Raw genomic sequence first — 55,461 nt, forward strand, 5'->3', positions numbered from 1 at the left:
GCCCCCGGCAGTGGCGGTGGCAACCCTGGGGGAGGAGGCGTGCCCGGTATGTGCAGCCCGCAGACGGGCACCTGCTTCTGAACTCTTGCCGTGGGGCCGGGGTCGATGTTGATGCATCGGCCCCGCCCCTCGGTGCGTGTGGACCAGCCACGGGTGGGTCCACCGTCACTCAGGAGAAGTCGGCGCTGGCCCGCCTGGCCATGTCGAGGAAGGCCTGGCGCGAGGCGAGGTTCTCCTCGAGCTCCTTGACCTTCTTCTCGTGCCCTGCGGCCTTCGCCTTCTCCAGGTCCGCGGAGACCTTATCGATCGCGGCCTGCAGCTGGCTGACCATGTCGTCGGCGCGGGCGGACTTCTCCGGGTCCGAGCGGCGCCACTGCTCCTGCTCGAGGTCGCGGATGACGTTCTCGACCTTGCGGATGCGGCCCTCGAGCTCCTTCATCCGTGAGCGCGGCACCTTCCCGGCGGCGTCCCACCGGTCGGCGATGTCGCGGAAGGTGCGCTTGGCGGCCTCGAGGTCCGAGCCGTCGCCCTCCAGGGCGGGCAGCAGCGCCTCGGCCTCGACGAGCAGGGCCTCCTTGACCTCGGCGTTGGCGGCGAACTCCTCGTCGAGCTTGGCGTTCTCGGCGTCGCGGGCACCGAAGAAGGCGTCCTGCGCACCGCGGAACCGCTTCCACAGGGCGTCGTCGACGTCCTTGGGTGCCGGGCCCGCGGCCTTCCACTGCTTCATCAGGTCGCGGTAGCGCCCGGCGGTGGGACCCCACTCGGTGGAGTCGGCCAGGGCCTCGGCCTCCTTGACCAGCCGCTCCTTGACCACGCGCGCACCCTCGCGCTGCTCGTTGACCTCGGCGAAGTGCGCCTTGCGGCGGCGGGTGTAGGTGGTGCGCGCGGTGGAGAAGCGACGCCACAGGGCGTCGTCACCGGCCCGGTCGATCCGCGGGATCTTCTTCCACTGGTCCAGCAGGTCGCGCAGCCGGTTCGCGCCGCCGCGCCAGTCGGTGCCCTCGGCGATCTTCTCCGCCTCGGCGACGACCTTCTCCTTGGCAGCCTTGGCCTCGGCCTGCTTCGCGGCCTTCTCGGCCTTGCGTCGTTGACGCGCCGAGACCTGGCGGTCCTCGTCGGGTCCGTCGACGAGCGGGTTCTCGTAGGGCTCGTCCGGCACCGTGCGCGGGTGGCGCTTGCGAGGGGTGTCGAGCTGCTCCTCGGGCTCGGCCGAGCGGCCGAGGGCCTTGTCGCGGGTCTCGCGGAGCCGGGTCGGCACCGCGTGCAGCGGGGTGGCCGTCACGACGAGCAGCCCGAAGACGACCAGGAGCACGAGGATCGGCGCGACCGCGAACGGCGAGCGCAGGAGGTCGACGGGGATGGCGGAGAAGAGGAAGCCGACCGCTCCCCCGGCGTCACGGACGGCAGGCATGTCGTCGGGACGGGGCACGCCGTGCGCCAGGTGCACCAGGCCGAGCACGCCGCCGCTCATGGCGGACCAGCCGATGACCTGGCGTCCGACGGGACCGTTGCGGTCGGGGTGGCGCAGCGTGCGCCAGGCGATGACGGCGAGCACGATGGGCACGGCCCAGGCGAGCAGGCCGACCGAGCCGGTGGTCGCGGCACGGACGCCGTCGGCGACGGCGCCGGGCACCTGCCACCAGACCGACGCGGCCACGACGATCGCCAGGGCGACGATGCCGAACCCGACGCCGTCGCGGCGCTGCTCGGGCTCGAGCTCGGCTGCGGAGTGCCCGATGCTGCGGGCCACTGCACCGACCGCGCCGGCGATGCCGAGCCAGATCGCCGTCAGGGCGCGCGCGACGCCCCCGACGACGACCGCGACCGGACCGGGGCCCGTGCGCGGGGCAGGCTTGCGTGCCGCGGGCTTGCGCTTCGCGGTGCTGGAGGCAGGCTTCTTGCGGGCCTGGCTGCCGGACGGCCGCTTGCGCGGCGGGGAGGACGTGCGGGTCGCCATGGCGCGAGCCTAAACCACAGGTCGAGACTCGGGCGGTTCCCACGCCGTGGGCGCGGGTGGATGCCCCTGTTGCGCGGTGCGGGACTCAGAGCGCCGGGACGCCCAGGCCGAGGGCCTGGTGGAACCGCGTGAGGACGAGGTCGACGACCCGACGGTCCGGGATGCCGCCGTCGAGCACGGGAGCCGTCACCAGGTCGGCGCCGCTCTGGCGCAGCTGGTCGGCGTCGCGCCCGGGCGTGAGCACGTAGGAGGCCACCACGACCCGGCGGCCGTAGGCGCGGGCGATGTCGACGGCGTCCGAGAGCGGTGTGTCCTTGCCGCCGATCGAGCCGACGTGCACCGGACCGCCCCAGACCGCGCTCACGAGCCGCGCCATGCGCGAGTAGCCGCTGATCGCCCCGTCGTTCTCCGAGCCGGAGACGCCCAGCACGATCGTGTCGTCCTTGCGGGCGCCCGCCTCGATGAGTCGCTGCACGGCCAGCTCGGCCAGGGTCCAGTCCGGGCCGAGGGCCGGGGCGACCACCAGGTCGGGGTCGTGGCCACGGGCCACCTCGAGCGCCGTGGCCACCTCGCTGTGCGGCACGAGGGTCAGCGGCACCGCGACGCGCACGGGCGGGTAGGTCTCGTCGTGGCTCATGATCTCCACGGGCGTGTCGCGCACGTCCACCGACGGGGCGTCGCGACGCACGGCGCTGATGAGCGCCTGCAGGGCCGCGCGCTCGGCGACTCCCGCGTGGCCGGAGGAACAGGCCAGGAGCGCCTCGTCGGAACGTCGGATCACCACGGGCGACTCCCCCTCGCTGCCGGAACCGGTGCACGGCCGGCAGCGACGTGCGTAACGTCGCCGCCGGCCGCAACCGGTGTCCCACCACGGTTCGGCCCCGCGCCGAACTCTTGACCACGACGTTAGGCAGCCTGTGTTTCGCGCCCTGCGCCCGCGCGTTTCGGGCGCGTAACAGTCCGCGGGACCTTCGTCACGCCTCCAGGACGATGGGGATGATCATCGGACGACGCCGCAGCTTGCGGCCCGCGAAGGAGCCGAGCACGCGCCGGACGACCTGCTGAAGCTGCTTGGTGTCGTGAGTGCCGTCACGCAGCGACTGCTCGATGGCGTCGACGATGCGCGGCGTGACCTCGTCGAAGACCGACGGATCCTCGGCGAGTCCACGTGCCTGGATCTCCGGGCCGCTGACGATCTTGCCGTTGGTCGAGTCGACCACGACGACGACGGAGATGAAGCCCTCGTCGCGCAGGATCCGCCGGTCCTTCAGCTCACTGTCGGTGATCTCGCCGACCGAGGAGCCGTCGACGTACACGTAGCCGCACTCGACGGCGCCGACGATCGAGGCGTGCCCGTCGACGAGGTCGATCACGTAGCCGTCCTCGGCGAGGAGGACGTTCGGCACGCCGGTCTGGGTGGCCAGGGCGCCGTTGGCGTGCAGGTGACGGATCTCGCCGTGCACCGGCAGCACGTTCGACGGCTTGACGATGTTGTAGCAGTAGAGGAGCTCGCCGGCCGACGCGTGACCGGACACGTGCACGAGGGCGTTGCCCTTGTGCACCACGCGGGCCCCCAGCTTCGTCAGGCCGTCGATCACGCGGTAGACCGCGTTCTCGTTGCCGGGGATCAGCGACGACGCCAGCAGCACCGTGTCGCCCGGCTCCAGGCTCACCTGCTGGTGGCTGCGGTTCGCGATCCGCGACAGCGCCGCCATCGGCTCGCCCTGCGAGCCCGTGGACATGAGCACCATCTTCTCCGGCGGTGCGGCGTCGATCTTGTCGACGACGACGCCATCGGGCACGTGCAGGTAGCCGAGGTCGCGCGCGATCTGCATGTTGCGCACCATCGAGCGGCCCACGTACGCGACCTTGCGGCCGTGCTTCGCCGCGGCGTCGAGCACCTGCTGCACACGGTGCACGTGCGAGGCGAACGAGGCGACGATGATCCGCTGGCTGCTCGACGCGAACACGGCGTCGATCGCCGGGGTGATGTTGCGCTCCGCGACCGTGAACCCGGGCACGTCGGCGTTCGTGGAGTCGGTGAGGAAGAGGTCGACCCCCGCCTCGCCGAGGCGGGCGAAGGCCCGCAGGTCGGTGATGCGGCCGTCGAGCGGCAGCTGGTCCATCTTGAAGTCGCCCGTGTGCAGCGCGACGCCGGCGGGCGTCTTGACCGCCACGGCGAGCGCGTCGGGGATGGAGTGGTTGACCGCGACGAACTCCAGCTCGAACGGGCCGAGGTGCAGGACGTCGTTCTCGGCCACGACGTGCTGCGGGACGTCGCGCAGGCGGTGCTCACGCAGCTTCGGCTCGACGAGGGCGAGGGTCAGCTTCGAGCCGACCACCGGGATGTTGCCACGCTCGCGCAGCAGGTACGGCACGCCGCCGATGTGGTCCTCGTGCCCGTGCGTCAGCACGACGGCCACGACGTCGTCGAGCCGGTCACGGATGGGACCGAAGTCGGGGAGGATCAGGTCGACGCCCGGGTGGTGCTCCTCGGGGAACAGCACCCCGCAGTCGACGACCAGGAGCTTGCCGCCGAACTCGAAGACGGTCATGTTGCGACCGATCTCCCCGAGGCCCCCCAGGGGGATGACGCGCAGGGTGTTCGTGCCGAGTGCCGGGGGCGTCCCCAGCTCCGTGTGCATGTGGCTCAAGGAGTGTCCGTTCAGTCGAGGAGGCCGACACCATGGAGGGCGTCGCGCACCAGCGCGACCTCGTCCTCGGTGGCGTCGACCAGTGGTGCACGGGTCGTGCGGTTGTCGAGGACGCCGAGCAGCTGCAGAGCGGCCTTCGCGGCGATGACGCCTTGCGTCAGGGTCATGATCGCGCGGACGAGCGGGATCATGCGGTCGTTGATCCGGCGAGCCTCGCCGAGGTCACCCGCGTCGAGCGCAGCCAACATGTCGTCCCATGGCTGCGCCGTGATGTTGCCGCACGTGCTGACGACACCACTGGCCCCGTAGGCCATCCAGCCCAGGGTCAGCGCGTCGTCACCGGAGTACAGGCGGATACCGGTCTCGCGCATGAGGTAGGCACCGCGCTCGAGGTCACCGACCGCGTCCTTGACCGCGACCACCAGGGGGTTGCGGCGCAGCTCCACATAGGTGGACTCGGCGATGGTCGTGCCCGAACGTCCGGGGTGGTCGTAGAACATGACGGGCACGTCGCCGCCCGCGGCGGCGACCTCGTGCACGTGCCTGACGATGCCAGCCTGGGGCGGCTTGCTGTAGTAGGGCGTAACGACGAGCAGGCCGTGCGCGCCGGTCTTCGCAGCACTCTGGGCGAGCTCGACGCTGTGCCGCGTGTCGTTCGTGCCGACCCCCGCCACGATCGTGGCGCGGTCGCCGACCGCCTCGAGGACCGCCGCCAGCAGACGCGCGTCCTCCTCCCCCGTCGTCGTCGGCGACTCACCGGTCGTGCCACTCACCACGATGCCGTCGTTGCCGTGGTCCACCAGGTGCGTCGCGAGCCTCTGCGCCGCGTCGAGGTCGAGGTCCCCCTCAGGGGTGAACGGCGTGACCATGGCGGTCAGGACGCGGCCGAACGGTGCGGCCTCGCTGGCGAGCGGGGAGGTCATGGACCGAGGTTACCGCTGACCGCCGTCAGCATCCCCGCCGCACCTGTGTCGTCTGCCGCCCACGGCCCGGCACCCCCGCTGTGTCCTCTGCTGGGGCCGCTACCGTCGGCGCATGACGTCGTACGCCGGACCACCCGGACCTGCTCACCGTCTCGGTCAGCTACTTCAAGCCGCCGACCCCCGGACCGGCGTCGGTCGAGGTCACCACCCTGCGCGTCGGCCGGCGCGTCTCGGTGCACCAGGCCGCCCTGCAGCAGGGTGGCCGCACCGTCGCGCACGCCGTGATCTCCCTGCACGACTGGGACGCGGCCGGCACCGTCGAGCACCTCCCGCACGCCGCGCCGGCGGTGCCCAGGCCCGACGACAGCTCCGACCTGTCGCCGTTCATCCCGACCGGCGCCGTGCCCATCGTGGAGCGCTACGAGTCCCGCTCGCCCGAGGTGCCCGGCTGGCTGCGCGGCGAGCAGTCGGGCTCCGCCGAGGCGACCGTCTGGGTCCGGCCGAAGGACGGCCGTCGGGTCGACGCCCTGGCAGCGGCCGCCATCGTCGACGGGTACCCGCCGGTCACGGCCGAGCTCGGCCACCTCGCGTCCGCCACCGTCCAGCTCACGGTCCACCTGCGCCGACGCCCCGACAGTGCCTGGGCGCTGCTGCACGTCACGACCCGCCACGTCCAGCAGGGCTACCACGACGAGGACGTCGAGCTGTGGGACGAGCAGGGTCGGCTCGTGGCGCAGAGCCGTCAGCTGGCCGTGCTGTCCTGAGGGCGCGCCCGCCCGACCGCGACGTCGAGCGCGCGACCTGCGCCGACCACCGCGACGGCGGTGAGCAGCACGAGCGCACCGGCGACGACGGCCGCGAGGGGGTCGTCGAGGACCAGCTGCGGGATGGCCCGCTGCGGCACGAGCGACGCCGCTGCGCCGGCACCCAGCAGGCCGATCCAGTTGCCGGTCATCGCGGCGCGGTGCTCGGGGATCCGGCCCTGACGGGCCCTGACCACGCCCAGCGGCACGGTGACGAGCGTGACGACCGACAGGGCGTGCAGCGCGCTGAAGTGCCCCGGTCGGATCTCCTGGATCCAGAACGACGTGACGGCGACGTAGAGGATCGCGACCACCCACACCCGTCCCGCCAGGCGATGGCCCCGCGTGCCGCGCGGTCCGACGAAGAGCTGCCAGAAGCCGACGACGAGCGCGACCAGGGCCGCGAAGGCGTGGGTCGCGACGAGCGGCGTCATGCCGTCTCCGGTCGCAGGACCTGGAGGAGGGGGTCGGTCACGGCGCGGACCTGGTCGACCGTGACGCCGCCGGCCTCCAGCAGCCGCCCGAACGCGTCCTCGAGCAACGCCCCGCCGTCGGCCACGAGCCGCTCCCCCGCCGGCGTCAGGGTGAGCGCGCTGCGGTTGCCCGTGCCCGGCGTGCGCGCCGCGGTCAGCAGCCCGGCCTCGGAGAGGGTGCGGACCATGCGGCTCGCGGCGGGGGCCGAGACCTCGTGGGCGGCGGCGAGCTCGGCCTGGGTCGGCGTGCCCAGCGCCTGCACCGTGACGAGCGTGAGGAAGCGCGCGTAGCTCGTGCCGTGGGCGGCACGCAGCATCTCGTCGGCGGCCGCGTCGAGCGCGGCGACGAGCGTGTGCAGGCGGTAGGCCGGCTGCCGGGGGTCGTAGGTCACCCGACCATCATGACCCGGTTAACTTAACAACGTCAAGATGCTCGGCGGTAGGTGACGATGTCGAACGGCACCCGGTCGGGCTCGGGGCCTACGGAGGGCACGCGGCCCACCTCCTGCCACGCCTCCCAGTCGACCCGCGGGAAGAAGGCGTCGCCGTCCGGCGACGCCGCCACCCGGGTCACCACCATGACGTCGACGAGTCCCTGCTCGAGCGCCTGCGCGTACACCTGCGCGCCGCCGACGAGGAAGACGTCGTCGTCGAGCTCGTGGGCCCTGGCCAGCGCCTCCTCCAGCGACGCCGCGACGAGCACGCCGTCGCCCTGGGGCCCCGCCGACCAGTCCGGGTCGCGGGTCAGGACGATCGTGGTGCGACCCGGGAGCGGCCGACCGATGGAGTCGTAGGTGGTCCGTCCCATCACCATCGGGTGCCCGAGGGTGAGGCGCTTGAAGTGCGCGAGGTCCTCGGGCAGACGCCACGGCAGCGCCCCGTCGACCCCGATCACCCGGTTCGCGCCCATCGCGACGACGAGCGTGACGCTCATACGGCGATCGGCGCCTTGATGCCCGGGTGCGGGTCGTAGCCGGTGACCTTGATCGCGTCGAAGTCGAAGCCGTCGATGCTGGTGACCGTCGGGTCGAGCCAGAGCTCCGGCAGCGGACGCGGCTCGCGCTGCAGCTGCAGCCGGGCCTGGTCGAGGTGGTTGAGGTAGAGGTGCGCGTCGCCGAAGGTGTGCACGAAGTCGCCCACCCGCAGGCCGGCGACCTGCGCCACCATGTGCGTCAGCAGCGCGTAGGAGGCGATGTTGAACGGCACGCCGAGGAAGACGTCGGCGGAGCGCTGGTACAGCTGGCACGACAGCCGGCCGGGTCCGCCGTCGTCGGCCGGCGCCACGTAGAACTGGAAGAACGCGTGGCACGGCGCGAGCGCCATGGCGGGCAGGTCGGCGACGTTCCAGGCGCTGACGATGTGGCGCCGGGAGTCGGGGTCGGCCTTCAGCGCCTCGACGACCTGGGCGAGCTGGTCGACCGTCTCGCCGGACGGCGTCGGCCAGCTGCGCCACTGGTGCCCGTAGACCGGACCGAGCTCGCCGTCGGCGTCGGCCCACTCGTCCCAGATGGTGATGCCGTGCTCGCGCAGCCACGTGGTGTTGGTGTCGCCACGGACGAACCAGAGCAGCTCCCCGACGACCGACCTGAGGTGGATCTTCTTGGTGGTGACGAGCGGGAACCCCTCGGAGAGGTCGAAGCGCATCTGGTGCCCGAACACGCTGAGCGTGCCGGTGCCGGTGCGGTCGCCCTTCTCGACCCCCTCGTCGAGGACGCGGCGGACGAGATCGAGGTAGGCCTGCATGACTCGCAGGATACTCGCCCCCACGACCGTCCCGGTCGTGCGAGACTCTGGGCGTGCCCCTCGCCGAGTACGAGGCCTCGCCTCAGGAGGTCCGCCGTTTCGCCCTCCTGCAGATCGTCCTGACCGCCGCCTTCATGACGCTGATCTTCCTGGCGCTGGGCGGCACCGACGCCGACCTCCCGCCGTGGTGGCTGCTCGGCGTGCTCGGCCTCGGGCTCGTGGCCGCCGCGGTGCTCTCCGAGCGCGTGTGGCTGCAGTCGTCGCCGCTCGACCCCGAGGCCGACCCCGCCGAGAACCAGCGGCGTGCCGTCGGCATCTTCGCGGCCCAGACGGTCCGCAAGCTCGTCTTCTGCGAGGCCGTGGTGCTGGTCTCGATCCTGGTCGCCTTCGTCGGCTCGTGGGGTGGGTGGACGATCCTGCTCGTCGGCGTCCCCGGTCTCTTCCTCCTCGGCTGGGAGACCTGGCCGGGACTGCGGAACCTGTCGATGACGGCAGCGATGCTCGACGCCCAGGGCGCCGACTCGAGGCTGGTCGAGAGCTTCCGGTCCTGGTGAAAGGGCTTGGAGCCCGCGCGACGCCCGGTCCATACTGGGTGCCGAGCGGGATCAGTGGCCCGGCGGTCGTCACCGCCCCGGTCCCACGTGTCGTACCTCGCTCACGTCCCTGCACAGGACACTCCTGGTGATCCCGCCACGGCGGGTGGGGTTCAACTCCCCTCGTCGGCGCGGGCCGGCAGCCCCGGGACCTCCCGGGGCACCTGGACGCGAGGCCCTGCAGGACTCCGGGTCCTCCGCCTCCTGCACGGGGCCGTCCCGCGCCGATCCACCATCCGACGACCACCCGAGAGGACCATCGTGAAGATCACCGTCCAGCCCCACGAGCGCGTGCTGGTGCACCGCGACGGTGCCCTCGTCGACGTCCTCGGACCGGGCCGTCACCGGCTGCGCCGCCGACGGACCGTGCGGCACGTCGTCGACGTGCGTGAGCGTCTGCTCGGCCTCGCCACCCAGGAGGTCCCGACCTCCGACGGCCTGCGGGTCAAGGTCGGTGCCACGCTGACCTGGCGGGTCGTCGACCCTGTCGCCTGGCACGCCGTGGCGCTCGACCCGAAGGCCGTGGTCTACGAGGCAGCGCGGCGCGCGGTGCGCGACGTGGTGGCCGCGTCCGACCTGGCCGGCCTCGCGTCGGGCGTGCCCGAGGACGACGTCCCCGCCGCCCTCGCGGCTGCCCTCGGCGCTGTCGGGGCGGAAGCCACGTCGCTGCGCGTCACCGACGTGCTCCCGCCGGCGGAGGTGCGCCGGGCGGTCGAGGCCGCCGAGGTGGCCCGCCACCGCGCCGTCGCGGCGCTCGAGGAGGCGCGGGGGCAGAGCGCGGCCGTGCGACACCTCGCCAACGTCGCCGACGTGCTCGACCACCACCCCGCCCTCGCCGCGCTGCGGCTGGCGGAGGTGGCCGCGGCCGGCGGCGGCAGCGTCGTCGTCGAACGCCCGAGCGGCGCTACCCGGTGAGCGGCGCCGACGTCAGCGTCCGGCTCGCCTGGCCGGACGACGCCCCAGCCATCGCCGAGGTGCAGCGCTCCGCGTGGGGCGCTGCCCTCGGCGAGGTCCCCGACGTCGACCTGGCACCGGCGTGGGCACGCCTGCTGGGCTCCCCACCTGACGCGAGGGCCCGCGTGCTCGTGGCACTCGAGCAGGCCACGGTGCGCGGCGTGGCCTTCGTGCACCCGTGCCACGACCCCGACGCCGACCGGGTGGCCGACGGCGAGGTCGGCGAGCTGCTCGTCGATCCCCAGCACCGCGGCGCGGGACACGGCTCGCGCCTGCTCCAGGCCGCCGTGGACACGCTGCGCGCCGACCACTTCGTCCGCGCGCGCTGGTGGGTGCCGACCACCGACGACCGGCTGCGCGCCTTCGTCGTCGGCACCGGCTGGACGGCCGACGGGGCGCACCGCGAGCTCGCCGACGAGGCCGGCGGGCGGACGGTCAAGCAGGTCCGGCTCGTCACGTCGCTCGTCGAGGCATGAGTGACGCAGCCGGTCCGGACCGCGCGGCCCGACGTCGCGTGGTCGTGGACTCCCTGGGGGTCGGTGCGGCGACCGGCGCGTACGGCGTCTCCTTCGGTGCGCTCGGCACCACCTCGGGGCTCGACGTCCTGCAGACCTGCGTGCTCTCCCTGCTCGCGTTCACGGGTGCGTCGCAGTTCGCGTTCGTCGGCGTGGTCGCGGCCGGAGGAGTACCGGTCACCGGCGCCGTGACGTCGGTCCTGCTCGGCTCGCGCAACCTGTTCTACGGCCTGAGCATCGCGTCGGTGCTGCGATTGCACGGTGTGCGGCGCCTGCTCGGTGCGCACCTCGTGATCGACGAGTCGACCGCCGTCGCCCTGGCCCAGCGCCACCCGGCCCTCGGGCGGCTGGGGTTCTGGTGGACGGGCATGTCCGTGCTGGTGCTCTGGAACCTGTCGACCCTGCTGGGCGCGCTGGCCGGGACGGCGATCGGCGACCCCCGCGCCTACGGCCTCGACGCCGCGGTCGGCGCCGCGTTCCTGGGTCTGCTGTGGCCGCGTCTGGGCGGACCGCTCCCCCGCCTCGTCGCGCTCTGCGGCGCCGCCGTGGCGGCCGGCCTGGTGCCGTTCACCCCCGCCGGGCTGCCGATCATCGCCGGTGGGGCCTTGGCGGTGGCGGCCGGGCTGCTCCTCGGTCGCGCCCGAGACGGGGCGCCGACGTGAGCGCCCTCTGGATCGGCATCGTGCTCACGTGCGCCGGCTGCTACGCGCTGAAGCTCGCGGGACTGTCCGTGCCCGATCGCGTGCTCGAGCACCCGACGACGCAGCGCGCGGTCGCGCTCATCCCGGTGGCGCTGCTGGGCGCGCTGGTCGCCGTGCAGGTCCTCGCCGACGGTCAGCGACTCACCGTCGACGCGCGGCTGGCGGGCCTCGGCGTGGCTGCCGTCCTGCTGGCGCTGCGGGTGCCGTTCCTGCCGATGGTCGTCGCGGCGGCCCTCACGGCGGCACTGCTCCGTGCGGTCGGCTAGGTCGTCCGCGTGCCGAGCCCCTGCTCGGGACGCAGCCGCAGAAACAGGGCGTCGCCCTCGGCACAGACGACGTCGCCGTGCCGGATCTCCCCTCGGACGGTGATCTTGCGACCCTCGACGCGCTCGATCCAGGCCTCGACCTCGAGCTCGACGTCGATCGGGGTGAGGGCGCGGTAGTCGGTGCGCAGGAACGCCGTGCGCGTGATGGCCTGGGCCTGCGCGGCGGCGAGCATGCCGAGCACCTCGTCGAAGACCAGGGAGACGACACCGCCGTGCACGGCCATGCCGCCGCCCATCGACCAGCGTCCGAAGGTCACGTCCCCGGCCACCCGCGAGGCGTCGCGCGTGTGCATCCGGATCTCGGGAAGCATCGCGTGCCCGCGGACGGGAAGCTGCGGGACGCGTCCGTTGACCTGCTCGAGCTCCTCGCCGCCGAGCGGGGCGAGCCGCTCACGCCACGCCCGCAGGTCGTCGGCCAGCCGCGAGGCCACGTCGGCGTCGAACCGGGCGGCCGCCAGGGCGTCCTGGAAGGCACGCAGCTCCGACGCCATCGCCCCCCAGGCTCGCGCCTCGTCGTCGGTGAGCCCGGCGCTGAAGATCGACTCCCAGCTCACGCGTCGAGCCCGAGCACCACGTCGAGCCCCACCGTGACGCCCGGCCGGTCCGCCACGTGCCGCACGGCCGTGACCACGCCCGGCATGAAGGACTCTCGGGTCGAGGAGTCGTGCCTCAGGGAGAGGACCTCCCCCTCACCGCCGAGCAGCACCTCCTGCGACGCGACGAAGCCGCGCGAGCGCACGGCGTGCACGGTGATGCCGTCGACCTTCGCGCCGCGTGCGCCGTTGGGGTCGGTGGTCGTCGCGTCGGGCACCGGGTCCGAGCCGGCCTCGGCACGGGCCGCGGCCACGAGCTCGGCGGTGCGCACGGCCGTGCCCGACGGGGCGTCGACCTTCGCCGGATGGTGCATCTCGATGATCTCGACCGACTCGAAGAAGGGTGCGGCGGTCGCCGCGAAGCGCATGAGGAGCACGGCGCCGATGGAGAAGTTCGGGACGACGAGCACGCTCACGTCGGTGCGCTGCTCGACCGCGTCGCTGACCGCGCGCAGCCGGTCGCCGTCGAAGCCGGAGGTGCCGACGACGACGTGCACCCCCTGCTCCACGCACCACAGCACCTGCTCGAGCGCGACGTCGGGCGTCGTGAAGACGAGCGCGACGTCGGCCTCGTGCTCCGTGACCCGCTCCAGCGGGTCGCCCACGTCGACCTGGGCGACGACCTCGAGCCCCTCGGCCGCCTCCAGCGCCGTCACCGACGTCGATCCCATGCGCCCCTGGGCGCCCAGCACGGCTACGCGAGTCGTCATGCGCCCAGCCTAGTGAGCGAGCTCCTCGGCCAGCACCGAGAGCCCGGCGTGCAGCTCGGCGAAGGAGGTCGTGAGCGGCGCGAGGCCCAGCCGCAGGAGGTCGGGCTCGCGGAAGTCGGGGACGACGCCACGCTCGGTGAGCCGCGCCGTGAGTGCCCGTGCGTCGGGCACCCGGACGGTGACGTGGCTCCCCCGCCGGTCGGGCTCGCGCGGCGTGACCAGCTGCAGCGCGATCCCGCGCTCGCCCAGCGCGTCGAGGGCGTCGACCGTGAAGGCGGTGAGCAGCTCGGACTTGGTCCGCGCGGCCTCGACCCCGGCCTCGGCGACCATCGCCACGCCCTCGCGGACGGCGACGAGCCCCGCCACGTTGGGGGTCCCGGAGAGCAGCCGGCGCGCGTCGGTGGCCGGGCGGTACTCCTCGGCCATCGCGAACAGGTCGTCGGCGCTCCACCAGCCGGGCAGCGGCTGCTCGAGGTGCGGCAGGTGTCGCGCCGCGGCGTACAGGAACGCCGGCGCTCCGGGGCCGCCGTTGAGGTACTTGTAGGTGCAGCCGACGGCGAGGTCGACCTCGGCGGCGTCGAGCGACGTCGGGACGACGCCGGCCGAGTGGCAGAGGTCCCACACCACGAGCGCGCCGGCGGCATGCACCTGCGCCGTGAGGGACAGGAGGTCGAGCAGCACGCCCGTGCGGTAGTCGACGTGGCTCAGCAGCACGACGGCCGTGCGCTCGTCGAGCACGTCGGCCAGCGACGCGGCGACGTCGCCCTCCGCGTCCCGGTGCACGACGACGAGCTCGAGCCCGCGCTGGCGGGCGACCTGCTCGGCGAGGTAGCGGTCGGTCGGGAAGTCGCCCGCGTCGACGACGAGCCGGGTGCGTCCGGGGGCCAGCGAGGCTGCGGCGTGCAGCGCCTTCGCGATACCGATCGACGTCGAGTCGCCGACCACCGTCTGGCCCGGGGCGGCGCCGAGGAGCGCCCCGACCTCGTCGCCGACGACGACCGGCAGCTCGACCCACCCCTCGGACCAGCCGCGGATCAGGCGGGCGCCCCACTCCTCGCGCACGAACGTCGCGAGCCGCTCACGAGTGCGCAGCGGCAGACGTCCGAGCGAGTTGCCGTCGAGATAGGCGACCACGTCGGCGTCGAGCTGGAACTGCTGCCGCCAGGCGGCGAGCGGGTCGGCGGCGTCGAGGGCCGCGGCACGTTCACGGAAGTCGCTCACCCTCGGGATCGTCTCACGTGCGCCCGGACCCCGGACGCGACGAGGCCCCCACCCCGAGGGGCGAGGGCCTCGTCGACCGTGCGTGGATCAGGCGTCGGCGCCGGCCTCAGAGGCCTCGGGGGCCTCCTCGGCGGCCGCGTCGGCCACGACCGGGATCAGCGAGATCTTGCCGCGGTCGCCGAGCTCGGCGATCTCGACCTGGACCTTCTGGCCGACCGTCAGCACGTCGTCGACGCTGCTGACCCGCTGGCCGCCGTTGAGGTCGCGCAGCTTGCTGATGTGCAGCAGGCCGTCCTTGCCTGGCGACAGGGCCACGAAGGCGCCGAAGTCGACCGTCTTAACCACGGTGCCGAGGTAGCGCTCGCCGACCTCGGGCATCGTCGGGTTCGCGATCGCGTTGATCGCGTCGCGTGCAGCGTCGGCCGAGCCGCCACCCTCGCCCGCGATGTACACCGTGCCGTCGTCCTCGATCGAGATCTTGGCGCCGGTGTCGGCCTGGATCTGGTTGATCATCTTGCCCTTGGGACCGATGACCTCGCCGATCTTGTCGACCGGGACCTTCACCGTGATGATCCGCGGCGCGAACTGGCTCATCTCGTCAGGCGTGTCGATGGCCTCGGACATGACGTCGAGGATCGTCAGACGCGCACCCTTGGCCTGCGTGAGGGCACCGGCCAGGACGTCGGCGGGGATGCCGTCGAGCTTGGTGTCCAGCTGCAGGGCCGTGATGAAGTCCGGCGTGCCCGCGACCTTGAAGTCCATGTCGCCGTAGGCGTCCTCCGCACCGAGGATGTCGGTGAGGGTGACGTACTGGGTGGTGCCGTCGACCTCGCCGGAGATGAGGCCCATCGCGATGCCGGCGACCGGGGCGCGCAGCGGCACACCGGCGTTCAGCAGGCCGAGCGTCGAGGCGCAGACCGAGCCCATCGACGTCGAGCCGTTGGAGCTCAGCGCCTCCGAGACCTGGCGGATCGCGTACGGGAACTCCTCGGTGGTCGGGAGCACCGGCAGCAGCGCACGGCCGGCGAGCGCGCCGTGACCGATCTCGCGACGCTTCGGCGAGCCGACGCGGCCCGTCTCGCCCGTCGAGAACGGCGGGAAGTTGTAGTTGTGCATGTAGCGACGCGTGGTCTCGGGGCTCAGCGTGTCGAGCTTCTGGACCAGGTCGAGCATGTTCAGCGTCGTGATGCCCAGGATCTGGGTCTCGCCACGCTGGAACAGGGCCGAGCCGTGCACGCGCGGCACCACGCCGACCTCGGCCGACAGCTCGCGGATGTCGGCGAGGCCACGGCCGTCGATGCGCACCTTGTCACGCAGCACGCGCTGGCGCACGAGGCTCTTGGTAACGGCGCGCAGCGCGGCGCCGACCTCCTTCTCGCGGCCCGCGAACTGCTCGCCGAGCTGGTCGAGCACGTCGGCCTTGATCGCGCTCTCGCGCTCCTCGCGGTCGGCCTTGGAGACGATCGTGAGGGCCTCGGACAGCGGGCCGGACGCGACCCCGGCGACGGCGTCGTAGACGTCGTCCTGGAAGTCGAGGAAGACCGGGAAGTCCTGGACGGGCTTCGCGGCGGCCTCGGCGAGCTGCTGCTGGGCCTCGCAGAGCTGACGGATGAAGGTCTTCGACGCCTCGAGGCCGCCGGCGACGACCTCCTCGGTCGGCGCCTGGACACCGGACTGCACGAGGTCCCAGGTGGACTCGGTGGACTCCGCCTCGACCATCATGATCGCGACGTCGGTCGAGCCGTCGGCCTGCGTGGCGATGCGGCCCGCGACGACCATGTCGAACACGGCGTCCTCGAGCTGGCTGTGCGTCGGGAACGCGACCCACTGGCCGTCGATGAGCGCGACGCGCGTGGCACCGATGGGGCCGGAGAACGGCAGGCCGGAGATCTGCGTCGACGCCGAGGCGGCGTTGATGGCGAGGACGTCGTACGGGGTGTCGGGGTTGAGGGCCAGGACCGTGATGACGACCTGGACCTCGTTGCGCAGGCCCTTCTTGAAGGTCGGGCGCAGCGGACGGTCGATGAGGCGACAGGTGAGGATGGCGTCCTCGCCCGGGCGGCCCTCGCGACGGAAGAACGAGCCGGGGATGCGACCCGCGGCGTACATGCGCTCCTCGACGTCGACCGTCAGCGGGAAGAAGTCGAAGTGGTCCTTGGGCTGCTTGCCGGCGGTGGTGGCCGAGAGCAGCATCGTGTCGTCGTCGAGGAACGCGGACACGGAGCCGGCGGCCTGGCGGGCGAGCTGGCCCGTCTCGAAGCGGATGGTGCGGGTGCCGTAGCGACCGTTGTCGATGACGGTCTCGATGGCGTGGATGGTGTCGGACATGGGAGTCCCTTCTCGCGACGCGTGTCGCGCGGTGGGACGAGACCCGGACCTGCCGTGATGGTGGTCGGTCTTCGATCGAGGCCCGCGGCCCGGCGTACGCCGTCCCGAGGGCCACTACCGAGGACCGGACCCGACGTGGCGGCTCTCGTCCGTGGATGTGTCGTGTTCAGTTGTCGGGGCGCAGGGCCCCTGATGCAGTTCAGGCGGCCACCCGGAGGGTGACCGCCTGAACGAGGTCAGCGACGCAGACCGAGACGCTCGATCAGCGAGCGGTAGCGCTCGATGTCGGTGTTCTGCAGGTAGTTCAGCAGACGACGACGGCGACCGACGAGCAGCAGCAGGCCACGACGGCTGTGGTGGTCGTGCTTGTGCTCCTTGAGGTGGTCCGTCAGGTGCGAGATGCGCTGCGTGAGCAGCGCGACCTGGACCTCCGGGGAGCCGGTGTCGCCCTCGCTGCGGGCGTACTGGCTGATGATCTCGTCACGCGGGGTACCGGCGACGGTGGGCGCAGCGGTCTTCTTCGACATTCTTCTCCTGGGAGGTCGTTGCACGGCGCTCCCGGGCATGTCCACCGGGGCTCTACGGACCGTGGGCGTTCGCACGCCGTCGTCCAGGTTATCAGCGCGCCGGTCGTTCCGACGAATCGCCTCGCCGTCGCGGACCGGGCGACGTCAGGCGAGCGCCGCGCGCGCCTGCTCGACGTCGGCGTGCATCTGCTCCACGAGCGCGTCGACGCCTCGGTACGCGACCATCGGGCGCAGGTGCGAGACGAGCTGCACCCGCACGGAGCGGCCGTAGAGGTCGAGGTCGTGGCCGTGGTCCATGACGTAGGACTCCACGCGACGCTCGGTCCCCGCGAAGGTGGGGTTCGTGCCCACGGAGATCGCCGCGGGGTAGTCGGCGTCGCCGGTGAGCAGCCGCCCGGCGTAGACGCCGTCGGGCGGCACGCAGTAGTCGGCCTGCACGGGGACGTTCGCGGTGGGGAACCCGAGGTCGCGACCGCGCTGGTCACCGGGGGTGACGACACCGTCGACCTCGTGCGGACGCCCGAGCAGCTCGGCCGCCTCCTCCAGCCGGGCCTCGGCCACGAGGGCGCGGACCCGCGTGGACGACCACGGCTGGCCGTCGGCGCCGTGGCCGTCGCCGACGAGCGTGAAGGCGCTGGCGTCGCAGTCGTGCCGTGCGCAGAGCTCGCGGAGCGTCTCGGTCGTGCCCGACGCCCGCGACCCGAACGTGAAGTTCTCGCCGACGACGACGTGACGCGCCTGCAGCTCCTCGACGACGACGCGCTCCACGAACTCCTCGGGCGACCAGCCCGCCATCGTGCGGTCGAAGTCGAGCACGCGCACGTGGTCGGCGCCCCGCACGCCGGGCGCGGGCTCGTGCAGCAGCTCGATCCGGCGCTGCAGCGACGTCAGCCTCGACGGGACGCGATCGGGCGCGAAGACCGCCACCGGGTGCGGGTCGAACGTGACGGCGACGACGGGCAGGCCCTCCGCGACCTCGCGGGTGCGTCGCAGCAGGGCCTGGTGGCCGCGGTGGACCCCGTCGAAGGTGCCGATGGTGACCGCCGTCGCGGTGCCCAGCGGGGCCGTCGAGGCGCCGCCGCGGTCTGTCCAGGTGCCCACCCCTGAACTGTGCCACACCCCGGCAGCACTGCCCTGCGACCGGGTGCACCGCCTGCGCCGGTCGGTGCGACGACCCGGCGGATGAGAGTTCTCTCATCGACGTCTCATCGTGGCGTGCGCGAGCGTGCGGCACAGTGTCGCCATGACGCGAACCCGCTACCTCGTGCCGATCGTCGTGGCCGTCGGCCTCGTGCTGCTCGGCGTCGTCGCGGCGCGGGTGGTGGCACAGGAGGACGCGCCGCCGGTCGACTACGCCCCGGTGACCGTGCCGACGTCGACCGAGACGCCCCGGCCCACGCTCTCGCCGACCCCCTCCCCGTCGGACGACCGGGACGACGACCGCGACGACGACCCGGACGACGACGATGACGACGACTACGAGCGCGTCCCGCAGACGCCGCGACCCATCGACGTTGGCGACGACGACCGGGACGACGATGACGACGACTGACCCGCGCGCGGACGGTCCACCACGCTTCTCCGTCCGCCAGCGTCTGACCGCCGCCGTCGCCCTGCTGACGGCGGCGGCGCTCGTCGCGGTCGGGGCGACGCTGTTCGTCCTGGAGTCCCAGCGCATCGACCGGGCGATCGACGCGAGCCTCGGCCAGGAGGTCGGCGAGCTGCGACGGCTCCAGGCGGAGGGCGTCGACCCCGAGACGGGCCGGCCGTTCACCAGCCCCGACCGCCTGATCACGTTCTTCCTGTCGCGCAACGTCCCCGACGCGGACGAGAACCTGTGGCAGTTCCCCGTGTCGGGCACCCCGACGTTCGTGGGCGAGGCCCAGCGCGTGCTGCGGACGTCGCCGCGGTTCCCCGCCCTGGTGGAGCGCCTCACGCGTCGCGGCGGCGTCGCCGACCTCGACGTCGACGGCCGGACCTTCCGGGTCGCGGTGCAGCCCGTGCAGCAGGGCGACGAGCGGGCTGCGTTCGTCGTCACCCACGACGTGGACGGCTCGCGCGCCCAGCTCCGCGAGCTGATGGTCACGTACGCGCTGCTCAGCGCGCTCTCCGTCATCCTCATCTCCGCCGTCGCGTCGTGGCTGGCCGGGCGGCTGCTCTCCCCCGTACGACGACTGCGCGAGACCGCCCGGGGCATCACCGAGGGCGACCTCGGCGGGCGTCTGGAGGTGACCGGCAACGACGACCTCACCGAGCTGCAGCGCACCTTCAACGACATGCTCGACCGGCTCGAGGAGGCGTTCGCGAGCCAGCGTCGCCTGCTCGACGACGCCGCCCACGAGCTGCGCACCCCGCTCACCGTGCTGCAGGGGCACCTGGAGGTGCTCGACCCGACCGACCCCGACGACGTCCGCACCACGCGCACGCTGCTGCTCGACGAGATCGACCGGATGACCCGCCTCGTCCACGACCTCCTGCTGCTCGCGAAGGCGGAGCGTCCGGACTTCGTCCGCCTCGAGCGCACCGACGTGGAGGCGCTCACGCTCGGGGCCCTCGAGCGCGCACGGGGACTCGCCGACCGCAGCTGGGTGCTCGACGCTGTGGCCCGCACCCACGTCGACGTCGACCCCCAAAGGCTGACGCAGGCGCTGCTCCAGCTCGCCGACAACGCCGTCCGGCACACCCGGCCGGGAGCCGAGGTCGGCATCGGGTCGCGGGTGCACGACGGGCACGTCGAGCTGTGGGTGCGCGACACGGGCGCCGGGGTGCCGTCGGCGCTGCGTGGGACGATCTTCGAGCGCTTCACCCAGGGCGACGGTGAGCAGGCCGGCTTCGGTCTGGGCCTGTCGATCGTCGCCGCCATCATGGAGGCGCACGAGGGTCGGGTGGTGCTCGACCCGCCCGGGGCGACGTCAGGTGCGACGTTCCGGCTCGTCATCGCGACAGGAGGACTGTGGTGAACCGGATTCTCGTGGTCGAGGACGAGGAGCGGATCGCCTCGTTCGTCGCGAAGGGGCTGAAGGCCGAGGGGTTCACGCCGACGGTCGTCACCGACGGCGTGAGCGGTCTCGACTACGCGCTGACGGGTCCGTTCGACCTCATGGTGCTCGACATCGGTCTGCCCGGGCTCGACGGCTTCACGATCCTCGAGCGCGTGCAGGCGGAACGACCCGAGCTGCCCGTGATCGTGCTGACGGCCCGAGACTCGGTGACCGACACGGTCCAGGCGCTCGAGGGAGGTGCGGCCGACTACATGAGCAAGCCCTTCCGCTTCGCCGAGCTGCTGGCCCGCGTCCGCCTGCGGCTGCGCGCCCCCGCCACCCCTGCCCCCGACGACGAGCTGGTCGCCGGCGACGTCCGCCTCGACCTGCGCCGACGTCGCGCGTACGTCGGCGAGCGCGAGGTCGAGCTGTCGGCACGCGAGCTGTCGCTCGCCGAGGTGCTGATGTCGCACCGCGGGCAGGTGCTCTCGCGCGAGCAGCTGCTCTCCCACGTGTGGGGCTACGACTTCGACCCCGGCTCGAACGTCGTCGACGTGTACGTCGGCTACCTCCGCAGGAAGCTCGGCGCCGGACTCGTCACCACCGTCCGGGGGCTGGGGTACCGGGTCGACTGAGGGCCTCCGTGTCCTGCGGCTGCGGCGTCTGTGGTCTGCCGGACCCCGCTGCTGCGCTGCCTGCCCCGCCCAGCGGTGGGTAGGGCGCGGGATGCGCCTCGTGGGAGGTAGGTGACCCGCGCTACGTCCGGCCCGGGAGGTACCTCCTGGGGGTCAGGGACCCACCGACTCGAGCAGCCGGGGCAGCGCAGCCGCAGGCCGGAAGAGGGGGGCTCAGCGCTTGAGCGTGAACCCCGACAGCCGCGCGGACGGCAGGCCGGCGATCATCGGCTCCAGCTCGAGGGCGATCTGGCGCGGCGTGGGGCGCTGCGCCGGGTCGCGGTCGAGGCAGCGTGCGATGAGGTCGGCGGCACCGCGGTGGACGAAGCCGGGCAGCGGCTTCGGCTCGTCGTGCAGCTGCGCCCAGCGGGGCTCGCGGTCGAAGGCACGGAAGCCCGCGGCGGCCCGGAAGAGGGTGGCGCCGAGACCCCACACGTCGGCGGCGGGTCCGACGGTGCCGCGCTCCCCCGGCGCGCACTGCTCGGGGGCCATGTACTCGTCGCTGCCGACCGGGTGGTCGAGGGCCGCGGCGTCGTCGACGTCGAGCGCGACGGAGAGGTCGACGAGCTGGGCGGGCGCACCCATGATGACATTGCTGGGCTTCACGTCGAGGTGCACGACGCCCTGGCCGTGCAGGTAGTGCAGCACCGACGCGAGCTCGAGCGCGAGGGGCAGCAGCTGGTGCTCCGGCACCGCGCCGTGCCGCGAGATCAGCCGCGACAGGTTCGGGCCCTCGACGTGCTCGAGGACGAAGTAGGGACGGGCCGCCTCGTCGTCGTAGGAGAAGACGCGCGTGAGGCCGGGGTGCGCCAGACGTGCGAGCAGCGCGACCTCCCGCTCGAGTCCCGCGCGGGAGACGGGGTCGGCGACGTGCCCCGGCCGGAGCGCCTTCACGACGACCGGGGCGTGCAGCCGGTCGTCGAAGGCCAGCCACGCCTCGTAGACGGTGCCGCCGCCGAGATCCTTCACGGCCGTGAGGCCGGGGGCGATCTCGTCGCCCCCGGCCAGGCCCCACACGTCGTCGGGCATCAGCGGTCGGTGCCGGTCGTCGGCGCGGTGTTCTTGGTCGGCGCAGTGTTCTTCGTCGGCGCAGTGTTCTTCGTCGGGGCGGTGTTCTTCGTGGGCGCCGACTGGACCGTCTTGGCGGTGTTCGCGGTCGGGGCGGTGCCGCGGGTCTGCGCGGTGTTCGCCGTCTGCCGGGTGACGGTGGTGCTCAGGTCGTCGTCACGGTCGTCGTCATCGTCGTCGTCCGCGGTGACGACCCACGACGAGGTCGAGTCGTCGCGCTTGAGCAGGGGGTCGCGGTCGCCGTCGGCGTGGGCGCTGGAGAGCGCGAAGCCGGCGGTGCCGAGCGCGAGGGTGCCGGCGACGGCGGCGATGGCGGTACGGGCGGTGGTCTTCATGGGTCCTCCTGGGGTCGATGCGATGACCCCAGGCTCCTGGTGCGTGGTGAGCCCTCCGTGAGACGTCGATGAGAGGCCTCTCATCGGCGTCGAGCGCCTACAGCAGGGGGCGCAGCGGCGTCAGCAGCAGCTCGCAGGCGCGGGCGACGATCGGTCGGGACTGCCAGTGCTCGAGGGTCAGCTCGCGACAGTTCGCCAGGTCGGTCTCGAACACCGTCTCGAGGTGCTCGGCGAGGGCGGGGTCGACGACCTCGAGGTTGATCTCGTAGTTGCCGGTCAGGCTGAGCCGGTCGATGTTGGCGGTGCCGACGGTCGACCACTGGCCGTCGATCGTCGCGGTCTTCGCGTGCACCATCGCGTCCTGGTAGAGCTGGATCCGCACGCCGTGGCGCAGCAGCTCGCCGTAGAAGCCGCGGGACAGCCAGTCGGCGACGACGTGGTTGCTGACCTCGGGGACGATGATCGTCACCTCCACGCCGCGCGACCGGGCGTCCTTCAGGGCCTGCAGGATGTCGTGGTCGGGGATGAAGTAGGCGGCCGTGATGTGGATGTGGTGCCGGGCGCGGTCGATGGCCTCGAGGTACATGCCACGAATCGGGAACACGAGCTGGCGGGGCACGTTGCGGTGGGCCCGCACGCTCGGCTCCCAGCTGGCCTCCCCCAGCGGCTCGATGGGCACCGGGTGCAGGTCGTTCCAGAAGTCGATGAAGGCGTTGTCGAGGTCCCAGACGGCCGACCCCTCGACCCGCAGGTGCGTGTCGCGCCACTGCGTGGCGTACAGGGAGCCCACGTTGTACCCGCCCACGAAGCCGACCGTGTCGTCGACGACGAGGATCTTGCGGTGGTCGCGGCCCCAGCGTCGCGGGTTGAAGGGCTGCAGGCCCGTCTTCAGCACCGGGTAGCGCAGCACGTGGACGCTCGGCGGGAACGTCAGGAACGAGCGCGGGACGACGAGGTTGGCGAACCCGTCGTAGATCACCCGCACGTCGACCCCGCGGTCGGCGGCGGCGACGAGCTCGCGCTTGAACGCCTCGCCCATGTCGTCGCCCTTGAGGATGAAGGTCTCGAAGAGGATGCGGGTGGTGGCGCCGCGGATCGCCGCGAGCATGTCGTCGTACAGGTCCTCCCCGTAGGTGTACGTCGTGGCGCTGTTCTCGCTGCCGACGGGCACGGTCCGCGGCGGCACGGTCGGGAAGCTCGTCTCGCTCGCGCCGCGGAGGATCTTGCGGACCTTGGTCGTGACCATCAGACCCGCCACGATGCCGACGACGGAGAGGAACCAGGTCTGCAGGGGACGCCAGATCAGGCGCTCGGTCGAGAGTCGGGCCACGTCGTCACCCTAGGGCACGGCGACGCGGGTCCCGTCGACGTCAGACGAAGACGGCGACGGCGCGGGCGGAGCCGCCGCGCTGCTCGTAGAGCGCCAGGAAGCGGCCGTCGGGCGCGAACAGGGCCACGGGGCCGGGTGCGCCGAGGTCGACGTCGGCGAGCGCGCGCCCGAAGCGCACCTCGCCGGCGGCCGCCTCGTCGAGGTCGAGCGACGGGAACGCCGCGCGGGCGGCGTCGTCGAGCGCGACGTGCTGCCACGACCGCTCGAGCTCCTCGAGCGTGCTGGCGACGTCGAGGTCGAAGCCCCCGACGCGGGTGCGGCGCAGCATCGTCAGGTGGCCGCCGACGCCCAGGGCCGCCCCGAGGTCGCGGGCCAGGGCGCGCACGTAGGTCCCGCTGCTGCACACCACGCGGGCGTCGACGTCGACCACCGCCAGACCGTCGACCTGGAGGTGCCGGACGTCGGTGACCTCGAACGTCGACACGGTGACGGGCCGGGCGGGGAGCTGCACGGCCTCCCCCGCGCGGACGCGCGCGTACGAGCGCCTCCCGTCGACCTTGATCGCCGACACGGCCGTCGGCACCTGCTCGATGTCGCCGGTGAGGGGGAGCACCGCGGCACGGATGGCGTCGTCCGTGACGCCGGAGGCGTCGGCCCGCTCCACCAGGTCGCCCTCGGCGTCGTCCGTGACCGTGGTCCAGCCGAGCCGCATCGTCGCGAGGTACTCCTTGTCGGCCAGCTGCAGGTGGCCGAGCAGACGGGTGGCCCGCCCGACACCGAGCAGCAGCACCCCCGTCGCCATCGGGTCGAGGGTGCCGGCGTGGCCGACCTTGCGGGTGCCGGCCAGGCGACGGGTGCGGGCGACGACGTCGTGCGACGTCCACCCGGCGGGCTTGTCGACCACGACGAGCCCGACGCGGGTCTCGCTCATGCCCGCTCGTCGTCCTCGTCGTCGTCCTCGGCCGCGCGCGGCTGCTTGTACGGGTCGGGGTCGCCCGCGTAGGTCTTGCCCTCGGCGGCCGCGGCGACGCGCTCGTCGCTCTCGCGCGCCTTGGCGAGCAGGTCCTCGATCTGGCGGGCCGACTCCGGGACCGCGTCGAGGAAGAACTCCAGCGACGGGGTGTGCCGGGTGCCGAGCTGCTTGCCGACCTCGGTGCGCAGCAGGCCGGTGGCGCTGCGCAACGCGGCCGCCGTGTCGGCGGCGGCGCGCTCGTCGCCCATGACGGTGTAGAAGACCGACGCGTTCTGGTGGTCGCCCGTGAGCCGCACGTCGGTGATCGTCACGAAGCCCAGGCGCGGGTCCTTGACCCGACGCTCGAGCATCTGGGCGATGATCACCTTGATGCGGTCGGCGAGCTGCTGGGTGCGCTGTCCGGCCATGGTTCCTCCTGCTGGGTCGCCGCCGCGGACCCAGGATCGCTCCCGGGTCCGCGGCGGACTGCTGACTCAGCTACGCGGCTTCTCGCGCAGCTCGAACATCTCGACGACGTCGTCGATCTTGATGTCGCCGTACCCCTTGAGGACGAGACCGCACTCGAAGCCCTCGCGGACCTCGGACACGTCGTCCTTCTCGCGGCGCAGGCTCGCGAGCTCGAGGTTGTCGGCCACGACCGAGCCGTCGCGGAGCAGACGCGCCTTGGCGTTGCGCCGGAGCGTGCCGCTCGTGACCATGCAGCCGGCGATGTTGCCGATCTTCGACGAGCGGAAGATGTCGCGGATCTCCGCCGTGCCGAGCTGGTGCTCCTCGAACTCCGGCTTGAGCATGCCCTTGAGCGCCGCCTCGATCTCGTCGATCGCCTGGTAGATGACCGAGTAGTACTTGATCTCGACACCTTCGCGGTCGGCCAGCTCCGTCGCCTTGCCCTGCGGGCGGACGTTGAAGCCGATGATGACCGCGTTGGAGGCCGCCGCCAGGTTGACGTCGGTCTCGGTGATCGCACCCACGCCACGGTCGATGACCCGCAGGTTGACCTCCTCGCCCACGTCGATCTGGGCCAGCGAGTCCTCGAGCGCCTCGACCGAGCCGGAGCCGTCACCCTTGAGGATGAGCAGCAGCTCGTCGGTCTCGCCCTTCTCCATCGAGGACATGAAGTCCTCGAGGGTCCGGCGACCCGTGCGCTTGGCCAGCGCGGCGTTGCGCTCGCGAGCCTCGCGCTTCTCGGCGATCTGGCGCGCGATCCGGTCGTCGTCGACGACCATGAAGTTGTCGCCGGCGCCGGGCACGGCCGTCAGGCCGAGCACCAGGGCAGGACGCGACGGCGGCGCCTCGACGATGTTCTCGCCGAACTCGTCGAGCATGGCGCGCACGCGGCCGAAGGCCGAGCCCGCCACGAGCGTGTCGCCCACCCGCAGCGTGCCGCGCTGGACCAGCACCGTGGCGACCGGGCCGCGACCGCGGTCCAGGTGCGCCTCGATGGCGAGGCCCTCGGCGTTCTGCTCCGGGTTGGCACGCAGGTCCAGCGACGCGTCGGCCGTCAGAATGACCGCCTCGAGGAGGTCGTCCAGACCCGTGCCCGCCTTGGCGGAGACGTCGACGAACATCGAGTCGCCGCCGTACTCCTCGGGGACGAGGCCGTACTCGGTGAGCTGGCCGCGTGCCTTGGTCGGGTCGGCGTCGGGCTTGTCGACCTTGTTGACCGCGACGACGATCGGCACGCCGGCCGCCTTCGCGTGGTTGAGCGCCTCGACCGTCTGCGGCATGACGCCGTCGTCGGCCGCGACCACGAGGATCGCGATGTCGGTCGCCTGCGCACCACGGGCACGCATGGCGGTGAACGCCTCGTGACCCGGGGTGTCGATGAAGGTGATGGCCCGCTCGTTGCCGTCGACCTCGGTGGTCACCTGGTAGGCGCCGATGGTCTGCGTGATGCCGCCGGCCTCCTTGGCGACCACGTTGCTGTTGCGCAGCGCGTCGAGCAGCTTCGTCTTTCCGTGGTCGACGTGACCCATGACGGTCACGACCGGCGGACGCGCCGCAAGGTCGGAGTCGTCGCCGGTGTCCTCGCCGAACTCCAGCGAGAACGACTCGAGCAGCTCACGGTCCTCGTCCTCGGGCGAGACGACCTGGACGTCGTAGTTCAGCTCCTCGCCGAGCAGCTGCAGCGTCTCGTCGTTGACGGACTGCGTGGCGGTGACCATCTCGCCCAGGTGGAACAGCACCTGCACGAGCGACGCCGCGTCGACGCCGATCTTCTCGGCGAAGTCGGTCAGCGAGGCACCGCGCGCCAGACGGACGGTCTGGCCGTCGCCCTTGCGGACGCGGACGCCGCCGATGGCGGGCGCCTGCATCTGGTCGAACTCCTGCCGCTTCGCGCGCTTGCTCTTGCGACCGCGACGGGCGGGACCACCGGGGCGACCGAAGGCGCCCTGCGTGCCACCACGACCGCCGGGACGGTTGCCACCGGGACGGCCACCGGGGCCGCCGAAGCCGCCTCCGCCGCCCGGGGCGCCGCCACCGGGACGACCGGCGAAGCCGCCGCCGCCGCCGGGACGTCCGCCGCCGGCGCCACCGCCGGGACGAGCACCGCCGGGACGGCCACCGGGACCACCACGGCCGGGTCCGGGACGCGCGTTGGCGAGGCCGGACTGCTTGGGCATCATCGCCGGGTTGGGTCGCGGCATGCCGGGACGGCCGCCGGGCGCGGGAGCCGCGGTGCCGGCGCCGCCTGCGCCACCCTCACGGGCGGCCGGCGGACGCGGAGCGCGCTCCTGCTGCATCCCCTGGCGCGAGGAGTACGGGTTGTTGCCGGGGCGCGCGCCACCGGGGCGCGGACCCGGACGGGGGCCCGGAGCCGGCTTGGGCCCGGGCTGGGCGGCCGGCGCGGAGGCCGCGGCGGCCGGTGCCTCGGGCTCGGCCGGACGACGCGGGCCGGGACGCGGACCGGGGGTCGGCGTGGCCTTGGGCGCGGCGGGGCCGGGCTTCGGGGCCGCGGACGCAGGGGTCGGTGCGCTGGGCGCCTGCGGTGCGGCGGGGGCCTGCGGCGCAGCCGGGGCGGGTGCCTCGGCGGCCGGTGCCTTGGGGGCGGGCGCAGGGGCGGCCTTCTTGGCACCCTTCTTCGCACCCTTGGCGAGCAGCGCGTCGCCGTGCTCCTCCTTGAGGCGGCGGACGACCGGCGCCTCGACGGTGGACGACGCGGACTTCACGTACTCACCCATGTCCTTCAACGTGGACAGGATGTCCTTGCTCTGGACTCCGAGCTCTCGTGCGAGCTCGTGGACTCTGACAGCCACTGTTCTCCTTCGTGGGGGCCCGCACCCCGAAGGAGGTGAGGACCCTAGTTGACGTGCAGGCTCATCGGAACGTTCTCATCGAGAGCTCATGAGCGGTTGCTCCGTTTTCGGGTCGTGGGGCCGGTGGCCCCGTGGATGGGTTGGTGCGCCCTGGTCAGTCCCGCGGGCCGGCCATGTCGTCGAGCAGCGTCAGGTCGAGCGGTCCCTCCACGCGGAGGGCCCGGCCGAACGCCCGTCGACGTCGTGCCAGCTCCAGGCACCGAGGGTCGGGGTGCAGGTGCGCCCCTCGCCCCGGCATCGTCCGCCGCGGGTCGGGGGTCACGGTGGTACCCGCCTCCCCCGGCGTCGCGACGAGCCGGACCAGAGCGGTCACGTCGTCGCGCGACCGGCAGCCGATGCACGTGCGAGTGACCGTGGTCGAGTCTACCCCGTCCGTGGTCACGACCTGCGCTCGGGCCGCGCGCCGTCGCCGTCCTGCGGCACCTCGGTGTCGGAGCGGATGTCGATGCGCCAGCCGGTGAGCTTGGCGGCCAGGCGGGCGTTCTGCCCCTCCTTGCCGATGGCGAGCGAGAGCTGGAAGTCGGGCACGACCACGCGGGCCGCCCGGGTCTGCTCGTCGACCATCGTGACCTTCTTGACCCGTGAGGGCGAGAGCGCGTGCCCGATGAACTCCAGCGGGTCGTCGCTGTGGTCGACGATGTCGATCTTCTCGCCGTGCAGCTCGTGCATCACGTTGCGCACGCGCTGGCCCATCGGCCCGATGCAGGCGCCCTTGGCGTTGACGCCGGGCTTCGTGGCGCGCACGGCGATCTTGGTGCGGTGGCCGGCCTCCCGTGCGACGGCCATGATCTCGACCGAGCCGTCGGCGATCTCCGGGACCTCGAGGGCGAAGAGCAGGCGCACGAGGTTGGGGTGGGTGCGCGAGACCTTGACCCGCGGGCCACGCATGCCCTTCTCGACCTCGTACACGTAGGCCTTGATGCGCTCGCCGTGCGCGTACTTCTCCTCGGCGACCCGCTCGGCCGAGGGCAGCAGCGCCTCCACGCGACCCAGGTCGATCATGACGTCGCCGGGACGGCTGCCCTGCTGGATGACGCCGGAGACGATGTCGCCGACCTTGCCGGAGAACTCGCCGAACTTCTGCTCGTCCTCCGCCTGGCGCAGGCGCTGCATGATCAGCTGGCGAGCGACGGTGGCGGCGAAGCGGCCGAAGTCCTCCGGCGTGTCGTCGAACTCCTCCGAGAACCGCGGGGCCGGCGGCGCGGCGGGCGGCTGGGCGTCGTCGGACGCCGTGTCGGCCGCCTCGTCGGTCTCGGTTTCAGTCTCGGTCTCGGCCGGCTCGGCGGGAGCGACCGGCTCCGGGGCGAGCCGCTCCTTGGCCCAGACCGTCACGCGACCCGTCTGGCGGTCCAGCACGACCCGCGCGTGCGGGTGGGAGTACGGCGTCTTCTGGTAGGCCGACAGCAGCGCTGTCTCGATGGCCTCCACGACGACGTCGAGGGAGATGTCCTTCTCCCGCTCGAGGGCGCGCAGCGCGCTCATGTCGATGTCCATCAGGCGTCCTTCTCGCGGTGGTGGTCGGGGCGGCCGAGCCGTGGGGCGGAGCCGCGGCCCTTGGCCGACGGCTTCTGCTGCTTGGGCCGGCCGGTGGTGGGCGCCTTGGGGGCGCCGAGCTCGGGCGTGACGAGGGCGCGGGCGACGTCGGCGTAGGCGATCCGGCGCTGCTGACCCTTCACGGTGATCTCGACACCGGTGTCGTCGCTGCCGACGACCCGTCCGGTGACGGCGGGACCGTCGTGCAGCGTCACGGCGACGAGCCGGCCGACGTTGCGCCGCCAGTGCCGGGGCTCGGTCAGCGGACGGTCGAGCCCGCGGGACGTGACCTCGAGCGTGTAGGGCTGCTCCCCCATGGCCGTGCCGTCGTCGAGCGCGGCGGAGACGACGCGGGTGGCGTCGGTGATCAGGTCGAGCGGGACGCCGCCGTCGGCGTCGACCGCGATCCTCAGGAAGCGCCGGGTACCGGAGCGGGAGAGCTCGACCGCCTCGAGGTCGAGTCCGAGGGCGGCAAGGGGTCCGGCGACCTCGTCCCTCACGGTGTCGGCCTGCGGGTCCGCCATGTCGTGCAGCCTCCTGTGTTCTGTTGTCGGCACGTCCGGTGCGCGGTGCCGCTGGGCGACCACGCGACCCTCACTCTAGCGGGCACCCATTAGCCTGACGGGATGGTCAGCCGTCGCGTCGTCGTGGGAGGCGGGGTCGCCGTCGTGGCGGCCGGCGCGGGCCTGCACGTCGCGGGCCGCGACGACGACGTGCTGCGTGCGCTCGGGGCGCGACCGCGCCCGATGCCGGACCCTGGGGACACCCGTCTGCTGGAGCGCGCCGCGGTCGACCAGGTCGCGCTCGCCGCGTCGGTCGGCCGCCTCGAGGAGGTCCGTACCGACGACCTCGTCACGGTGCTGAGGACCCAGCTCGACGGGCTCGGCGGCGCAGTGGAGGTCGACGCCTCGACCTCGACCACGTCGTCCGACGTCGCCACCGTCGTGGCCGACCTCAACCGGACCGCCAGCCGACGCCAGACCGACGCTCTCGCAGCGGTCTCGCCCGACCTGGCCAGGGTGCTGGCCTCGCTCGCGGCCGGGCAGGCGCAGGTCGCCCGCACGCTGGGCCGCCGGGCGGGAGGTGCGTGACGTGGGCGACCCGTCCCCCGTCGGCCCCCTGCAGCGCCGCCTCGCGCTCGAGCACGAGGCCGTCTGGCTGACCTCCCTCAGCGCGGGCAGGTTCCCCGCGCTCGACGACGCCGCGCGCGCGGCACTCCGTCGCCACGAGCGGGCACGCGACGTGCTCGTCGCGCGGGTGGCGGCAGCCGGGGCGACGCCCGTGGGCCCGCAGGCGGCGTACGGCGTGCCTCCCCGCTCCGTCGACCAGGCCCGTCAGCGGCTCGCCGACGTGGCCGAGCGGATGTGCCGCGCCATCGTGCCGCTCGTGGCGCTCGGCAGCGCGGACGACCGTCGCGAGGCCGTCCGGTCGCTGCGGGCCTCGGCGCTGGAGGCGACGAGCTGGGGCGCCGGCCCCAGCGCCTTCCCCGGACTCGACCGAGGCTGAGCTCTAGGGTCAGCGGCAGACGCCGCGGACCTCGGTGATGACGTCGGCGAGGGCCACGTCGCGTCGGGTGCCGCTGGCGCGGTCCTTGACCTCCAGCAGCCCGTCGGCCAGCCCCTTGCCCACGACGACGGTCGTCGGCATGCCGAGCAGCTCCGCGTCCTTGAACTTGACGCCGGGCGACACCTTCGGACGGTCGTCGTAGAGCACGTCGAGGCCGGCGGCCTCGAGCTCGGCGACGAGCCGGTCGGCCGCCTCGAACAGCTCGGGCTGCTTCCCGGCGACCACGACGTGGACGTCGAAGGGCGCGAGCTCGCGCGGCCAGACGATGCCAAGCTCGTCGTGCGAGCTCTCGACGACGGCGGCCACGGCTCGTGAGATGCCGACGCCGTAGGAGCCCATCGTGACGGTGACGAGCTTGCCGTTCTCGTCGAGCACCTTGAGGTCGAGCGCCTCGGCGTACTTGCGGCCGAGCTGGAAGATGTGCCCCATCTCGATGCCGCGGGCGAGCTCGAGCGGACCCGAGCCGTCGGGCGCGGGGTCGCCCGCACGCACCTCGGCCGCCTCGATCGTGCCGTCGGCGGTGAAGTCGCGACCGGCCACGAGGTCGATGACGTGCGAGCCGGCCACGTCCGCCCCGGTGACCCAGCGCGTGCCGTCGACGACCCGGGGGTCGACGAGGTAGCGGATGCCGGTCTCGGACTCCTCCCCCAGCACGCCGGGGCCGATGTAGCCCTTCTTGAGCGCCGGGTGGGCGGCGAAGTCCTCCTCCGTGAACGGCTCGACGTCGGCCGGCGCGACCTGCGTCTCGAGCCGCTTGGCGTCGACCTCGCGGTCGCCGGGGACGCCGATCGCGAGCGGCTCGCGGGAGCCGTCGGGGTGGCGCAGCACCACGAGGACGTTCTTCAGCGTGTCGGCGCCGGTCCAGGGACGGTCCTCGCGCGGGAACCGCTCGTTGAGGTGCGCGACGAGCGTGTCGATGGTCGGGGTGTCGGGCGTCTGCTCGGCGTGCGCGGCCGGCAGCCCGTCGTAGGGCTGGGGGTCGGGCGCCACCGTGACCACGGCCTCGACGTTGGCCGCGTAGCCGCCGGGCGAGCGGACGAAGGTGTCCTCCCCGATCTCGGCGACGGCGAGGAACTCCTCGCTGGCCGAGCCGCCCATGGCGCCGGAGTCGGCCTGCACGACGACGTAGTCGAGACCGAGCCGGTCGAAGATGCGCACGTAGGCCTCGCGGTGCGCCTGGTAGCTGCGCTCGAGGCCCTCGTCGGTCACGTCGAAGGAGTAGGAGTCCTTCATGACGAACTCGCGGCCGCGCAGGATGCCGGCGCGGGGCCGCGCCTCGTCGCGGTACTTCGTCTGAATCTGGTACAGGCTCAGCGGCAGGTCCTTGTAGGAGCCGTAGAGGTCCTTGACCAGGAGCGCGAACATCTCCTCGTGCGTGGGGCCGAGCAGCATGTCGTTGCCGCGACGGTCGTGCAGGCGGAACAGGTTGGGGCCGTACTCGGTCCAGCGGTTCGTCGCCTCGTAGGGCTCGCGCGGCAGCAGCGCGGGAAAGCGGACCTCCTGCGACCCGATCCCCTCCATCTCCTCGCGGACGATCTCCTCGACCTTGGCCAGGACCTTGAGCCCGAGCGGCAGCCAGGAGTAGATGCCCGGCGCGACGCGCCGCACGTAGCCGGCCCGGACGAGCAGCTTGTGGCTCGGGACCTCCGCGTCCGCCGGGTCGTCGCGGAGGGTTCGCAGGAACAGCTGGGACATGCGCATGGGCCGACCCTATCGAGCGCCGCGCGAGGCCTTGAGGGCCGTGCGCACGAGCGGCACCTGCAGCGGCAGCCGGCCGACGACCCCGGCCTTCAGCACGGGCGAGGCGCGACGGCTGCGCAGCACGTCGGCCGTCATCTGCAGGTTGGCCGGGAAGACCCCCACGAGGAGCCCGGCGGCGGCCAGCCCCCCGGCGCGTCGCGTGCGGGGGTGCGCGAGCAGCGCCGCGCAGGCCACCTCCACGACCCCCGAGGCGTGCACGAGCTCGCGCCGGCGCGGGAGCGCACGCGGCACCATCTGCTCGAACGGCTCGGGCTTCACGAAGTGCGCGACCCCGGCGACGGCGAGCAGGGCGGCCAGGGCCTTCACGTCACGATCCATGTCCGCACCCTAGGCGACCGCGGTGGTGACGCGGACGGGACACCTCGGGCGACTGACGACGCGGGCCGGTCTACAGCAGGATCGACGCGAACGTGTCGACCTGGCGCAGGCCGACGCGAGCGTAGGTGGCCCGGGCGGCCGTGTTGAAGTCGTTGACGTAGAGCGTGACGTCGGACGCGACGTCACGCTGCACCAGCCGCACGACGCCGGCGAGTGCTGGTGCCGCGATGCCTCGACCACGGTGGTCGGGGTGCACCCAGACGCCCTGCAGCTGGCAGACGCCGTCGGCGGCGGCGCCGACCTCCGTCTTGAAGAGCACCTCGCCGTCCTCGATGATCGCGAACGCCCAGCCCCGGGCGACGAGCTGCGCCACCCGGGCCCGGTAGCCCGCGCCGCCTCCCGCCTCGGGGTCGATGCCGACCTCCTCGCGGAACATCGCCACGGACGCCGGGTACAGCACGTCGACCTCGTCGATCATGACGCGGCGCAGCCGCGGGTCCGGCGCGACCGCCGGCTCGTCGTCGATGGCGAGGAACGGCTGGTCGGCCCGCACCGACCGCGCGGGACCCCAGTCCTGCTCGAGCCTCGACCACAGCCGCATGACGGCGGCCTGGCGGCCGACGAGCGACGCGCTGCGTCGCATGCCGGGCGCGACACCGGTGAGGAGCAGCTGACGCGCGAACCCGTCGACGGCGTCGGCGTCGGCCTCCACGGGCACGAGGTTGGCGCCGCAGTGGCAGGCGGCGACGAGCCGGCCGTCGCGGAAGCAGCCGAGCATCGTGCCGCCGAGCATGAGGCTGCGCAGACCGGTCTCGGCGACGCGGTGGCGCACGAAGAGGTTCGCGCGCTCGTCGCGGGCCATCAGCGCCTCGAGCTCGACGCGGTCGTCGGGTCCGAGCAGCCGGACCTGCTGGTCACGGCGCCCGGTGGCGTCGGACGCGACCGGCACCAGCTCGATCATCGTGTGCTCCTCGCTCCGCAGGCCGCTCGCCCGGCTGCGGACAGCCTAGGCCAGCGGGCCGGCCGTCGCCCCTCGACGAGCGCGACCTGGGACGGACGGCGGACGTTCAGCCCGAGACCGTCACCGAGGCGGTCGCGCCGTCCTCCGGCTCCATGTCCTCGGCGATGCGCAGGGCCTCCTCGATGAGCGTCTCGACGATCTTGCTCTCGGGCACGGTCTTGATGACCTCGCCCTTGACGAAGATCTGGCCCTTGCCATTGCCCGACGCGACGCCGAGGTCGGCCTCCCGTGCCTCGCCGGGACCGTTGACGACGCAGCCCATGACGGCGACGCGCAGCGGCACCTCGAGACCGTCGAGACCGGCGGTCACCTGCTCGGCGAGCGTGTAGACGTCGACCTGGGCGCGCCCGCACGACGGGCAGGACACGATCTCGAGCTTGCGCGGTCGCAGGTTGAGCGACTGGAGGATCTGGATGCCGACCTTGACTTCCTCGACCGGCGGGGCGGACAGCGAGACGCGGATGGTGTCGCCGATGCCCTTGCCGAGGAGGTAGCCGAACGCCGTGGCGCTCTTGATGGTGCCCTGGAACGCCGGTCCGGCCTCGGTGACGCCGAGGTGGAGCGGCCAGTCGCCGCGCTCGGCGAGCATCTCGTAGGCCTGTGCCATGATGACGGGGTCGTTGTGCTTGACCGAGATCTTGAAGTCGTGGAAGTCGTGCTCCTCGAACAGCGACGCCTCCCACACGGCCGACTCGACGAGCGCCTCCGGCGTGGCCTTGCCGTACTTCTCGAGCAGGCGCTTGTCGAGCGAGCCCGCGTTGACGCCGATGCGCAGCGAGACGCCGGCGTCCTTCGCGGCCCGGGCGATCGCACCGACCTGGTCGTCGAACTTGCGGATGTTGCCCGGGTTCACGCGCACGGCCGCGCAGCCGGCGTCGATCGCGGCGAACACGTACTTCGGCTGGAAGTGGATGTCGGCGATGACGGGGATCTGGCTCTTGCGCGCGATGTCGGGCAGCGCGTCGGCGTCGTCCTGGCTGGGGCACGCGACGCGCACGATGTCGCAGCCGGCCGCGGTGAGCTCGGCGATCTGCTGCAGCGTGGTGTTCACGTCGGACGTCAGCGTCGTGGTCATGGACTGCACCGAGACGGGCGCGTCGCCACCCACGTCGACCGTGCCGACCTTGATCTTGCGGCTCTTGCGTCGCGGGCTGAGGACCGGCGGCGGCGCCTCGGGCATCCCGAGCGAGACCGGGACGGACCCGGCGCTCACGAGATGCTCACCGGGTTCACGATGTCGGCGTAGATCAGGATGACGCTCATGACCATCAGGATGCCACCCACCACGTAGGCGACGGGCAGCATCCTCGCCACGTCGACGTATCCGGGGTCCGGGCGGCGGCGCAGACGCGCCCATCCCCGACGCACGGCCTCCCAGAGCGCACCGGCGATGTGGCCCCCGTCGAGGGGCAGCAGCGGGATGAAGTTGAACAGCGCGAGGAACAGGTTCAGCGAGGCGAGCAGGGCCAGCAGCCGCTGGGCGCGCTCCGCCCAGCTGGGCTCGTCGACCGTGACGAGCTCGCCGGCGACCCGGCTGGCGCCGACCACGCTGATCGGGCCGTCGGCGGGTCGCTCCGCGCCGAACGCCGCCTTGGTGACCTCGACCATGCGCACCGGCAGGTGGGCGATGGCGCTGGCCGTGGCCGCGACCTGCTCGCTCATGACGTCCACGACGGCGCCCGGTCCCTGACGCTGCATGGTCTCGGTCGGCGTGACGCCGAGGAAGCCGACCTTCTCGGTGCGCTGCGGGTCGTCGAGCGAGGTGCGCGCGAGCACGGCGGTCGGGACGTCGGCGGACACCTCGCGACCGTCGCGGTCGACGACGAGACGGGCCTCGCGGTCGCCGTTGGCGCGGATCAGGCCCGACAGCTGCTCCCACGACGTGATCCGCTCGCCGTTGAACGAGACGAACCGGTCGCCGGGCTGCAGGCCGGCCTGCTTGGCCGGGGTCACGGGGTCGGCGTCGGTGCAGGCGCGACCCGCCTCGGCGTCGGTGATGGCGCAGTCGGAGACCGCCTGGACGGTCGTCGTCGGGGTGAGTGCGCCGAAGCCCATGAGCACGACCGCGAACAGCACGACGGCGATGGCGACGTTGACGAGCGGTCCGCCGGCCATCACGATCAGCTTCTGCCACCAGGGCTTGCGGTAGAAGAGACGCTCGAGGTCGTCGTCCTCGATCAGCTCGTGCTCCGCGTGGCGCGCGTCGCTGACGAGCTGGGTGAAGAGACCGGTGCTGGTCGCGCGGACCTCGTGGGGGTCGGCCGCGACGCCGTCGCGCCGCTCGGGCGGCAGCATGCCGACGAGCTTCACGTAGCCGCCGAGCGGGATCGACTTGATGCCGTACTCGGTCTCGCCCCGCTTGACCGACCAGATCGTGCTGCCGAACCCGACGAAGTACTGGGTGACCTTGATGCCGAACCTCTTCGCCGGGACCATGTGGCCGAGCTCGTGCAGGGCGATCGACGCGATGACGCCCAGCACGAAGACGACGACGCCGAGCGTGTAGATCAGCGCGGTCACGCGCGGGCTCCGCCGGTTGCACTCATGGACACTTCCTCCACCAGGGTCCTCGCCCGCTCGCGGGCCAGGGTGTCGGCCTCGAGCACGCGCTCGAGGGTCAGGTCGGCGTGGGCGGCGTCCGGGTCGCGCAGGTGCTCGTCGAGGACCGTGCCCACCGTGTCCACGATGCCAAGGAACCCCAAGTCGCCGCTGACGAACGCGTCGACGCACACCTCGTTGGCCGCGTTGAGGACGGCTGGGGCCGTGCGGCCGAACGACCCGGCGCGCCGGGCCAGCGACACGGCGGGGAATGCGGTCTCGTCGAGCGGGAAGAACTCCCAGGAGGTCGGCGAGGTCCAGTCGCAGCCGCGCGCCGAGCCCGGCACGCGCTCGGGCCAGGCGAGCCCCAGTGCGATCGGCAGCCGCATGTCCGGGGGCGAGGCCTGCACCATCGTCGAGCCGTCGACGTACTCGACCATGGAGTGCACGACCGACGACGGGTGCACGACCACGTCGATGCGGTCGAAGTCGATGCCGAACAGCAGGTGCGCCTCGATCACCTCCAGGCCCTTGTTGACGAGCGTCGCGGAGTTGATGGTGATGACCGGACCCATGTCCCACGTCGGGTGCGCCATCGCCTGCTCGGGCGTCACGTCGGCGAGCTCGGCGCGGCTGCGTCCGCGGAACGGGCCGCCGCTGGCGGTCACGAGGAGCCGCTGCACGTCCTCGACGCGCTCGCCGCGCAGGGCCTGCGCGATCGCGGAGTGCTCGGAGTCGACGGGCACGAGCTGGCCGGGGCGCACGCGTGACGTGACGAGCTCGCCGCCGATGATCAGCGACTCCTTGTTCGCCAGGGCGAGGGTCGTGCCGGTGTCGAGCGCCGCGAGCGTCGGCTCGAGGCCGACCGCACCGGTCATGCCGTTGAGCACGACGTCGACGTCGGTGCGCGCGACCTCGGTGGCGGCGTCGGGACCGGCGAGCAGGCGGGGCACGCGGTGGTCGCCCTCGGACCAGCCGCGTCGCTTCGCCTCGGCGTAGAGGGCGAGCTGCACGTCCTGCGCCGACGTGGCGCGCGCGACGGCGACCACCTCGACCTCGTGCCGGATGGCCTGGGCGGCGAGCAGGGCCGGGTCGGCCCCGCCGGCCGCGAGCGCGACGACGTCGAACCGCTCGGGCGCGGCCTCGACCACCTCCAGGGCCTGGGTGCCGATGGAGCCGGTGGAACCGAGAATGGCGACACGCTTGCGCATGTCGCCATTCTCCCTCACCGGCACCGGGTGTCCCGCCCGGGCGCCGGAGGTCTCACCGCTCCGGGGTCACTTCACCTCGGAGCGCAGCAGCCGGTAGATGCCGAAGCCGAGCGGCAGCACCAGCCAGATCGTGCCGGCGGTCGCGATGCGGGCCCACTCCTCGCCGGTCGGGTCGAAGTCGCCGGTGAACAGCGGCACGAGGGCCGTGTTCAGCTCGATCCACGGGGCGAGGTCGCCGAACCACTCGACGAGCCCGCCGACGATGCCGACGACGATCGGCAGCACCAGCGTGTAGACGAAGTAGCCGACGATGGCGGCCGCCGTGTTCATCAGCAGCATGGCGACCGCGAAGCCGATGAGCACGCCGATCAGGTTGCTCACCGCGAAGTTGAAGACCTCGCGACCGGTGATCGACCACGACACGTCGACACCGCGGACGCTCGACGCGAGGAACGTGCCGACCGCCGCGAGCAGGGCCGACAGCAGCATCACGCCGACGGAGATGATGAGTCCGGCCAGCAGCTTCGCGGCCACCACCCGGGGACGGCGAGGCTCGAGCGTGAACGTGACGAGCCCGGTGCGCTGGCCCCACTCGGAGGTGACCAGCATGATCGCGATGATCGGCAGGAAGTAGCCGAGCGTGCCGCCCATGGCCTGGATGAAGAACGGGAAGTCCTGGAACTCGCCCCCGTCGGTGACGAGGAACGCGATGACGAGCATGACCACGGCGCAGAGCCCGAGGATCGAGATGCTCAGCCACCGTCCGGCACGCGTGTCGAAGGACTTGCGGACCTCCACGCCCACCAGGCGGGTGAGGGGGATGCCCGGCCGGTCGGTGTCGATGCTGACCGCGGGTGCGGTGGTGGTGCTCATGCCTGGGCTCCTTCGGTGGGGACGGCGTCGCGCTGGGTGGTGGCGGTGAGCTGGAGGAACATCTCCTCCAGGCCCGCGCCGTCGGCCTGGCGCAGCTCGACGAGGGCGACGCCGGCGGCGGCGGCCGCCTTGCCGACGACCTCGGGCGCGGCCTCGGTGGTGAGGCCCTCGCCGCTCGGCGTGACGGTGATGCCGGCGCTGGTGAGCGCCTGCTCGAGCGCGCGGGGCTCGAGACCGCGCACGTAGGTGCCGGCCGCCTGCAGCAGCTCCTCCTTCGTGCCCTGGGCCACGATCTTCCCGTTGCCGATGACGATCAGCTCGTCGGCGATGATCTGCACCTCGTGCAGCAGGTGCGACGACAGGAGCACCGTGCCGCCGCGGTCGGCGTACTCGCGGAGCAGGCCGCGCATCCAGTGGATGCCCGCCGGGTCGAGACCGTTGGCGGGCTCGTCGAGCATGAGGATCTTCGGCTCCCCCAGGAGGGCGTGCGCGATGCCGAGCCGCTGCCGCATGCCGAGCGAGTAGTTGCGGACGCGCCGGCGCGACTCCTTGTCGGACAGGCTGACGAGCGCGAGCATCTCGTCGACGCGGCTCGGGGGCAGCCCCATGGTGCGCGCGCCGATCGTGAGGATCTCCCGGCCCGTGCGGCCGGCGTGCTGCGCCGAGGCGTCGAGGAGGACGCCGACCTGCGTGCCGGGGTTGGGGATGTCGCGGTAGCTCACCCCGCCGACGGTCGCCGCACCCTTCGACGGGGGCGTCAGTCCGGCGATGATGCGCATCGTCGTCGACTTGCCGGCACCGTTCGGCCCGAGGAAGCCGGTCACGGCGCCGGGACGGCACGTGAAGCTGACGTCGTCGACGGCCGTGAAGCCGGCGTACGCCTTCGTGAGGTTCTGGACCTGGATCATGGTCCCACTCTGGCGGACGTCGACCCGGCGGCGCATCCGTCGCGCAGCCATGATCGGCGCGCCGAAAGTATGAGACGTCCCGGTCCGTCGGTCATGGTGGGGCGTCCGCCGGCCTGGGTAGCGTGTCGTCGGTGACCGGTACCGCTCCCCCGCTGACCTGGTGGGGACACACGTGGCGGCTGCTCCTCGTCCTCGCCGTCACCGCGCTCACATGGGCCGAGCTCGGGGTCTGGCAGCTGCGCCACGCGCCGCTGTGGTTCGTCCTCGACGTGACCGTGGGCGTGCTCTGCACGGTGCTCGCGATGGTCTGGCGTCGCCGGTTCCCCGTCACGGTCGCGCTGGTGACGAACGTCGTGAGCATCGGCTCGTTCAGCTCAGGTGGCGCGGCCTGCCTGGCCCTGGTCTCCCTCGCCACGCGCCGACGCCTGGGCGAGCTCCTGCCGGTGACGCTGGTGTGCCTGCTGACCATCCCCCTCGTCGTCGCCGTCAACCCGCTGCCGGGCGAGGATCCGCGCGTCGACGCCGCGGTGGTGGTCGTGGTCATCGGTCTCCTGGTCGCGGTGGGCCTGTACGTGGGGTCACGTCGCGAGCTGCTCGCGACCCTGCGCTCACGCGCGGAGAGCGCCGAGGCCGAGCAGGCGGCCAAGGTCGCGCAGGCCCGCAGCGCGGAGCGCACCCGCATCGCCCGCGAGATGCACGACGTGCTCGCCCACCGGATCTCCCTGGTCACCATGCACGCGGGCGCCCTCGCCTACCGCCAGGACCTCGGACGGGAGCAGGTGCACGAGACCGCCCTGACGATCCAGAAGACCGCCCACCAGGCGATGACCGAGCTGCGCAGCGTGCTCGGCGTGCTGCGCGAGGGGCCGGGCGACGCCGTGCCGGAGCTGCCGCAGCCCACGGCGCGCGACGTGGTCGAGCTGGTCGAGGAGTCGCGGGCGGCCGGGATGCGGGTGGAGCTGGATCTGCAGGGCGACCTCGACGACGTCGCGGGAGCCGCCGGGCGCACCGTCTACCGCGTGGTGCAGGAGGGCCTGACCAACGCCCGCAAGCACGCGGCCGGCACGCCGGTGCAGGTGACGGTCGACGTCGGCGCGCAGACCGTGGACGTACGAGTCGTCAACCCCCTCCCGCTCGGCACGCCGACGGCACCGCTGCCCGGGTCGGGCCTGGGGCTCGTCGGCCTGCGCGAGCGGGTCGAGCTGGCGCGCGGCAGCCTGTCGCACCGGGTGTCGCCCGACCGCCGCTACGTCCTGGAGGCGCGGATACCGTGGGCCGCGTGACGTCCGTCCGCCCCACCCGTCTCCTCCTCGTCGACGACGACGCGCTCGTGCGCGCCGGGCTCTCGCTCATGCTCGGCGGCGCCGACGACCTCGAGGTCGTCGCCGAGGCGTCCGACGGGCGCGAGGCGCTCGCCGCCGTGCGCTCCCACGACGTCGACGTGGTGCTGATGGACCTGCGCATGCCGGTCATGGACGGCATCGAGGCGACGGCCGCCATCACCGCGCTGCCGTCGCCACCGCACGTGCTCGTGCTGACGACCTTCGACGCCGACGACTACGTTGTGCGGGCGCTCGCCGCGGGTGCCCACGGGTTCCTGCTCAAGGACACCCCGCCCGCGCAGATCGTGGAGTCCATCGGCACCGTGCTGAGCGGGGAGCCGGCGCTCTCCCCGGCCGTCACCCGTCGGCTCATCGCCCAGGTGACCGACGGCTCGGGCGGCAACCGCGAGGCCGACGCGGCACGACGCGTGGCCCTGTTGACCGACCGCGAGCGCGACGTGGCCCTCGCCATCGGGCGCGGCGCCTCGAACGCGGAGATCGCCGCCGAGCTGCACCTGAGCCTCGCGACGGTCAAGGCCCACATCTCCCACCTGTTCACGAAGCTGGACGCGGTCAACCGCGTGCAGGTGGCCATCACGATGCACGAGGCCGGACTCCTGTAGCGGACGCCACCGCGGCTCGACGTGCCCGCGGACGCGCGGCTGCCTAGCGTGGGTGCATGCCCTCGACGTTCGCGAACCTCGCCGACACCGTCCTCGACAAGACGGTCCTGCCCGGCTACTCCAGCATCGGACCGGCGCTGCGACGACGCTGGTGGCCCGCCGACCCGGGGCCGGACGCCCTCCGCGGGCGGCACGTCGTGGTCACGGGTGCGAGCGGTGGCCTGGGCGCTGCGGCAGCCACCGGCATCGCCGCCCTGGGCGCGACGGTGCACCTCGTGGGCCGCAAGGCCGACCGGCTGGCCGACGCGGCCCGCGAGATCCGGGGCAGCGTGCCGGCGGCGGACCTGCGCGAGGAGGTGTGCGACATCAGCGACCTCGACGACGTCCGGCGCTACGCGCAGCGGCTCACGTCGGACCTCGGAGCGCTGCACGCGATCGTCCACGACGCGGGCGTGATGCCGAAGGAGCGCACGGAGTCGGCGCAGGGCCACGAGCTGACGCTGGCCACCCACGTGCTGGGCCCGCTGCTGCTGACCGAGCTGCTCCGCCCGCTGCTGGAGGCGGCGGACGACGGCCGCGTCGTGTGGGTGTCGTCCGGGGGCATGTACACGGCACCGCTCACGGCGGCGCTCGTCGACGACCTGGAGTACCGCGACGGCGACTACGACGGGGTCCGCGCCTACGCCCGCACGAAGCGGCTGCAGGTGGTGGTGGCCGAGCTGCTCGCCGAGCGCCACCCGCACCTGGCGAGCCACGCGATGCACCCGGGCTGGGCCGAGACGCCGGGGATCACCGACTCGCTGCCGGGCTTCGCGAAGTTCGTCGCGCCGGTGCTGCGCACGGCCGAGCAGGGTGCGGACACGATGGTGTGGCTCGTCGGCACGCCGACGTCGGTGACCGGGCCCGACGGCTTCTGGTGCGACCGGCGTCGCCGCTCGCCCCGCTTCCTGCCCTGGTCGAAGGACGACCCTGCCCTGCGCCGCCGCGCGTGGGACCGCGTGGCGGCGTGGGCCGGTCTGGAGCCCGAGGGCTCCTAGCCGACGGGTCGGCGCGCGAGCAGCGGCTCGACGACGTCGGCGTGGGGGCCGGCGTCGCCGTCGGCCACGACGACCGCGCCGTCGGGCGCCGGAACGGCACCGATCCGGATGCACGCGCAGACGGCGACCACCCGGTCGTCGCCTGCCACCTGCACGCCGACCTCGTCACCGGGCTGCACGCCGAGCATCCGCAGGCCGGAGCCGAGGAACGACGAGCGCTCCAGCAACCGTGCGAACGTGAGGGTCGACGTGGCCGGGTCGTCCGCGCCCCCGCCGATGACGTGCCGGTCGAGCAGGTCGAACCCGAGGCTCGCCATCATCGCCCCCGGAACACGGGCGTGCGCTTCTCGGTGCGCGCGGTGGCCGCCTCGCGCACGTCCTCGCTGGCCCAGACGTCGCGGAATCCCTGCTCGATGGTGGCGTCGTCGTCGAGGTCGTTGAGGACGCGCTTGTTGTAGGCGAGGGTGAGCGGCGCGAGCGTGGCGATCTCGTGCGCCCAGGCGAGCGCGTCGTCGAGCGTGCCTGGCTTGTCGACGAGCCCGTGGCCGAGCGCCTCGTCGCGGTCGACGAGCTCGCCGGCCAGCATCATGCGACGGGCCGGCCCGGTGCCGGACAGCGCGGCGAGCGTGCGGATCGTCCACGCGTCGACGGCCATGCCGTTGCGGGCGGTGGGCACGCCGAACTTCGCCCGCTCGTCGGCGACCCGCAGGTCGCAGGCGATGGCCAGCTGGGTGCCGGCGCCGATGGCGGGGCCGTTCACGGCGGCGACGATCGGGACGGGCAGCCGGGTGAGACCGTGCAGCATGCCGTACAGCGCCTCGAGGAACTCGTCCCCGTAGACGCCACCGAGGTCGGCCCCGGAGCAGAACGCGGTCCCCTGGCCGGTGATGACGAGGGCCCGCGCTCCCCCGTTCGCGGGCCCGTCGCCGACCGCGTCGCGCGCGGCCTCGTCGATCGCGCGGCACAGGTCGAGGTTGAGGGCGTTGCGGCGCTCCTCGCGCTGCAGCTCCAGGACGACGACGTCGCCGTCGCGGCTCACTCCGAGCATGGGTCTCCTCCGTCGGGTCGGACGCGGGTCAGCGTACTGGGGGCTCTCCGCGGTCGACGAGCAGCCGGGCGGTGCGGTGCTCGACGTCGGACCCGACGTCGGGCGTCAGGCCGTGGGTGGCGGGTTCGGCGTGGACGGTGCGGCCGGAGGGCAGGATCCAGCGCAGGGTGCGGTGGCTCTTCATGGCGTGGTGTCGGCGGTGCAGTGCCCAGAGGTTCGAGCCTTTGGTGGGACCTCTGGGGTGGGGTTCTCGGTGGTCGAGGTCGCAGTCGCGGGCTGGTCTCAGGCAGCCGGGCGCCTGGCAGACGCCGTCGCGGAAGCTGATGGCGGTGGCGAGGACGTCGGGAGCGAACCTGCCGACGTACTCGTGGGCGAGGACGTCGCGCGTGATGGGGTCGACGAGGAGTCTGTGGAAGAAGGTGTCGTCGGGGTCGAGGTGCTCGAGCACCCACTCGGCGGGGACGGTCCAGGTGCCGTCGTCGGAGACGGCGGGTCCGGGCTCGGCACCGACCAGGACGTCGGCGTCGATGACGACGCCGATGTCGGTGCGGGCGCGGCCGCTGGCGGGGGTGTCCTCGGCGAGGAGGAGGTCGATGAAGGCGTCGGCGCGGACCTGGCCGCGGGTGCGGTCGTCGCCGTCGGGGCGTGGGGTGCGGCGCAGGCGGGCGTCGATGGCGGCGGCCTGGTGGGAGGGGATGAAGGCGTTGACCCAGGCCATGGCGTCGTCGACGTGGGTGACCTGCACGTCGCGTTGGCGGCGGGCGGCCTCGGCGCGCTGGGCGGCTTCCTCGGCCTCGACGCGGGCGACGAACCGCTTCAGCCAGCCGCGCAGCTCGGCCACGGTGTGGGTCGCCGCGTACCCGACGACCGACTCGTCGAGGCGTCGGTGGGACGACTCGTGCACCAGCAGCAGAGCCGCCGACGACACCTCGCGGGCTCGCGCCCAGTCGAGACGACCGTCGCGGAAGGCTCGCCACGTGTAGGGCGTGCGCTCGCGGAGTCGGTCGGCCGCCGCGAGCCGGTTGGTCACCTGACCCTCGGACAGCCCGACGGCCTGGCCGATCTCCAGCGGGATCGCCGACCGCTCCACGAGCCTCACCATCGGCGACTCGATACCGGCGGTGCGCACCAGCTCGGCGTCACGGAACCGCAGCATGTCGACGATCTCGGACGCCTCGGCACGCGCGCGCTCCCGCGCGCGGGCGGTCAGCGCGTCGAGCGCCTCCGCGTTGCCGTTGCCGTTCTCGTCCATGTCTCCAACCTAGGGGCGACCTCCGACACCACCCTCCGGCCCGAAGACGGGTCCGGTCAGGGCGCCGTCAACCGCTCCAGCACCTGCGCGACGCCGTCGTCGTCGTCGTCGTTCGAGCCGATCACCTCGTCGGCCGCGGCGAGGACGTCGGGATGGGCGTTGGCCACGGCGAGCGCGCGACCGGCCCAGGCGAGCATCGGCAGGTCGTTGGACATGTCGCCACAGGCCCACACGTCGCGGGCCGCGATGCCGCGCTCGGTGCACCACGTCTGCAGCCCCGACGCCTTCGTGACGCCGCGCGGCGTCAGCTCGGCCAGGCCGACGGCGCCGGAGAAGCCCAGCTCGGCGCGGTCGCCCACCACCTCGGACACCCGCGTCAGGAACGCCTCCTGCTCGACGTCGGGGGCACGGGCCAGCAGCTTGCCGGCACCGACGGCCTCGAGGTCGTGGCCCACGGCGTCGTCGCGGTGCGCGTCGAGGAAGTGCTCGTCGCGGCGCATGCCGTCCGCGCACTCGACGGCGAAGCCGATGCCCGGCACGGCCGCCCGCAGGTCGGCCAGCAGGACCCGCAGGTCGGCCGGCGCGAACGGGTGCGACTCCACGACCTCGCGACGGGCGACGTCGAGCACGAACGCACCGTTGCCGCAGAGCGCCACGCCGTGACCCCCGACCGCGTCGGCGAGCTCGTCGAGCCACCGAGGCGGCCTGGCGGTCACGAACACGACCTCCACGCCGGACTCCTCGGCCGCCGCGACGGCGGCACGCGTGCGGTCCGACAGGGTGCCGTCGCTACGCAGGAGGGTGCCGTCGAGGTCGGTCGCGAGCAGCGCGGGTCGGCTCACGCGTCGGACGCGGCGAGCTGGCCGCAGGCGGCGTCGATCTCGTCGCCGCGGGTGTCCCGGATCGTCGTGCTGATGCCACGCGAGACGAGGCGGCGGACGAACTCGTCCATGTCCTCGTCGCGGGAGCGGGTGAAGCGCGAGCCGGGGACCTCGTTGAGCGGGATGAGGTTCACGTGCACCCAGCCGCGACCCTCGCCGTGCGCGAGCAGCAGCTCGGCCAGCAGGTCGGCGCGCCAGGCCTGGTCGTTGATGTCGCGCATCATCGCGTACTCGATCGAGACGCGTCGGCCGGTGACGTCGAAGAAGTGCTTCGCCGCCGAGACGGCCTCCTCGACGCTGTGCCGCGTGTTGATGGGGACCAGCTCGTCGCGCAGCTCGTCGTCGGGGGCGTGCAGCGACAGCGCGAGCGTGACCGGCACGCCCTCGTCGGCCAGCTGGCGCATGCGCGGCGCGAGCCCGACCGTGCTGACGGTGATGTTGCGCGCCGACATGCCGAGCCCGTCGGGCGCGGGCGAGGTCATGCGACGCACGGCACCCACGACCGCCTTGTAGTTGGCGAGCGGCTCGCCCATGCCCATGAACACGACGTTGGAGAGCCGGCCCGGGCCGCCGGCGACCCGCCCGTGCGCCATCGCGGCAGCCGCGTCGACGACCTGGTCGACGATCTCGGCCGTGCTCATGTTGCGCTGCAGGCCGCCCTGGCCGGTCGCGCAGAACGGGCAGGCCATGCCGCAGCCGGCCTGGCTCGACACGCACACCGTCGCGCGCTCGGAGTAGCGCATCAGCACCGACTCCACGAGCGCGCCGTCGAACAGGCGCCACAGCGTCTTGAGGGTCGTCCCCTGGTCGGCCTCCTGCACCTTGACGGTCGACAGCAGCGGCGGCAGCAGGGCCTGCGCGATGGCGTCGCGCTGCGCCGCCGGGAGGTCGGTCATGGCCTCCGGGTCGCGCTGCAGGCGCGCGAAGTAGTGGTGCGCGACCTGCTTCACCCGGAAGGCGGGCAGGCCGAGCTCCTCGGCCGCGGCCTTGCGCTCGTCGGCGGAGAAGTCCGCGAGGTGACGCGGAGGCTTCCCGCGACCGCGCGGGGGCTCGAGGACGAGCGGCAGGGTCTTGATGGGCTCGCTCACCGCACCATCCTCCCAGCCCGACCCCAGCGCTGTCGAAACGCGCGGGTCGGGCCGGGTCGGCTCACGCCGGGACGGGGTGCGGGTCGCGCGCCAGGGCGGCGACGAAGTCGAGCTTGTCGAGCACCGGCGGCGGGATGACGAACGGGTAGAGGTCGTCGGACCCCATCGCCCGGTTGATCTGGTTGAGCGCCGTGGACAGCGGGATCCAGACGCCCGTGACGAGGTCGCTGAACAGGGTGAAGGCACTCGGGTCGACCGTGGTCAGGCCGTAGGCGCGCGCGGTCTCGACGGTGTCGCTGATGTGCATCCAGTGCGCGAAGGTCTCCGCGAAGTCCTCGAACGGGTGCATCGTCGCGTAGGTGCTGATGTAGGACTCCTGCCAGTCCTCCGGCGGGCCCTCGCTGTAGTGCCGGTCGATCTCGGCCTGGTAGTCCTTCGACTCGTCGCCGAACAGCTCCCGGCACGCGTCCATGCGCTCCTCGCCGCGCACGAGCACGGACTCGAAGTAGTGGCCGACCTCGTGGCGCAGGTGGCCCAGCATCGTGCGGTAGGGCTCGTCGAGCTCGGACTGAACCTTCACGCGGTGCGCGTCGTCGCCCTCCGCGAGGTCGATCGTGATGACGCCGTCGGCGTGACCGATGACGACGTTCTCCTCCACGCTCGACAGCATGTCGAAGCACAGTCCCTGCTCGGGGTCCTCGTCGCGCGTGGTGATCGGCAGGCCGCGCGCGTCGAGCTCCACGACGAGCCGGCGCTTGGCCGACTCGGCCACCGGGTACTGCGACAGTCCCTCGAGGTCGTCGTCGGCCGGACGCGTGCGCGTCAGGTCGCAGCTGAAGCACTGGCCGCCCTCGACGGTGGCCAGCCAGGTGCAGCCGGAGAGGTTCAGGTTCGCGCACACGTGCCAGACCAGACCCTCCCGGTCGACGTAGCGACCGTCCTCGTCGACGGGCACGATCTCGTGCTCGTTGCGGGAGTACCCGAGCGCCGTCCCGCAGGAGACGCACAGGGAGTTCTCGAAGTACAGGGCGTTGCCGCACACGCGGCAGGAGAAGGCCTTCACGTGACCATCCTTGCCCCGCTCCGGCGGCTGCGCATCCCCATCCGGGAGGGACGTCTCAGACCGGCACGACGTCGACCGCGACGGCGAGCGTCGACGTCTTCGCCTCGGTGAAGATCACACCCTTCAAGGGGGGCACGTCGGAGTACTCGCGACCCCACGCGACTGTCACGTACCTCTCGTTCGCGGGCTGGTCGTTGGTCGGGTCGAGGGCGAGCCAGCCGGCTCCCGGGACCCAGACGGCCGCCCACGCGTGGGTCGCGTCGGCACCGACGACGCGCTCCTTGCCGGGTGGCGGCTCGGTGGCGAGGTAGCCGCTCACGTACCGGACGGCGAGGCCGTGCGAGCGCAGGCAGGAGAGCGTGAGCTGGGCGAAGTCCTGGCACACCCCGGCACGCGCCTCGAGGACGTCGGCGATCGTCGACGTCACCGTCGTCGCGCCCTGCTCGTACGCGAAGTCGGCGTGCACGCGGTGCATCACCTCCAGCACCGCCTCGCCCAGCGGCCGCCCCGGCGTCAACGACTCCGCCGCGTAGGCGTGCGCGGCCTCCGGCTGGTCGACCGACGGGGAGGCGAGGGCGAGGTCGAGCGCGCTCCAGGCGTCGGGCACGTCGGGCCGGGCCGAGGGACGCGCCTGCTCCCAGGGCACGCCCAGCGCGACCGGGTCCAGCACGGGCTCGTCGACCTCCACCACGCTGTGCGCCACGACGTCGAGCGTGCGGTGCGGCGTGTCGAGCTGGAAGTACATGGCGGTGTTGCCGTAGTGGTCGACGTCGGTCGAGCGGTCGAGGGGCTCGGGATGGACGTCGACCTCGTGGGCCACCACGCGCTGCCACGGCAGGTCGCGCGGTGTCAGGTACGCGATGCCGTAGCTGCCGGTCACGTCGTCGTCGTAGGTGTAGGTGGTGCGGTGGGTGACGTCGAGCCTCATCGGGTCCCCCGTCCGGAGAGGCCGAACGCACGGGGCGCGGGAGCCGTGGCCAGGTGCGTGCCCGCGAACGCCTCGGCGACCCGCAGGAGGTGGATGGTCAGGCTGTCCAGGTGCCGCTCGAGGTTGGGCCGCGACTCGCCCTCGATCGGCACGAGCTCGGCGACGTGGGTGCGGTCGACCTCGTCGACGAGGTCGTCCAGGAGCCGCTCGGGCCGGCTGGCGCCCGTCGACGCGGGCAAGGCGGCGACGTGGCGTCGCAGCGTCTCGAGGTTGAAGCGCAGCGAGCGCGGGTTGGCCGGGTCGGCGAGGAGCAGCTCGACGAGGCTGGTGACGCGGACGAACCCGCGGTACCGGCGTCGGTGGGTGATGGCGCTCTCGGTGGCGGTCAGCACGCCCTGGTGCAGGTGCCGGTCGACGTCGATGCCGCGTCGGACCGTGACGGTGCGGCGCAGGAGGGCGACGACCTGCAGGCAGCGCTCGAGGGCGCGTCCGGCCTCGAGCGTCTCCCACCCCTCGTCGTGCACCATGCTGGCCGTCGCCCCGTGCAGCGCGAGCAGCCCGGTCAGCATGCGCTCGGCGCTCTCCGTGACCTGGAGGCTGTGATCGTTGGCGTCGAGCAGCGCGGCCGCGCGCTCCGTGGCCCCGAACGCGCGGAACACGTCGACCGACAGCTGGTCGCGCACGCCCTCGGCGGCTCCCCGCAGCGCGGCGAAGGAGTGGGCCACCGAGGCCGACCGCTCGACGTCGAGCAGGACGGAGCGCAGGTCGGCGTCGACGCTCTCCCCGTCGCCGGCGTCGTACGGTCCGGGCACCTGGTGCAGCAGCGCGCCGCGCAGCACCCGCAGGGCCACGCCGCCGGCGCTGTAGGGACGCGCCCGGAAGTCCTCCGCGAGGGCGTGGGCGACGAGCACGAGACGCAGCGTGTCCTCCGCGCGCTCGGCGTAGCGGCCGAACCAGAAGAGGTCCTCGAGCACGCGCGGCACCAGCGGCGTGACGCTGCTCGACGACGTCACCGCGAGCACCTCGGCCAGTCCCTGGTCGGGCTGGTCGGGCGCGTCCTTCAGCACCCACACGTCCTTGCTGGACACCGACCGCGCACCGTCGAGCACCGACGCGAGCCCGCCCAGCATCGGCCGGTACGACGACCCGTACCGCAGCGTGAACGTCCGCAGCGCCACCGACTGGGGGCGCACGGCACCACCCGCGAGGCGCGGCGCCTGCGACCAGGCCGGCAGCTCCTGGGCGGCGAAGCGGTGCGGCTCGGCCTGCACGCGGGCGAGCAGCTCCGCCGGGCCGAGGCGGTCGACGTCGACCGACCGGTCGATGGACCGGACGGCGAGGTCGTCCCACCGCTCACGGGCGAGGGCGAGCGCGTCGGGGTCGCCGAGCCAGGAGGTCGGGACCGACGGCAGCCGCAGCGGCTCGTCGAGGAGGTGCTCGCACAGGCCGGCCATGTACGGGAGCAGCGCAGGGTTCTCCAGGACGCCGGAGCCCAGGCCGTTCACGATCCGCACGCTCCCGCGCCGCACCGCCTCGAGCAGACCCGGGACGCCGAGCTGGGAGTCGCCGCGCAGCTCCAGCGGGTCGCACCACGGTGCGTCGACGCGCCGCAGGATCACGTCGACACGTTCCAGACGGCCGAAGACCCGCATCCACACCGCGCCCGAGCGCACCACCAGGTCGCTGCCCTGCACGAGCGGGAAGCCCAGGCTGGACGCGAGGTGCGCCTGGTCGAACGCGGTCTCCGACGCCGACCCGGGGGTGAGCACGACGACGCGCGGGTCGTCGACGTGCTCGGGCGCGGCCTGCATGAGGGTCGACCGCACGGCCTGCAGGAACGGCCCCACCTGGTGCAGGCCGGCGTCGCGGTACATCTGTGGCAGCACGCGCGAGATCACGTGCCGGTTCTCCATGGCGTACCCCAGCCCGGACGGCGCCTGCGTCCGGTCGGCGACGACGACCCAGTCGCCGGCTGGCGTGCGGGCGACGTCGGTGGCGGTGAGCAGGAGCGGGCGGTCGTCGACGGTGCCCGGCCGGGCCGCCACGCGCAGGTAGCCCTGGTGGGCGTAGACCACGGCCGGCGGGACGACGCCCTGCGCGAGGACGCTGCGCGGTCCGTGCAGGTCGGCGAGCAGTGCGTTCAGCAGCTCGGCGCGCTGGGCGAGGCCGACCTCCAGGGGTGCCCAGTCCTGCGCGCTGAGCACGAGCGGCAGCGGGTCGAGCCGCCACCGTGACCCGGGCTCCCCCGGACGTCGGTACGTGACGCCGTCGTCGCCCAGGAACCGCCCGATGTCGCGCTGCACGCGACGCAGCTGCACGTCGGTGATCTCCAGCGCGCTGGCGGCGAGCGTCCGCCAGGCCGGCCGCAACGAGCCGTCGGCGTCGACCACCTCGTCGTAGCGGGCGGGAGCGGCGTCGAGGGTCGGCTGACCGACCTCCGACGCGTAGTCGCGCAGGACGGTCATGGCGCGGCGGGCCGCCCGGTCGGAGGTACCCGTCGCAGGTCGAGCGTGTGGGGGTAGTCGGTGCTGTGCGCGCGCCGGCCGGCCTCGACCAGCGCGCCGACGTCGACCGGTCCGGTCGACGCGGGGTGCGGCACGAAGCGGCTCGAGCGGCGCGCCTCCGCCTCCTGCGCGTTGACCGGCGGGTGGTCGTAGGCCCGACCGCCCGGGTGCACGACGTGGTAGGTGCAGCCGCCGAGCGACTGGGCGACGACGGTGTCGACGACCTCGACGTGCAGCGGCGAGTGCACCGGGATCGACGGGTGCAGCGCCGACCACGGCTGCCAGGCGCGGTAGCGCACGCCGGCGTAGTACTCGCCGGGCACGCCGGTCGGGGTGAGGGGCACGGGAACACCCTGGCACGTGACGAGGTGCCGCGAGGGCGAGACGCCACGGACGGTCACCTGGAGCCGCTCGATCGAGGAGTCGACGTAGCGCGACGTCCCCGAGCCCGTCGCCTCCTCCCCCAGGACGTGCCACGGCTCGATCGCGCTGCGCAGCTCGAGCTCGACGGGGCCCGTCGGCGTGCTCACCTGCGTCACGCCGATGCGGGGGAAGCGGAACTCCACGAACGGGTCGAGCCAGGAGCGCTCGAAGTCGATCCCGTGGTCCTGCAGGTCGGCGACGACGGCGTCCACGTCGCGGACCGCGCCCTGCGGCAGCAGGAAGTCCTCGTGCAGCGCGGTGCCCCACCGCTCGAGCGGTCCGGTGGCGGGGTCGTCCCAGAACCGGGCCACGAGGGCGCGCACGAGCAGAGCCTGCACCAGCGCCATCTGCGGGTGCGGCGGCATCTCGAAGCCGCGCAGCTCGAGCAGCCCGAGGCGCCCGCGCGAGGAGTCGGGGCTGTAGAGCTTGTCGATGCAGAACTCGGCACGGTGGGTGTTGCCCGTGAGATCGGTCAGCAGGTGCCGCAGGGCCCGGTCCACGAGCCAGGGCCGGAAGGTCTCGCCCTGCTCCTCGGCCTCGGCGACGAGCCGGTGGACCTCGGCGATCGCGATCTCCATCTCGTAGACCGACTCGGGGCGGCCCTCGTCGAAGCGCGGCGCCTGGCTCGTCGGGCCGATGAAGCGTCCGGAGAACAGGTACGACAGCGACGGGTGGCGCTGCCAGTGCGACAGCAGGCTCACCAGCAGGTCCGGTCGGCGCAGCAGCGGCGACGCGGCGGGCGTGCGGCCACCGAGCGTCAGGTGGTTGCCGCCACCGGTGCCGGTGTGCAGCCCGTCGAGGTCGAACTTCTCGGTGCCCAGCCGGGTGCGGCGTGCCGCGTCGTACAGCGTCTCGGTGAGCGACACCAGCTCCGACCACGACGACGTCGGCTGCACGTTCACCTCGATGACGCCCGGGTCGGGCGTGACGCTGAGCTGGGTCAGGCGCGGGTCCGGTGGCGGGCCGTAGCCCTCGACGACCACCGGCGTGCCGACGATCTGCACGGCCTGCTCCACGACGTGCAGGAGGTCGGCGTAGTCCTGGAGGCGCTCGGTCGGCGGCAGGAAGACGTGCAGCACGGGCGGCGCGTCGGGTCCGCCTGGCCGCACCTCGAACGCCAGGGCGGTCGTCGGCGCGCCCTCGGGGTCGCAGACCTCGACGTCGGGCACGCCGGGGAGCAGGGTCGGGCCCGACTCGAGGTAGGACGGGTCGCCCGTGGCCTCGGGGTCGGACCACGCGATCGCGTCGAGCGGAAGCCGCAGGCCGACGGCGGAGTCGCCGGGCGCGAGCACGAGCCGGCCGCGCCGGAACCGCCACGCGGGGCTGCGCCACTGCTCGCCCGTCGCGAGCGGCAGCACCCAGCCGGTCGGCCGCTCCTCGGCCTGGTCGAGCTGGGCGACCTGGTCGACGTCGGGCCGGTCGACGTCGGGCCGCTCCCCCTCGGGCCGGCCGACCTCGCGCGCCACGACGGCGAAGGGGTCCTCCCATGCGGGGAGCACGAGCTCGTGGGGCAGGCCGAGCACGCGTGCCACCTCGTGCGCCAGCCGCTCGGCGGTGTGGTGCTGCACCGGCGTCGGGTCGGACCACGGGTCGCAGAGCAGCGACGCGTCGTGCCACAGCGGCTCGCCGTCGGTACGCCACTGCAACGAGACCTGCCAGCGCGGGAGCGGCTCGCCGGGGTACCACTTGCCCTGCCCCCGGTGGACGACGCCGCCCTCGGCGTAGACCCGGCGCAGCCGCTCGGCGAGCTCCGTCGCCAGCAGACGCTTCTCGGGCCCGTCGGCCGCCGTGCTCCACTGCTCCGACGTGGAGTCGTCGACGCTGACGAACGTCGGCTCCCCGCCCATGGTCAGGCCCACCTCGCCCGCGTCGAGCCGCGCGTCGACGGCCCGCCCGAGCGCGTCGACGCGGTCCCACTGCTCCTGCGTGTACGGCAGGGTGACCCGCGGGTCCTCGTGCACGCGGGTGACCTCGTTCAGGAAGGAGAACTCGACCTCGGCCGGCTCCAGCGCCCCGGTGATGGGTGCGGCCGACGACGGGTGCGGCGTCGCGGACAGCGGGATGTGCCCCTCCCCCGCGAACAGCGACGACGTCGGGTCGAGTCCCACCCAGCCGGCCCCCGGCACGTACACCTCGGCCCAGGCGTGCAGGTCGGTGAAGTCTTCGGTCGCACCGGCAGGCCCGTCGAGCGCCTGCGCGGCCACGAGCGGGTCGGGCGCGAGCTGCACGAGGTAGCCCGACACGAACCGCGCGGCGAGACCGTGCTGGCGCAGCAGCGAGACCAGGAGCCATGCGCTGTCTCGGCACGAGCCGATCGCCCGGGTCAGCGTCTCGTCGGGGCTCTGGACGCCCGGCTCCATGCGGACCGTGTAGGCGACGTCGCGGTGGACGGCGGCGTTCAGGTCGGCGAGGAACTGCACGAGCGGCACCCCGTCGTCGGCCGGCTCGGGCAGGGCGTCGCGCCAGGCCCGGACGACCGGCCCCGGACCCTGGCCGTCGCCCTCGTCGACGGGCCGCAGGTAGGGGGCGAGGTCGGCCGCGAGCTGTGGCTCGTAGCTGAACGGGTAGGTCTCGGCGTACTCCTCGACGAAGAAGTCGAACGGGTTGACGACCATGAGGTCGGCCACGAGCGTGACGTCGACGTCGAGCTCGCTGACCTTGTCGGGGAACACCAGGCGCGCCTGCCAGTTGCCGAACGGGTCCTGCTGCCAGTTCACGAAGTGCTCGGCGGGCGAGACACGCAGCGCGTAGGAGTCGATCGGCGTCCGGCTGTGCGGCGCGGGCCGCAGCCGCACGACGTGCGGGCCGAGGGCGACGGGACGGTCGAACCGGTAGGTCGTGCGATGGCGGAGCGACACCTTGATCGACATGGGCCAAGCCTGCCGCATCCCTGTTTCGGCTCGATGTCCGCGTCGCCCGACGCCCTCCGCGCTCAGGCCGGGGTGACGAGGTAGTGCAGGATCAGCCAGGCGACGGGCGCGACCGCGATGAGCGAGTCGAGCCGGTCCATGATGCCGCCGTGGCCGGGCAGGAGGTCGCCCATGTCCTTGATGCCGAGGTCGCGCTTGATGAGCGACTCCGAGAGGTCGCCGAGCGTCGCCATCACGACACCGGCGACGCCGAGCAGGACGCCGACCCACCAGTCGCCGTCGAGGGCGAGGGTCACGGTGGCGATGCCGGCCGCGATCCCGAAGACGAGGGACCCGCTGAAGCCCTCCCAGGACTTCTTGGGGCTGATGGTCGGGGCCATCGGGTGCTTGCCGAGGAAGACCCCCGCGGCGTAGCCGCCGACGTCGGAGGCGACCGTCGCCACGATGAAGGCCACGATGCGCCAGGGACCGTCCGTCTCGACCAGCATGAGCATGACGAAGACGCCCATGAGGTGCAGGTAGGACAGGCAGAACACCCCGGCGCTCGCGTCACGGACGAACCCGTCCGCACCGTCGGAGAGTCGCCACACGAGCGTGCCGATGACGGTCAGCGCCATCGCGACCGCGGCGGTCTCCATGCCGCCGTAGTACGCGCCGACGAGCATCAGCGTTCCACCGGTGAGCACCGGCAGGAACGGCACCTTGATGCCGGCGGTCCCGAGGGCCCGGGCGAGCTCCCACAGGCCGACGCCGAGCGCGAGCACGACGACCGCCACGAACACGTCCTTGAACAGGAACAGCGAGACGACGACCATCGCGCCGAGACCGGCGCCCACGCCGATCGCGGCGGGCAGGTTGCGGCCCGCGCGACTCTTGCGCTGGGCGACGGCCGGGTCGGTCTCCCCCAGGGGTCCGTCGGTGGGCGCGGCCTCCTCAGACCTCAAGGAGCTCCGCTTCCTTGTTCTTCAGCAGCTCGTCGATCTGGTCGACGTGC

The 55,461-nt window shown here is 73.0% G+C and carries 56 protein-coding genes and 1 pseudogene (1 of these 57 only partly in view); 15 read left to right on the forward strand and 42 right to left on the reverse strand.

Annotated elements, in window-relative coordinates:
* Window positions 1-169: 169 nt before the first annotated feature.
* The 4 genes from A6Q81_RS00615 to dapA form a co-directional block, all read right to left on the reverse strand.
* A complete protein-coding gene (locus A6Q81_RS00615) occupies window positions 170-1,957 on the reverse strand; it encodes a DNA translocase FtsK 4TM domain-containing protein (protein ID WP_286689154.1) in 1,788 nt (595 codons plus the stop codon).
* An 85-nt stretch (window positions 1,958-2,042) separates the two neighbouring features.
* The gene (locus A6Q81_RS00620; RefSeq protein WP_067856822.1) at window positions 2,043-2,741 is read right to left on the reverse strand and encodes a sirohydrochlorin chelatase; all 699 of its coding nucleotides are present in this window, start codon (window positions 2,739-2,741) and stop codon (window positions 2,043-2,045) included.
* A gap of 190 nt (window positions 2,742-2,931) precedes the next feature.
* A complete protein-coding gene (locus A6Q81_RS00625; protein WP_502692796.1) occupies window positions 2,932-4,611 on the reverse strand; it encodes a ribonuclease J in 1,680 nt (559 codons plus the stop codon).
* A gap of 11 nt (window positions 4,612-4,622) precedes the next feature.
* On the reverse strand, window positions 4,623-5,534 hold the full coding sequence (dapA, locus tag A6Q81_RS00630; protein ID WP_286689156.1) for a 4-hydroxy-tetrahydrodipicolinate synthase: 912 nt from the start codon (window positions 5,532-5,534) through the stop codon (window positions 4,623-4,625).
* 134 nt (window positions 5,535-5,668) lie between these two features.
* Here dapA and A6Q81_RS17155 point away from each other — a divergent pair.
* Together A6Q81_RS17155 and A6Q81_RS00635 are read left to right on the forward strand one after the other, a co-directional pair.
* Window positions 5,669-5,815, forward strand: a pseudogene (locus A6Q81_RS17155) (acyl-CoA thioesterase domain-containing protein); the annotation flags it as partial.
* Window positions 5,816-6,298 carry a thioesterase family protein gene (locus A6Q81_RS00635; RefSeq protein ID WP_353681399.1) on the forward strand — a complete coding sequence of 161 codons (483 nt, stop codon included), beginning with the start codon at window positions 5,816-5,818 and terminating at the stop codon, window positions 6,296-6,298.
* On the opposite strand, the gene A6Q81_RS00640 is transcribed toward A6Q81_RS00635, so the two are convergent.
* The 4 genes from A6Q81_RS00640 to A6Q81_RS00655 are packed head-to-tail and all read right to left on the reverse strand — an operon-like array spanning window position 6,277 to window position 8,553.
* Entirely contained in the window at window positions 6,277-6,771 is a 495-nt protein-coding gene (locus A6Q81_RS00640) for a DUF2306 domain-containing protein (RefSeq protein WP_286689157.1), read from the reverse strand. The two genes, A6Q81_RS00635 and A6Q81_RS00640, sit on opposite strands and share 22 nt — an antisense overlap.
* Window positions 6,768-7,202 (reverse strand): MarR family winged helix-turn-helix transcriptional regulator, encoded by a 435-nt coding sequence (locus A6Q81_RS00645; RefSeq protein WP_286689158.1) that lies wholly within the window; start codon window positions 7,200-7,202, stop codon window positions 6,768-6,770. Before A6Q81_RS00645 ends, A6Q81_RS00640 begins: the two co-directional genes overlap by 4 nt.
* A gap of 32 nt (window positions 7,203-7,234) precedes the next feature.
* Window positions 7,235-7,744, reverse strand: a complete 510-nt coding sequence (locus A6Q81_RS00650; protein ID WP_286689159.1) for a dihydrofolate reductase — start codon at window positions 7,742-7,744, stop codon at window positions 7,235-7,237.
* The gene (locus A6Q81_RS00655; protein ID WP_067856803.1) at window positions 7,741-8,553 is read right to left on the reverse strand and encodes a thymidylate synthase; all 813 of its coding nucleotides are present in this window, start codon (window positions 8,551-8,553) and stop codon (window positions 7,741-7,743) included. The genes A6Q81_RS00650 and A6Q81_RS00655 overlap by 4 nt, the downstream gene beginning before the upstream one ends.
* Window positions 8,554-8,606: 53 nt before the next feature.
* Here A6Q81_RS00655 and A6Q81_RS00660 point away from each other — a divergent pair, with 53 nt between their 5' ends.
* The 5 genes from A6Q81_RS00660 to A6Q81_RS00680 all read left to right on the forward strand — a co-directional run bounded on the left by A6Q81_RS00660 (window position 8,607) and on the right by A6Q81_RS00680 (window position 11,582).
* The gene (locus A6Q81_RS00660; protein WP_067856800.1) at window positions 8,607-9,107 is read left to right on the forward strand and encodes a hypothetical protein; all 501 of its coding nucleotides are present in this window, start codon (window positions 8,607-8,609) and stop codon (window positions 9,105-9,107) included.
* 300 nt (window positions 9,108-9,407) lie between these two features.
* Window positions 9,408-10,061 carry an SPFH domain-containing protein gene (locus A6Q81_RS00665; protein WP_286689160.1) on the forward strand — a complete coding sequence of 218 codons (654 nt, stop codon included), beginning with the start codon at window positions 9,408-9,410 and terminating at the stop codon, window positions 10,059-10,061.
* A complete protein-coding gene (locus A6Q81_RS00670; protein WP_286689161.1) occupies window positions 10,058-10,576 on the forward strand; it encodes a GNAT family N-acetyltransferase in 519 nt (172 codons plus the stop codon). The genes A6Q81_RS00665 and A6Q81_RS00670 overlap by 4 nt, the downstream gene beginning before the upstream one ends.
* Window positions 10,573-11,277 (forward strand): AzlC family ABC transporter permease, encoded by a 705-nt coding sequence (locus A6Q81_RS00675; RefSeq protein WP_286689162.1) that lies wholly within the window; start codon window positions 10,573-10,575, stop codon window positions 11,275-11,277. Before A6Q81_RS00670 ends, A6Q81_RS00675 begins: the two co-directional genes overlap by 4 nt.
* The gene (locus A6Q81_RS00680) at window positions 11,274-11,582 is read left to right on the forward strand and encodes an AzlD domain-containing protein (RefSeq protein ID WP_286689163.1); all 309 of its coding nucleotides are present in this window, start codon (window positions 11,274-11,276) and stop codon (window positions 11,580-11,582) included. The genes A6Q81_RS00675 and A6Q81_RS00680 overlap by 4 nt, the downstream gene beginning before the upstream one ends.
* On the opposite strand, the gene A6Q81_RS00685 is transcribed toward A6Q81_RS00680, so the two are convergent.
* The 6 genes from A6Q81_RS00685 to A6Q81_RS00710 form a co-directional block, all read right to left on the reverse strand.
* Window positions 11,579-12,196 (reverse strand): PaaI family thioesterase, encoded by a 618-nt coding sequence (locus A6Q81_RS00685; RefSeq protein ID WP_286689164.1) that lies wholly within the window; start codon window positions 12,194-12,196, stop codon window positions 11,579-11,581. The genes A6Q81_RS00680 and A6Q81_RS00685 overlap by 4 nt on opposite strands.
* Window positions 12,193-12,945, reverse strand: coding sequence for a 4-hydroxy-tetrahydrodipicolinate reductase (dapB, locus tag A6Q81_RS00690; protein ID WP_286689165.1), 753 nt, complete (start codon window positions 12,943-12,945; stop codon window positions 12,193-12,195). The genes A6Q81_RS00685 and dapB overlap by 4 nt, the downstream gene beginning before the upstream one ends.
* A 9-nt stretch (window positions 12,946-12,954) precedes the next feature.
* Window positions 12,955-14,166 (reverse strand): kynureninase, encoded by a 1,212-nt coding sequence (locus tag A6Q81_RS00695; protein ID WP_286689166.1) that lies wholly within the window; start codon window positions 14,164-14,166, stop codon window positions 12,955-12,957.
* A gap of 87 nt (window positions 14,167-14,253) precedes the next feature.
* On the reverse strand, window positions 14,254-16,494 hold the full coding sequence (locus A6Q81_RS00700) for a polyribonucleotide nucleotidyltransferase (RefSeq protein ID WP_286689167.1): 2,241 nt from the start codon (window positions 16,492-16,494) through the stop codon (window positions 14,254-14,256).
* A 236-nt stretch (window positions 16,495-16,730) separates the two neighbouring features.
* Window positions 16,731-17,021 (reverse strand): 30S ribosomal protein S15, encoded by a 291-nt coding sequence (rpsO, locus tag A6Q81_RS00705; RefSeq protein WP_067856746.1) that lies wholly within the window; start codon window positions 17,019-17,021, stop codon window positions 16,731-16,733.
* Window positions 17,022-17,165: 144 nt separating this feature from the next.
* Window positions 17,166-18,122: a bifunctional riboflavin kinase/FAD synthetase gene (locus tag A6Q81_RS00710; protein ID WP_286689168.1), complete on the reverse strand. Its 957-nt coding sequence runs from the start codon at window positions 18,120-18,122 to the stop codon at window positions 17,166-17,168.
* Window positions 18,123-18,264: 142 nt separating this feature from the next.
* On the opposite strand from A6Q81_RS00710, the gene A6Q81_RS00715 reads away from it, so the two are divergent.
* From A6Q81_RS00715 to A6Q81_RS00725, 3 genes are read left to right on the forward strand one after another with little or no spacing between them, the layout of a single operon-like run.
* Window positions 18,265-18,573 carry a hypothetical protein gene (locus A6Q81_RS00715; protein ID WP_286689169.1) on the forward strand — a complete coding sequence of 103 codons (309 nt, stop codon included), beginning with the start codon at window positions 18,265-18,267 and terminating at the stop codon, window positions 18,571-18,573.
* The gene (locus A6Q81_RS00720; protein WP_286689170.1) at window positions 18,560-19,981 is read left to right on the forward strand and encodes a sensor histidine kinase; all 1,422 of its coding nucleotides are present in this window, start codon (window positions 18,560-18,562) and stop codon (window positions 19,979-19,981) included. The genes A6Q81_RS00715 and A6Q81_RS00720 overlap by 14 nt, the downstream gene beginning before the upstream one ends.
* Entirely contained in the window at window positions 19,978-20,637 is a 660-nt protein-coding gene (locus A6Q81_RS00725) for a response regulator transcription factor (RefSeq protein ID WP_253026172.1), read from the forward strand. The genes A6Q81_RS00720 and A6Q81_RS00725 overlap by 4 nt, the downstream gene beginning before the upstream one ends.
* A gap of 213 nt (window positions 20,638-20,850) precedes the next feature.
* Here the strand turns inward: A6Q81_RS00725 and A6Q81_RS00730 are convergent, their stop codons facing one another.
* The 9 genes from A6Q81_RS00730 to rimP all read right to left on the reverse strand — a co-directional run bounded on the left by A6Q81_RS00730 (window position 20,851) and on the right by rimP (window position 29,756).
* Window positions 20,851-21,705 (reverse strand): serine/threonine-protein kinase, encoded by an 855-nt coding sequence (locus A6Q81_RS00730; RefSeq protein WP_286689171.1) that lies wholly within the window; start codon window positions 21,703-21,705, stop codon window positions 20,851-20,853.
* On the reverse strand, window positions 21,705-22,079 hold the full coding sequence (locus tag A6Q81_RS00735; protein ID WP_286689172.1) for a hypothetical protein: 375 nt from the start codon (window positions 22,077-22,079) through the stop codon (window positions 21,705-21,707). Before A6Q81_RS00735 ends, A6Q81_RS00730 begins: the two co-directional genes overlap by 1 nt.
* A gap of 97 nt (window positions 22,080-22,176) precedes the next feature.
* On the reverse strand, window positions 22,177-23,409 hold the full coding sequence (locus tag A6Q81_RS00740) for a phospholipase D-like domain-containing protein (RefSeq protein ID WP_286689173.1): 1,233 nt from the start codon (window positions 23,407-23,409) through the stop codon (window positions 22,177-22,179).
* A 40-nt stretch (window positions 23,410-23,449) separates the two neighbouring features.
* Window positions 23,450-24,340 (reverse strand): tRNA pseudouridine(55) synthase TruB, encoded by an 891-nt coding sequence (truB, locus tag A6Q81_RS00745; protein WP_286689174.1) that lies wholly within the window; start codon window positions 24,338-24,340, stop codon window positions 23,450-23,452.
* Complete coding sequence (rbfA, locus tag A6Q81_RS00750) at window positions 24,337-24,789, reverse strand: 30S ribosome-binding factor RbfA (RefSeq protein WP_286689175.1); 453 nt, start codon at window positions 24,787-24,789, stop codon at window positions 24,337-24,339. The genes truB and rbfA overlap by 4 nt, the downstream gene beginning before the upstream one ends.
* 66 nt (window positions 24,790-24,855) lie before the next feature.
* Window positions 24,856-27,639: a translation initiation factor IF-2 gene (gene infB, locus A6Q81_RS00755; protein ID WP_286689176.1), complete on the reverse strand. Its 2,784-nt coding sequence runs from the start codon at window positions 27,637-27,639 to the stop codon at window positions 24,856-24,858.
* A 154-nt stretch (window positions 27,640-27,793) separates the two neighbouring features.
* Complete coding sequence (locus tag A6Q81_RS00760) at window positions 27,794-28,081, reverse strand: YlxR family protein (RefSeq protein ID WP_286689177.1); 288 nt, start codon at window positions 28,079-28,081, stop codon at window positions 27,794-27,796.
* The gene (gene nusA / locus A6Q81_RS00765) at window positions 28,078-29,193 is read right to left on the reverse strand and encodes a transcription termination factor NusA (RefSeq protein ID WP_286689178.1); all 1,116 of its coding nucleotides are present in this window, start codon (window positions 29,191-29,193) and stop codon (window positions 28,078-28,080) included. Before nusA ends, A6Q81_RS00760 begins: the two co-directional genes overlap by 4 nt.
* Window positions 29,193-29,756 (reverse strand): ribosome maturation factor RimP, encoded by a 564-nt coding sequence (gene rimP, locus A6Q81_RS00770; RefSeq protein WP_286689179.1) that lies wholly within the window; start codon window positions 29,754-29,756, stop codon window positions 29,193-29,195. Before rimP ends, nusA begins: the two co-directional genes overlap by 1 nt.
* 102 nt (window positions 29,757-29,858) lie before the next feature.
* Between rimP and A6Q81_RS00775 the strand changes: the two genes are divergently transcribed.
* Window positions 29,859-30,323, forward strand: coding sequence for a hypothetical protein (locus A6Q81_RS00775; protein WP_286689180.1), 465 nt, complete (start codon window positions 29,859-29,861; stop codon window positions 30,321-30,323).
* Window position 30,324: 1 nt separating this feature from the next.
* Window positions 30,325-30,738 carry a DUF4439 domain-containing protein gene (locus tag A6Q81_RS00780; protein WP_253024828.1) on the forward strand — a complete coding sequence of 138 codons (414 nt, stop codon included), beginning with the start codon at window positions 30,325-30,327 and terminating at the stop codon, window positions 30,736-30,738.
* Between the two features lie 9 nt (window positions 30,739-30,747).
* On the opposite strand, the gene A6Q81_RS00785 is transcribed toward A6Q81_RS00780, so the two are convergent.
* From A6Q81_RS00785 to A6Q81_RS00820, 8 genes are all read right to left on the reverse strand, one after another.
* Window positions 30,748-32,493, reverse strand: coding sequence for a proline--tRNA ligase (locus A6Q81_RS00785; RefSeq protein ID WP_286689201.1), 1,746 nt, complete (start codon window positions 32,491-32,493; stop codon window positions 30,748-30,750).
* Between the two features lie 15 nt (window positions 32,494-32,508).
* A complete protein-coding gene (locus A6Q81_RS00790) occupies window positions 32,509-32,877 on the reverse strand; it encodes a DoxX family protein (protein WP_253024830.1) in 369 nt (122 codons plus the stop codon).
* 70 nt (window positions 32,878-32,947) lie between these two features.
* On the reverse strand, window positions 32,948-33,838 hold the full coding sequence (locus A6Q81_RS00795) for a GNAT family N-acetyltransferase (RefSeq protein ID WP_286689181.1): 891 nt from the start codon (window positions 33,836-33,838) through the stop codon (window positions 32,948-32,950).
* Window positions 33,839-33,944: 106 nt separating this feature from the next.
* Entirely contained in the window at window positions 33,945-35,078 is a 1,134-nt protein-coding gene (gene ispG, locus A6Q81_RS00800) for a flavodoxin-dependent (E)-4-hydroxy-3-methylbut-2-enyl-diphosphate synthase (protein WP_286689202.1), read from the reverse strand.
* 29 nt (window positions 35,079-35,107) lie between these two features.
* Entirely contained in the window at window positions 35,108-36,418 is a 1,311-nt protein-coding gene (locus A6Q81_RS00805; protein WP_286689182.1) for a M50 family metallopeptidase, read from the reverse strand.
* Window positions 36,415-37,647: a 1-deoxy-D-xylulose-5-phosphate reductoisomerase gene (gene dxr / locus A6Q81_RS00810; RefSeq protein WP_286689183.1), complete on the reverse strand. Its 1,233-nt coding sequence runs from the start codon at window positions 37,645-37,647 to the stop codon at window positions 36,415-36,417. The genes A6Q81_RS00805 and dxr overlap by 4 nt, the downstream gene beginning before the upstream one ends.
* 66 nt (window positions 37,648-37,713) lie before the next feature.
* A complete protein-coding gene (locus tag A6Q81_RS00815) occupies window positions 37,714-38,520 on the reverse strand; it encodes an ABC transporter permease (protein WP_286689184.1) in 807 nt (268 codons plus the stop codon).
* A complete protein-coding gene (locus tag A6Q81_RS00820) occupies window positions 38,517-39,428 on the reverse strand; it encodes an ABC transporter ATP-binding protein (RefSeq protein ID WP_286689185.1) in 912 nt (303 codons plus the stop codon). The genes A6Q81_RS00815 and A6Q81_RS00820 overlap by 4 nt, the downstream gene beginning before the upstream one ends.
* Window positions 39,429-39,559: 131 nt before the next feature.
* Between A6Q81_RS00820 and A6Q81_RS00825 the strand changes: the two genes are divergently transcribed.
* From A6Q81_RS00825 to A6Q81_RS00835, 3 genes are read left to right on the forward strand one after another with little or no spacing between them, the layout of a single operon-like run.
* Window positions 39,560-40,711 (forward strand): sensor histidine kinase, encoded by a 1,152-nt coding sequence (locus tag A6Q81_RS00825; RefSeq protein WP_286689186.1) that lies wholly within the window; start codon window positions 39,560-39,562, stop codon window positions 40,709-40,711.
* On the forward strand, window positions 40,708-41,373 hold the full coding sequence (locus A6Q81_RS00830; RefSeq protein ID WP_286689187.1) for a response regulator: 666 nt from the start codon (window positions 40,708-40,710) through the stop codon (window positions 41,371-41,373). The genes A6Q81_RS00825 and A6Q81_RS00830 overlap by 4 nt, the downstream gene beginning before the upstream one ends.
* Window positions 41,374-41,429: 56 nt before the next feature.
* A complete protein-coding gene (locus A6Q81_RS00835) occupies window positions 41,430-42,410 on the forward strand; it encodes an SDR family NAD(P)-dependent oxidoreductase (protein ID WP_286689188.1) in 981 nt (326 codons plus the stop codon).
* Here A6Q81_RS00835 and A6Q81_RS00840 read toward each other — a convergent pair.
* The 11 genes from A6Q81_RS00840 to frr all read right to left on the reverse strand — a co-directional run.
* The gene (locus A6Q81_RS00840; RefSeq protein ID WP_286689189.1) at window positions 42,407-42,727 is read right to left on the reverse strand and encodes an AMP-binding protein; all 321 of its coding nucleotides are present in this window, start codon (window positions 42,725-42,727) and stop codon (window positions 42,407-42,409) included. The two genes, A6Q81_RS00835 and A6Q81_RS00840, sit on opposite strands and share 4 nt — an antisense overlap.
* Window positions 42,727-43,458 carry an enoyl-CoA hydratase gene (locus tag A6Q81_RS00845; RefSeq protein ID WP_286689190.1) on the reverse strand — a complete coding sequence of 244 codons (732 nt, stop codon included), beginning with the start codon at window positions 43,456-43,458 and terminating at the stop codon, window positions 42,727-42,729. The genes A6Q81_RS00840 and A6Q81_RS00845 overlap by 1 nt, the downstream gene beginning before the upstream one ends.
* Window positions 43,459-43,486: 28 nt before the next feature.
* On the reverse strand, window positions 43,487-44,710 hold the full coding sequence (locus tag A6Q81_RS00850; RefSeq protein WP_286689191.1) for an HNH endonuclease signature motif containing protein: 1,224 nt from the start codon (window positions 44,708-44,710) through the stop codon (window positions 43,487-43,489).
* Window positions 44,711-44,766: 56 nt separating this feature from the next.
* Window positions 44,767-45,552 (reverse strand): HAD family hydrolase, encoded by a 786-nt coding sequence (locus tag A6Q81_RS00855; protein WP_286689192.1) that lies wholly within the window; start codon window positions 45,550-45,552, stop codon window positions 44,767-44,769.
* Complete coding sequence (rlmN, locus tag A6Q81_RS00860; RefSeq protein WP_067856672.1) at window positions 45,549-46,679, reverse strand: dual-specificity RNA methyltransferase RlmN; 1,131 nt, start codon at window positions 46,677-46,679, stop codon at window positions 45,549-45,551. Before rlmN ends, A6Q81_RS00855 begins: the two co-directional genes overlap by 4 nt.
* A 61-nt stretch (window positions 46,680-46,740) precedes the next feature.
* Window positions 46,741-47,742: a zinc-binding metallopeptidase family protein gene (locus A6Q81_RS00865; RefSeq protein ID WP_286689193.1), complete on the reverse strand. Its 1,002-nt coding sequence runs from the start codon at window positions 47,740-47,742 to the stop codon at window positions 46,741-46,743.
* 55 nt (window positions 47,743-47,797) lie between these two features.
* Complete coding sequence (locus A6Q81_RS00870; RefSeq protein WP_286689194.1) at window positions 47,798-48,670, reverse strand: transglutaminase family protein; 873 nt, start codon at window positions 48,668-48,670, stop codon at window positions 47,798-47,800.
* Window positions 48,667-51,135, reverse strand: a complete 2,469-nt coding sequence (locus A6Q81_RS00875; RefSeq protein ID WP_286689195.1) for a circularly permuted type 2 ATP-grasp protein — start codon at window positions 51,133-51,135, stop codon at window positions 48,667-48,669. The genes A6Q81_RS00870 and A6Q81_RS00875 overlap by 4 nt, the downstream gene beginning before the upstream one ends.
* A complete protein-coding gene (locus tag A6Q81_RS00880; RefSeq protein WP_286689196.1) occupies window positions 51,132-54,467 on the reverse strand; it encodes a transglutaminase family protein in 3,336 nt (1,111 codons plus the stop codon). The genes A6Q81_RS00875 and A6Q81_RS00880 overlap by 4 nt, the downstream gene beginning before the upstream one ends.
* Before the next feature lie 62 nt (window positions 54,468-54,529).
* Window positions 54,530-55,411 carry a phosphatidate cytidylyltransferase gene (locus A6Q81_RS00885; protein WP_286689197.1) on the reverse strand — a complete coding sequence of 294 codons (882 nt, stop codon included), beginning with the start codon at window positions 55,409-55,411 and terminating at the stop codon, window positions 54,530-54,532.
* Window positions 55,401-55,461, reverse strand: the final stretch of a protein-coding gene (frr, locus tag A6Q81_RS00890; RefSeq protein WP_286689203.1) for a ribosome recycling factor. Its footprint extends 494 nt past the window's final position; only the last 61 of its 555 coding nucleotides appear in the window; the start codon falls outside the window, past its right edge — the gene reads right to left on this strand; it ends in the stop codon at window positions 55,401-55,403. Before frr ends, A6Q81_RS00885 begins: the two co-directional genes overlap by 11 nt.

Source organism: Aeromicrobium sp. REDSEA-S38_B2 (genome assembly GCF_001628525.1).
Lineage (GTDB): Bacteria > Actinomycetota > Actinomycetes > Propionibacteriales > Nocardioidaceae > Aeromicrobium > Aeromicrobium erythreum.

What these genes read in the sequence shown, in the direction of transcription:
- A6Q81_RS00715 (WP_286689169.1), top strand. Translation starts at nt 18,265, where the DNA reads ATGACGCGAACCCGCTACCTCGTGCCGATCGTCGTGGCCGTCGGCCTC.
- A6Q81_RS00795 (WP_286689181.1), bottom strand. Translation starts at nt 33,838, where the DNA reads ATGATCGAGCTGGTGCCGGTCGCGTCCGACGCCACCGGGCGCCGTGAC.
- A6Q81_RS00615 (WP_286689154.1), bottom strand. Translation starts at nt 1,957, where the DNA reads ATGGCGACCCGCACGTCCTCCCCGCCGCGCAAGCGGCCGTCCGGCAGC.
- truB (WP_286689174.1), bottom strand. Translation starts at nt 24,340, where the DNA reads ATGAGCGAGACCCGCGTCGGGCTCGTCGTGGTCGACAAGCCCGCCGGG.
- A6Q81_RS00730 (WP_286689171.1), bottom strand. Translation starts at nt 21,705, where the DNA reads ATGCCCGACGACGTGTGGGGCCTGGCCGGGGGCGACGAGATCGCCCCC.
- A6Q81_RS00850 (WP_286689191.1), bottom strand. Translation starts at nt 44,710, where the DNA reads ATGGACGAGAACGGCAACGGCAACGCGGAGGCGCTCGACGCGCTGACC.
- A6Q81_RS00840 (WP_286689189.1), bottom strand. Translation starts at nt 42,727, where the DNA reads ATGGCGAGCCTCGGGTTCGACCTGCTCGACCGGCACGTCATCGGCGGG.
- ispG (WP_286689202.1), bottom strand. Translation starts at nt 35,078, where the DNA reads ATGCCCGAGGCGCCGCCGCCGGTCCTCAGCCCGCGACGCAAGAGCCGC.
- rimP (WP_286689179.1), bottom strand. Translation starts at nt 29,756, where the DNA reads ATGGCGGACCCGCAGGCCGACACCGTGAGGGACGAGGTCGCCGGACCC.
- A6Q81_RS00675 (WP_286689162.1), top strand. Translation starts at nt 10,573, where the DNA reads ATGAGTGACGCAGCCGGTCCGGACCGCGCGGCCCGACGTCGCGTGGTC.
- dxr (WP_286689183.1), bottom strand. Translation starts at nt 37,647, where the DNA reads ATGCGCAAGCGTGTCGCCATTCTCGGTTCCACCGGCTCCATCGGCACC.
- nusA (WP_286689178.1), bottom strand. Translation starts at nt 29,193, where the DNA reads ATGGACATCGACATGAGCGCGCTGCGCGCCCTCGAGCGGGAGAAGGAC.
- A6Q81_RS00640 (WP_286689157.1), bottom strand. Translation starts at nt 6,771, where the DNA reads ATGACGCCGCTCGTCGCGACCCACGCCTTCGCGGCCCTGGTCGCGCTC.
- A6Q81_RS00735 (WP_286689172.1), bottom strand. Translation starts at nt 22,079, where the DNA reads ATGAAGACCACCGCCCGTACCGCCATCGCCGCCGTCGCCGGCACCCTC.
- A6Q81_RS00775 (WP_286689180.1), top strand. Translation starts at nt 29,859, where the DNA reads ATGGTCAGCCGTCGCGTCGTCGTGGGAGGCGGGGTCGCCGTCGTGGCG.
- A6Q81_RS00875 (WP_286689195.1), bottom strand. Translation starts at nt 51,135, where the DNA reads ATGACCGTCCTGCGCGACTACGCGTCGGAGGTCGGTCAGCCGACCCTC.
- dapB (WP_286689165.1), bottom strand. Translation starts at nt 12,945, where the DNA reads ATGACGACTCGCGTAGCCGTGCTGGGCGCCCAGGGGCGCATGGGATCG.
- rpsO (WP_067856746.1), bottom strand. Translation starts at nt 17,021, where the DNA reads ATGTCGAAGAAGACCGCTGCGCCCACCGTCGCCGGTACCCCGCGTGAC.
- rbfA (WP_286689175.1), bottom strand. Translation starts at nt 24,789, where the DNA reads ATGGCCGGACAGCGCACCCAGCAGCTCGCCGACCGCATCAAGGTGATC.
- A6Q81_RS00785 (WP_286689201.1), bottom strand. Translation starts at nt 32,493, where the DNA reads ATGTCCCAGCTGTTCCTGCGAACCCTCCGCGACGACCCGGCGGACGCG.
- A6Q81_RS00835 (WP_286689188.1), top strand. Translation starts at nt 41,430, where the DNA reads ATGCCCTCGACGTTCGCGAACCTCGCCGACACCGTCCTCGACAAGACG.
- A6Q81_RS00880 (WP_286689196.1), bottom strand. Translation starts at nt 54,467, where the DNA reads ATGTCGATCAAGGTGTCGCTCCGCCATCGCACGACCTACCGGTTCGAC.
- A6Q81_RS00815 (WP_286689184.1), bottom strand. Translation starts at nt 38,520, where the DNA reads ATGAGCACCACCACCGCACCCGCGGTCAGCATCGACACCGACCGGCCG.
- A6Q81_RS00655 (WP_067856803.1), bottom strand. Translation starts at nt 8,553, where the DNA reads ATGCAGGCCTACCTCGATCTCGTCCGCCGCGTCCTCGACGAGGGGGTC.
- A6Q81_RS00790 (WP_253024830.1), bottom strand. Translation starts at nt 32,877, where the DNA reads ATGGATCGTGACGTGAAGGCCCTGGCCGCCCTGCTCGCCGTCGCCGGG.
- A6Q81_RS00870 (WP_286689194.1), bottom strand. Translation starts at nt 48,670, where the DNA reads ATGAGGCTCGACGTCACCCACCGCACCACCTACACCTACGACGACGAC.
- dapA (WP_286689156.1), bottom strand. Translation starts at nt 5,534, where the DNA reads ATGACCTCCCCGCTCGCCAGCGAGGCCGCACCGTTCGGCCGCGTCCTG.
- A6Q81_RS00700 (WP_286689167.1), bottom strand. Translation starts at nt 16,494, where the DNA reads ATGTCCGACACCATCCACGCCATCGAGACCGTCATCGACAACGGTCGC.
- A6Q81_RS00845 (WP_286689190.1), bottom strand. Translation starts at nt 43,458, where the DNA reads ATGCTCGGAGTGAGCCGCGACGGCGACGTCGTCGTCCTGGAGCTGCAG.
- A6Q81_RS00820 (WP_286689185.1), bottom strand. Translation starts at nt 39,428, where the DNA reads ATGATCCAGGTCCAGAACCTCACGAAGGCGTACGCCGGCTTCACGGCC.
- A6Q81_RS00720 (WP_286689170.1), top strand. Translation starts at nt 18,560, where the DNA reads ATGACGACGACTGACCCGCGCGCGGACGGTCCACCACGCTTCTCCGTC.
- A6Q81_RS00650 (WP_286689159.1), bottom strand. Translation starts at nt 7,744, where the DNA reads ATGAGCGTCACGCTCGTCGTCGCGATGGGCGCGAACCGGGTGATCGGG.